The sequence below is a fragment of the Nocardioides bizhenqiangii genome, from assembly GCF_034661235.1.
GTDB classification, from domain to species: Bacteria; Actinomycetota; Actinomycetes; order Propionibacteriales; family Nocardioidaceae; genus Nocardioides; species Nocardioides bizhenqiangii.
Window position 1 is genome coordinate 172392 of record NZ_CP141059.1, and the last position, 57212, is coordinate 229603.

General features: G+C 70.0%; 53 protein-coding genes and 1 pseudogene (2 of these 54 cut by a window edge). 38 read left to right on the top strand and 16 right to left on the bottom strand.

The window, feature by feature from the left end:
* Both SHK19_RS00820 and SHK19_RS00825 read left to right on the top strand, forming a co-directional pair.
* A protein-coding gene (locus tag SHK19_RS00820) for a GNAT family N-acetyltransferase (protein ID WP_322454079.1) crosses the window boundary here: on the top strand, positions 1–1068 show its end. It extends 1188 nt beyond the left edge of the window; the window shows 1068 of its 2256 coding nt (coding positions 1189–2256); its start codon lies off the left edge, out of view; the stop codon is at positions 1066–1068.
* Positions 1065–1580, top strand: a complete 516-nt coding sequence (locus SHK19_RS00825; RefSeq protein WP_322454078.1) for a GNAT family N-acetyltransferase — start codon at positions 1065–1067, stop codon at positions 1578–1580. Before SHK19_RS00820 ends, SHK19_RS00825 begins: the two co-directional genes overlap by 4 nt.
* Positions 1581–1946: 366 nt before the next feature.
* Here SHK19_RS00825 and SHK19_RS00830 read toward each other — a convergent pair whose 3' ends face one another.
* Positions 1947–3695: a 13E12 repeat family protein gene (locus SHK19_RS00830; RefSeq protein WP_322937581.1), complete on the bottom strand. Its 1749-nt coding sequence runs from the start codon at positions 3693–3695 to the stop codon at positions 1947–1949.
* Positions 3696–4274: 579 nt separating this feature from the next.
* Positions 4275–5210, bottom strand: a complete 936-nt coding sequence (locus SHK19_RS00835; RefSeq protein WP_322457405.1) for an MBL fold metallo-hydrolase — start codon at positions 5208–5210, stop codon at positions 4275–4277.
* A 146-nt stretch (positions 5211–5356) separates the two neighbouring features.
* Between SHK19_RS00835 and SHK19_RS00840 the strand changes: the two genes are divergently transcribed.
* The 3 genes from SHK19_RS00840 to SHK19_RS00850 are packed head-to-tail and all read left to right on the top strand — an operon-like array spanning position 5357 to position 7498.
* The gene (locus SHK19_RS00840; RefSeq protein ID WP_322457406.1) at positions 5357–5896 is read left to right on the top strand and encodes a dihydrofolate reductase family protein; all 540 of its coding nucleotides are present in this window, start codon (positions 5357–5359) and stop codon (positions 5894–5896) included.
* A gap of 5 nt (positions 5897–5901) precedes the next feature.
* On the top strand, positions 5902–6258 hold the full coding sequence (locus SHK19_RS00845; protein WP_322457407.1) for a YciI family protein: 357 nt from the start codon (positions 5902–5904) through the stop codon (positions 6256–6258).
* Positions 6259–6292: 34 nt separating this feature from the next.
* Positions 6293–7498 (top strand): RNA polymerase sigma factor, encoded by a 1206-nt coding sequence (locus SHK19_RS00850; protein WP_322937582.1) that lies wholly within the window; start codon positions 6293–6295, stop codon positions 7496–7498.
* On the opposite strand, the gene SHK19_RS00855 is transcribed toward SHK19_RS00850, so the two are convergent.
* A complete protein-coding gene (locus SHK19_RS00855) occupies positions 7495–8232 on the bottom strand; it encodes an alpha/beta fold hydrolase (RefSeq protein ID WP_322457409.1) in 738 nt (245 codons plus the stop codon). The genes SHK19_RS00850 and SHK19_RS00855 overlap by 4 nt on opposite strands.
* A 163-nt stretch (positions 8233–8395) precedes the next feature.
* On the opposite strand from SHK19_RS00855, the gene SHK19_RS00860 reads away from it, so the two are divergent.
* The 6 genes from SHK19_RS00860 (at position 8396) to SHK19_RS00885 (ending at position 17730) form a co-directional block, all read left to right on the top strand.
* Positions 8396–9967, top strand: a complete 1572-nt coding sequence (locus tag SHK19_RS00860; RefSeq protein ID WP_322457410.1) for a nitrate/nitrite transporter — start codon at positions 8396–8398, stop codon at positions 9965–9967.
* A gap of 186 nt (positions 9968–10153) precedes the next feature.
* Positions 10154–12226, top strand: a complete 2073-nt coding sequence (locus SHK19_RS00865; RefSeq protein ID WP_322457411.1) for a molybdopterin oxidoreductase family protein — start codon at positions 10154–10156, stop codon at positions 12224–12226.
* Positions 12223–13692: an FAD-dependent oxidoreductase gene (locus SHK19_RS00870; RefSeq protein WP_322457412.1), complete on the top strand. Its 1470-nt coding sequence runs from the start codon at positions 12223–12225 to the stop codon at positions 13690–13692. The genes SHK19_RS00865 and SHK19_RS00870 overlap by 4 nt, the downstream gene beginning before the upstream one ends.
* A gap of 2 nt (positions 13693–13694) precedes the next feature.
* Positions 13695–16268: a nitrite reductase large subunit NirB gene (gene nirB / locus SHK19_RS00875; protein WP_322457413.1), complete on the top strand. Its 2574-nt coding sequence runs from the start codon at positions 13695–13697 to the stop codon at positions 16266–16268.
* On the top strand, positions 16265–16621 hold the full coding sequence (gene nirD / locus SHK19_RS00880; RefSeq protein WP_322457414.1) for a nitrite reductase small subunit NirD: 357 nt from the start codon (positions 16265–16267) through the stop codon (positions 16619–16621). Before nirB ends, nirD begins: the two co-directional genes overlap by 4 nt.
* Positions 16618–17730 (top strand): uroporphyrinogen-III synthase, encoded by a 1113-nt coding sequence (locus SHK19_RS00885; RefSeq protein ID WP_322457415.1) that lies wholly within the window; start codon positions 16618–16620, stop codon positions 17728–17730. The genes nirD and SHK19_RS00885 overlap by 4 nt, the downstream gene beginning before the upstream one ends.
* Positions 17731–17823: 93 nt before the next feature.
* On the opposite strand, the gene SHK19_RS00890 is transcribed toward SHK19_RS00885, so the two are convergent.
* The 5 genes from SHK19_RS00890 to SHK19_RS00910 are packed head-to-tail and all read right to left on the bottom strand — an operon-like array spanning position 17824 to position 22617.
* On the bottom strand, positions 17824–19437 hold the full coding sequence (locus tag SHK19_RS00890) for a sodium/solute symporter (RefSeq protein ID WP_322457416.1): 1614 nt from the start codon (positions 19435–19437) through the stop codon (positions 17824–17826).
* Entirely contained in the window at positions 19434–19811 is a 378-nt protein-coding gene (locus SHK19_RS00895; protein WP_322457417.1) for a hypothetical protein, read from the bottom strand. Before SHK19_RS00895 ends, SHK19_RS00890 begins: the two co-directional genes overlap by 4 nt.
* Positions 19812–19826: 15 nt before the next feature.
* Positions 19827–20555: a LytR/AlgR family response regulator transcription factor gene (locus tag SHK19_RS00900; protein WP_322457418.1), complete on the bottom strand. Its 729-nt coding sequence runs from the start codon at positions 20553–20555 to the stop codon at positions 19827–19829.
* Complete coding sequence (locus SHK19_RS00905; RefSeq protein WP_322937583.1) at positions 20552–21703, bottom strand: sensor histidine kinase; 1152 nt, start codon at positions 21701–21703, stop codon at positions 20552–20554. The genes SHK19_RS00900 and SHK19_RS00905 overlap by 4 nt, the downstream gene beginning before the upstream one ends.
* A gap of 2 nt (positions 21704–21705) precedes the next feature.
* Entirely contained in the window at positions 21706–22617 is a 912-nt protein-coding gene (locus tag SHK19_RS00910) for a class I SAM-dependent methyltransferase (protein ID WP_322457420.1), read from the bottom strand.
* A 36-nt stretch (positions 22618–22653) separates the two neighbouring features.
* On the opposite strand from SHK19_RS00910, the gene SHK19_RS00915 reads away from it, so the two are divergent.
* On the top strand, positions 22654–23382 hold the full coding sequence (locus SHK19_RS00915; protein ID WP_322457421.1) for a Fic family protein: 729 nt from the start codon (positions 22654–22656) through the stop codon (positions 23380–23382).
* A 28-nt stretch (positions 23383–23410) separates the two neighbouring features.
* On the opposite strand, the gene SHK19_RS00920 is transcribed toward SHK19_RS00915, so the two are convergent.
* Both SHK19_RS00920 and SHK19_RS00925 read right to left on the bottom strand, forming a co-directional pair.
* Entirely contained in the window at positions 23411–24106 is a 696-nt protein-coding gene (locus SHK19_RS00920; RefSeq protein ID WP_322457422.1) for a TetR/AcrR family transcriptional regulator, read from the bottom strand.
* Positions 24107–24616: 510 nt separating this feature from the next.
* On the bottom strand, positions 24617–25414 hold the full coding sequence (locus SHK19_RS00925; protein WP_322457423.1) for an HAD family hydrolase: 798 nt from the start codon (positions 25412–25414) through the stop codon (positions 24617–24619).
* Positions 25415–25570: 156 nt separating this feature from the next.
* Here SHK19_RS00925 and ssd point away from each other — a divergent pair, with 156 nt between their 5' ends.
* From ssd to SHK19_RS00965, 8 genes and pseudogenes are all read left to right on the top strand, one after another.
* Positions 25571–26644 (top strand): septum site-determining protein Ssd, encoded by a 1074-nt coding sequence (gene ssd / locus SHK19_RS00930; RefSeq protein WP_322937584.1) that lies wholly within the window; start codon positions 25571–25573, stop codon positions 26642–26644.
* Positions 26641–27279: pseudogene (locus SHK19_RS00935) on the top strand (ATPase, T2SS/T4P/T4SS family); the annotation flags it as partial. The gene ssd and the pseudogene SHK19_RS00935, both read left to right, overlap by 4 nt.
* A gap of 104 nt (positions 27280–27383) precedes the next feature.
* Complete coding sequence (locus tag SHK19_RS00940; protein ID WP_322937585.1) at positions 27384–28976, top strand: recombinase family protein; 1593 nt, start codon at positions 27384–27386, stop codon at positions 28974–28976.
* Between the two features lie 535 nt (positions 28977–29511).
* A complete protein-coding gene (locus SHK19_RS00945; RefSeq protein ID WP_322937586.1) occupies positions 29512–30522 on the top strand; it encodes a hypothetical protein in 1011 nt (336 codons plus the stop codon).
* A gap of 169 nt (positions 30523–30691) precedes the next feature.
* Positions 30692–31210: a hypothetical protein gene (locus SHK19_RS00950; protein WP_322937587.1), complete on the top strand. Its 519-nt coding sequence runs from the start codon at positions 30692–30694 to the stop codon at positions 31208–31210.
* Entirely contained in the window at positions 31207–31449 is a 243-nt protein-coding gene (locus SHK19_RS00955; protein ID WP_322937588.1) for a hypothetical protein, read from the top strand. The genes SHK19_RS00950 and SHK19_RS00955 overlap by 4 nt, the downstream gene beginning before the upstream one ends.
* 18 nt (positions 31450–31467) lie before the next feature.
* Positions 31468–31905, top strand: a complete 438-nt coding sequence (locus SHK19_RS00960) for a hypothetical protein (protein WP_322937589.1) — start codon at positions 31468–31470, stop codon at positions 31903–31905.
* A complete protein-coding gene (locus SHK19_RS00965) occupies positions 31902–32285 on the top strand; it encodes a hypothetical protein (RefSeq protein WP_322937590.1) in 384 nt (127 codons plus the stop codon). Before SHK19_RS00960 ends, SHK19_RS00965 begins: the two co-directional genes overlap by 4 nt.
* A gap of 267 nt (positions 32286–32552) precedes the next feature.
* Here the strand turns inward: SHK19_RS00965 and SHK19_RS00970 are convergent, their stop codons facing one another.
* The 3 genes from SHK19_RS00970 to SHK19_RS00980 form a co-directional block, all read right to left on the bottom strand.
* Positions 32553–34745, bottom strand: coding sequence for a hypothetical protein (locus SHK19_RS00970; RefSeq protein ID WP_322937591.1), 2193 nt, complete (start codon positions 34743–34745; stop codon positions 32553–32555).
* A gap of 93 nt (positions 34746–34838) precedes the next feature.
* Positions 34839–35666 (bottom strand): hypothetical protein, encoded by an 828-nt coding sequence (locus SHK19_RS00975; protein WP_322937592.1) that lies wholly within the window; start codon positions 35664–35666, stop codon positions 34839–34841.
* Positions 35667–36149: 483 nt separating this feature from the next.
* Entirely contained in the window at positions 36150–36542 is a 393-nt protein-coding gene (locus SHK19_RS00980; protein WP_322937593.1) for a hypothetical protein, read from the bottom strand.
* A 271-nt stretch (positions 36543–36813) separates the two neighbouring features.
* On the opposite strand from SHK19_RS00980, the gene SHK19_RS00985 reads away from it, so the two are divergent.
* The 4 genes from SHK19_RS00985 (at position 36814) to SHK19_RS01000 (ending at position 40091) form a co-directional block, all read left to right on the top strand.
* Entirely contained in the window at positions 36814–37110 is a 297-nt protein-coding gene (locus SHK19_RS00985; RefSeq protein ID WP_322937594.1) for a hypothetical protein, read from the top strand.
* Positions 37110–37313: a hypothetical protein gene (locus tag SHK19_RS00990; protein ID WP_322937595.1), complete on the top strand. Its 204-nt coding sequence runs from the start codon at positions 37110–37112 to the stop codon at positions 37311–37313. Before SHK19_RS00985 ends, SHK19_RS00990 begins: the two co-directional genes overlap by 1 nt.
* Positions 37310–37873: a recombinase family protein gene (locus SHK19_RS00995; RefSeq protein ID WP_322937596.1), complete on the top strand. Its 564-nt coding sequence runs from the start codon at positions 37310–37312 to the stop codon at positions 37871–37873. Before SHK19_RS00990 ends, SHK19_RS00995 begins: the two co-directional genes overlap by 4 nt.
* Before the next feature lie 103 nt (positions 37874–37976).
* Positions 37977–40091, top strand: a complete 2115-nt coding sequence (locus SHK19_RS01000; RefSeq protein ID WP_322937597.1) for an HsdM family class I SAM-dependent methyltransferase — start codon at positions 37977–37979, stop codon at positions 40089–40091.
* Here SHK19_RS01000 and SHK19_RS01005 read toward each other — a convergent pair.
* On the bottom strand, positions 40066–40755 hold the full coding sequence (locus tag SHK19_RS01005; protein WP_322937598.1) for a MamI family restriction endonuclease: 690 nt from the start codon (positions 40753–40755) through the stop codon (positions 40066–40068). The genes SHK19_RS01000 and SHK19_RS01005 overlap by 26 nt on opposite strands.
* A gap of 183 nt (positions 40756–40938) precedes the next feature.
* On the opposite strand from SHK19_RS01005, the gene SHK19_RS01010 reads away from it, so the two are divergent.
* The 8 genes from SHK19_RS01010 to SHK19_RS01045 all read left to right on the top strand — a co-directional run bounded on the left by SHK19_RS01010 (position 40939) and on the right by SHK19_RS01045 (position 45434).
* Positions 40939–41370, top strand: a complete 432-nt coding sequence (locus SHK19_RS01010) for an ATPase, T2SS/T4P/T4SS family (RefSeq protein ID WP_322937599.1) — start codon at positions 40939–40941, stop codon at positions 41368–41370.
* Entirely contained in the window at positions 41367–42152 is a 786-nt protein-coding gene (locus SHK19_RS01015) for a type II secretion system F family protein (RefSeq protein ID WP_322937600.1), read from the top strand. Before SHK19_RS01010 ends, SHK19_RS01015 begins: the two co-directional genes overlap by 4 nt.
* On the top strand, positions 42130–42873 hold the full coding sequence (locus SHK19_RS01020) for a type II secretion system F family protein (RefSeq protein WP_322937601.1): 744 nt from the start codon (positions 42130–42132) through the stop codon (positions 42871–42873). Before SHK19_RS01015 ends, SHK19_RS01020 begins: the two co-directional genes overlap by 23 nt.
* Positions 42874–43043: 170 nt before the next feature.
* The gene (locus SHK19_RS01025; RefSeq protein WP_322457428.1) at positions 43044–43232 is read left to right on the top strand and encodes a DUF4244 domain-containing protein; all 189 of its coding nucleotides are present in this window, start codon (positions 43044–43046) and stop codon (positions 43230–43232) included.
* Entirely contained in the window at positions 43229–43597 is a 369-nt protein-coding gene (locus SHK19_RS01030) for a TadE family protein (protein ID WP_322937602.1), read from the top strand. Before SHK19_RS01025 ends, SHK19_RS01030 begins: the two co-directional genes overlap by 4 nt.
* A complete protein-coding gene (locus SHK19_RS01035) occupies positions 43594–43983 on the top strand; it encodes an Rv3654c family TadE-like protein (RefSeq protein WP_322937603.1) in 390 nt (129 codons plus the stop codon). Before SHK19_RS01030 ends, SHK19_RS01035 begins: the two co-directional genes overlap by 4 nt.
* A 45-nt stretch (positions 43984–44028) precedes the next feature.
* On the top strand, positions 44029–44562 hold the full coding sequence (locus SHK19_RS01040; RefSeq protein WP_322937604.1) for a nuclear transport factor 2 family protein: 534 nt from the start codon (positions 44029–44031) through the stop codon (positions 44560–44562).
* A complete protein-coding gene (locus SHK19_RS01045; RefSeq protein ID WP_322937605.1) occupies positions 44556–45434 on the top strand; it encodes a hypothetical protein in 879 nt (292 codons plus the stop codon). The genes SHK19_RS01040 and SHK19_RS01045 overlap by 7 nt, the downstream gene beginning before the upstream one ends.
* Before the next feature lie 19 nt (positions 45435–45453).
* Here SHK19_RS01045 and SHK19_RS01050 read toward each other — a convergent pair whose 3' ends face one another.
* Together SHK19_RS01050 and SHK19_RS01055 are read right to left on the bottom strand one after the other, a co-directional pair.
* Positions 45454–45777: a hypothetical protein gene (locus SHK19_RS01050; RefSeq protein WP_322457433.1), complete on the bottom strand. Its 324-nt coding sequence runs from the start codon at positions 45775–45777 to the stop codon at positions 45454–45456.
* A gap of 9 nt (positions 45778–45786) precedes the next feature.
* Complete coding sequence (locus SHK19_RS01055) at positions 45787–48144, bottom strand: DEAD/DEAH box helicase (protein ID WP_322457434.1); 2358 nt, start codon at positions 48142–48144, stop codon at positions 45787–45789.
* Between the two features lie 185 nt (positions 48145–48329).
* Between SHK19_RS01055 and SHK19_RS01060 the strand changes: the two genes are divergently transcribed.
* The 6 genes from SHK19_RS01060 to topA all read left to right on the top strand — a co-directional run.
* Positions 48330–48611 (top strand): STAS domain-containing protein, encoded by a 282-nt coding sequence (locus tag SHK19_RS01060; RefSeq protein WP_449867060.1) that lies wholly within the window; start codon positions 48330–48332, stop codon positions 48609–48611.
* 244 nt (positions 48612–48855) lie between these two features.
* Positions 48856–51141 carry a sodium-translocating pyrophosphatase gene (locus SHK19_RS01065; RefSeq protein WP_322457436.1) on the top strand — a complete coding sequence of 762 codons (2286 nt, stop codon included), beginning with the start codon at positions 48856–48858 and terminating at the stop codon, positions 51139–51141.
* A gap of 148 nt (positions 51142–51289) precedes the next feature.
* Positions 51290–52546 carry a thrombospondin type 3 repeat-containing protein gene (locus SHK19_RS01070; RefSeq protein WP_322937606.1) on the top strand — a complete coding sequence of 419 codons (1257 nt, stop codon included), beginning with the start codon at positions 51290–51292 and terminating at the stop codon, positions 52544–52546.
* Positions 52547–52578: 32 nt separating this feature from the next.
* On the top strand, positions 52579–54024 hold the full coding sequence (locus tag SHK19_RS01075; protein ID WP_322937607.1) for a class I SAM-dependent methyltransferase: 1446 nt from the start codon (positions 52579–52581) through the stop codon (positions 54022–54024).
* A gap of 15 nt (positions 54025–54039) precedes the next feature.
* On the top strand, positions 54040–55194 hold the full coding sequence (locus SHK19_RS01080) for a DUF2510 domain-containing protein (RefSeq protein ID WP_322937608.1): 1155 nt from the start codon (positions 54040–54042) through the stop codon (positions 55192–55194).
* 132 nt (positions 55195–55326) lie between these two features.
* A protein-coding gene (gene topA / locus SHK19_RS01085; RefSeq protein WP_322937609.1) for a type I DNA topoisomerase crosses the window boundary here: on the top strand, positions 55327–57212 show its 5' portion. It continues 814 nt past the right edge of the window; the window shows 1886 of its 2700 coding nt (coding positions 1–1886); the start codon lies at positions 55327–55329; the stop codon falls past the right edge of the window.

Here is a 57212-nt window from a genome sequence, read left to right on the forward strand (position 1 = left end):
CTCCCCGTGCACCCGTGGCAGTGGGTCAACAAGCTGGCCGTTACCTTCGCCCCCGACCTGGCACGCCGCGACCTGGTGCACCTCGGTGCCGGCGACGACGAGCACCGTCCGCAGCAGTCGATCCGGACCTTCTTCAACCAGAGCCGGCCGGAACGGCACTACGTGAAGACGGCGCTGGCGATCCAGAACATGGGGTTCCTGCGCGGGCTGTCGCCGGCCTACATGGAGGCGACGCCCGCCATCAACGACTGGGTGGCGGCGACCGTCGAGGCGGACCCGGAGCTGCGGTCGACCGGGTTCACCGTGCTGCGGGAGCTGGCGGCGATCGGCTACACGGGTGACGCGTTCCACCGCCATGCCGGGCCGTCGCCGTACCGGAAGCTGGTCGCGGCCCTGTGGCGGGAGAGCCCGGTCCCGCAGCTGGGAGCCGGCGAGCGGCCGGCCACGATGGCGTCGCTGTTGCACCGCGACGCCGACGGCGACGCGCTGGTGACGGCGCTGATCAAGGCGTCGCCGGTCGACGCGGCTACCTGGGTCAGGGGCTATCTCCGTGCCTATCTGCGGCCGCTGGTGCACTGCCTCTACGCCTACGACCTCGCCTTCATGCCGCACGGGGAGAACCTGGTGCTGGTGCTGCGCGACCACGTGCCGGTGCGGGCGCTGATGAAGGACATCGGCGAGGAGGTGGCGGTGATGGGCTCGCTCCCGTTGCCGCCCGAGGTGGAGCGGATCCGCGGTGCGTTCCCCGACGACGTGAAGGCGTTGGCGATCCACACCGACGTGTTCGACGGGGTGCTGCGGTTCGTCGGCGCGATCCTCGCCGAGGACGGCGTCCTGGGCTCGGATGAGTTCTGGGGGCTGGTGCGCGCGACGATCGAGGAGCACCTCGCGGACCATCCGGAGCTCGCCGACGCGGCCGCGCACTACGACCTGCTGCGACCGAGCTTCCGGCACAGCTGTCTCAACCGGCTGCAGCTCCGCAACACGCTGCAGATGGTGGACCTGGCCGACCAGGCCGAGTCGCTGATCTTCGCCGGCACCCTGGCCAACCCGGTGGCCCGGCGGTGACGGTCGCGATCCGGCCCGTCGATCCCGCCGCCGACTCGCCGTTGCTGCACGGGTGGGTCACCGAGGAGCGCGCGGCGTTCTGGGGGATGACCGACTGCGACGAGGACCGGGTCCGGGAGATCTACAGCTACATCGACGAGCAGGAGCACCTCGCGGCGTACCTCTTCCTGGTCGACGGCACCCCGGTCGGGCTGCTGCAGACCTACGACCCCGAGGTCGACGAGATCGGGGAGTGGTACGACCGGCGGCCGGGGGACGTGGGCGTCCACCTGTTGCTCGCGGCCGACGAGGCACGCGCCGGTCGCACCGAGGAGATCGTCGCCGCGGGGCTGATGTTCGTCTTCGCCCTGGCCCGTTGCCGGCGGCTGGTGTTCGAGCCGGACGCCCGCAACGCCGCCTCGTTGGCGATGATGGCGCGGATCGGCGCTGTGCGCGGCCCGCTGGTCGACATGAGGACAAGCATCGCCGCGAAGCCGGCGCAGTTCTTCTTCCTCGAACGGGACCAGATGTAGCCGAAAGGATGAATCAGGCGGCGGTGCGCCGCGCTCCTCCTTGTGTCCCTCAATCGACGACACCCAGGAGTCACTCGTGGCGAGCAACCGCACCCTTCTGTCCATCATCGGCAGCCTCAACCCGGCTGCGTACGACGCCCTGTTCCCGCACGGACCCGTGATCTCCCAGGGCATCCGCTTCGGCAGGTCGCTCGCCCAGCTCGCGTTCGTGGCCGACAAGCTCGACGTGGCAGTGCGGCCGATGGCGCAGTGGACCGACCCCGGTGACTTCCGCGACGACCTGGGTGACGACTCCGCGATCGCCGCGCTCGTCGCCAAGCTCCTCCAGGGTGGCGTACCCGCGCCTGACGACGAGCCGAAGCCGCACTACCGCAACGAGCTCCTCGCCGGCGTCGCGCTCGGCATCGCGTCCGCAGGCGCGCTGGTCGACAGGAACCCGTTCCTCAGCGAGGTGTTCGACGCCGTCGTCGGTGGCATCACCGACGTCCGCAGCACCCGCAGCGCCGCGGCCTGAGAAGGACGCGCAAGCATCCTCGGCCGGCGGGCCCTCCCTCCTTCCATCCCGCCGGCCGAGGAGATCGTCCTCGGTTGCGGTGCGGTTCCCCGGGCCCTGCCCGGGCGCGGGGAGGTCTGGGGTGCTCGTTGTGGTTGCGGCCGCAAGGGGATGACGGGTGGTGGCGGCAGGTGCGCGGCTTGCGGCTTCAGGACCGGCTTCGGGACCGGTGTGGGCATGCCTTTGGCCCCGCCGGGTGGCGGGGTGCGGGGCGGGGTCGCTAGTCCTCGGGCGGTGGTGTGGCGGTGAGTTGGTGGGTGCCGGTGGGGTCGACCAGGTAGGTCCCGGTGGGCAGGGTCCAGTGGTAGGTGCCGGGGCTGAGCATCCGGTAGGTCGCTTGGCCCGAGGTTTTGTACCGGTGGTGGCCGCGGCAGGCCGGGGAGAGGTTGCAGGCGCAGGTCGTCCCGCCGCCGGCGTGTGGGGTGATGTGGTCGATCGCAGGCTTCGGCGGGTTGGGTGCAGTAGGGGAAGCCGCAGTGGTGGTCGCGTTCGGTGACCTGGCGGCGGATCCGGTCGGGGATCTCATAGGAGTCGACCGGTTGGTGGCCGGCGAGGTCGACCACCGGCCGCACGATCACAGTGGTGTGGGGGGTGTTGAGCCATTCCTTGACCTGCTCCACCGAGATGGGGGTGCGGGTGTTGCCGAACCGGCCCACGGTCTGGTCGGTGGCGGAGAGGTGGAGGGTGAGCTCGGTCTTCCGGCCGGGAATGGTCCGGGTGATCTCTCCGGTGTCGGGGTCGGCGACCTCGAGGTCGAGGACCAGGTCCTCCCGGGCGATCTCCCCGAGTGCTTTGGCCCGCCGGACGTCGAGGGTGTCGGTGTCGCCGAGTTGGCCGGCGAGCTGGGCGCGGCGGGCGATGGCGTGTTCGAGGTCGAGGGCATCCGCGGCGTCCAGGGTGCCGGAGAGGTCGGCGGTGCCGTTGTAGCCGACCCGGTCCAGGCCGGTGTGGACGTGCCGGTGGTCCCGGGACTCCCGGCGCCGTTCTTCGGCGGCATCGGGGTCGTAGCGGACCAGGGCTTCCTCGACCAGCCGGTCGACCTGCGCCCAGGTCACCCCGTGCGCGAACGGTGCCAGGTGATTGTCGACGAACCCGACAGCGTCCTGCGGTAGGAGTCGGGTGGCGTCGGCGACCCGCAGTGCTTTCCACACCGGGACCTGGCCGTCGAGGAGGCGGGTCCAGGTCTTGGGGAGGCGGTGGGCGAGCTCGAGGACCTGGCCGACGTAGTTGCGCCCCGAGTCCAACGACCGCCCCAACAACGCGGAGAGCTCCATCACCGCGAAGTCGGAGATCAGGGGTGCGCCGGGTCCGGCCAGCGGGAGCCCGGTGTCCAGACCCCGCTCGGTCAACGTCGCCACATCCGCCGCGTCCTCAGCAACGACATGCTCGGCAGCCCATTCGGCGATCTCGCGGACGGTGGCGATCTCCTGATCGGCAATGACCGTGCGGCGCTGCTTGATGCTGGCCAGCAGCGCCTGGGACCGGGTGCGGACCGCGGGTTCGGCGACCTGGGTCACCACTGGGGCGGTGAGGTCGAAGAGGGGTGCGGTCCCGAGATCCATGAGGCCTATTCAACCCCGACCCTCCGACACAACGAAACGTTCAGAACCCGCCTGTGGACAGGCGATCCGCCGTTCGGCGCCTGTGGATGGTAGGTGGTTCGGGTGCCTTGGTTTCGAGGCTCCTAGCTGCGCTCGTCGCACCTCAACCAGCGGCCACGGCCTACCCACCGTGAGCCGGCCGCGGCGCGCAACCAACAGCCCCCTCCTCCCCTCCCAAGCCTTTCGGTCGCAACCCCTGCGGACCGCAACGAAGGCTCTGGCGCTCATAGGTCCAAGGGGTCTCGAGACGGTCACAGCGCGACCTCCTCGACCAGCGGCGCTTCCGAACCCACCGTGAGCCGGCCGCGGCCCGCAACCAGCGGCCCTCCGCTCCCGTCCAAAGCCATTTCGGTCGCAACCCCCGCGGACCGCAACGAAGGGCTCATAGGTCGAAGGGGTCTCGAGACGGTCACAGCGCGACCTCCTCGACCACCGATCGCTCGTCACGACGAGCAGCCGTCCGCTCGCCGTCCAAGCCCGTCGGTCGCAACGACGCACGGCCCGCAACCTGCCGGCATGGGCCGCAACCAACGACGCGGCTCACAAACCGACCCAGGGATCCTCGCGCGCCCACACGGTGGGGAAGTGCAGGCTGACGCCGTCCTCCTCCGCCAGCGGCAGGAGGACCCGCATGGTCGCGTCGAGGTCGTCGCCGAAGTAGGGCAGGGCGCGGAGCGGCCGGTCGAGCGGGCGGAAGAAGTCGTCCCAGTGGATGAGGACGACACGGCGCGCGCCGATGGCGCGCACTGTGTGCTCCCAATAGGCCCGGATGTAGGTCTCGTCCTGCTTGCCGAGCTGGCCGACGCCGAGGTACGCGACCTCGGCCCGGAGGCCGGTGAGCGCGCCCTCGACGTACCCGGCGCTGCCCTGGATCAGCAGCCGATGGCTGCTCGCGTGCTCGACGAGGATGCTCCACGCCTCGCCGCACTTGTAGGCGCCGACCTTGGCCGGAGGGACGACGGGCTCGGTGATCGCGCCGGGGAACCGGTCGGGCGGACAGTGCTCGGACGCGATGAACGTGAGCGAGAAGGCGCCCTGCTGCACCTCGTCGCCGCTGTCGACGACCCGGATCCGGTCGTCGGGCAGGTCGCCGCCACGCCCGATGTTGGCCGTCGACTCCCCGCCGACGAGTCGCGCGCCGGTCAGGTCCGCGACGACGGCGCTGTCGAGCGCGTGGTCGTAGTGACTGTGCACGGGCGCGACTGCGCGCACCCGGGTGGCGCCGGCTCGAGTCAGGCACTCCTCGATCCGCCGCCGATCGGGTTCGACCCGGCGCAGACCCACCGACAACAGACCCGGCCGCGAGAAGAACCCGTCGGTCAGTAGCTGCGTCTCCCCGTCGTCGACCAGCAGCGTCGCCACCCCGAGGAACTGCACCGACATCGGCCCCTCAGCGGCCGGCACGTCGAAGCGGTCGGCGTACGGCTCCAGACGGGGCCGACCGAGCGGCGCTCGCGGATGGACGGGCAGGCGCACCCCGCGACCGTAGACGACGGAGGACGAAGCGCGCACAAAACAAATTCCAAGAAAACTCCCTGGACGTGTCGAAATCCGGCTGGTCGGATCGGCGCAGGGGTGACAGGGCACCGAACCCGGGCCCACCGACACAGGGAGAAACGATCATGGGATCCATCAAGTCCGGCCTCTTCATCTCACTCGACGGCGTCATCGAGTCGCCCGAGACCTGGCACTTCGACTACTGGAGCGACGAGATGGGCGCGGCCGTCGGGGAGCTGATGAGCGACTCCGACGCCACGCTGCTCGGGCGGCAGACCTACGAGGAGTTCGCGTCGTACTGGCCCGACGCCGACCCCGATGACCCGATCACCGCGCAGATGAACGGCGCCAAGAAGTACGTCGTCTCCAGCTCGCTGAAGGAGGCGACCTGGGAGAACTCCACGGTCGTCAACGGCGACGTCGCGGCCGAGTTGGCCGCGCTCAAGGAGAACGCCAAGCTCGGCACCACGGGCAGCGCCACCCTCGTCCGCTGGATGCTCGAGCAGGGCCTCGTCGACGAGCTGCACCTGCTGGTGCACCCGGTCGTGGTCGGCAAGGGCAAGAAGCTCTTCGAGGACGGCGCCAAGGTGCCGCTCCAGCTCAAGTCGTCCACCCAGTTCGACAGCGGCGTGCTGCACCTCGTCTACGTGCCGGCTGGAGAATGATCCGCATGCGCTACATGGTGATGCACTACCAGACCCAGGACATGGAGGACGGCGTCAAGCCGTCGCCCGAGCAGCAAGCCGAGATCGGCGCCTACATGCAGGAGGCCGCCCAGGCCGGGGTGTTCCTGACGGGTGAGGGCGTGCACGGGAGCTCGCAGGGCGCCCGGGTCGAGGTCGCCGACGGCGACGTCCGGGTGATCGACGGCCCGTTCGCCGAGGCCAAGGAGCTGATCGCCGGCTTCGCGATCCTCGAGGTCGACTCGCTCGCCGAGGCGATCGAGCACGCGCGGAAGTTCGCGTTGCTCGTGGGCACCCACCGGGTCGACGTCCGCCGTGTCATCGAGTACGCCGACCTTGCCTGATGGTCCTGACGCCACGGTCGCCGCACTGTGGCGCGTGGAGTCCGCGCGCGTCATCGCCCGGCTGACCCGCATCGTCGGCGACGTCGACACCGCGGAGGAGCTGGCCCAGGACGCCTTCGCCACAGCACTCGAGAAGTGGCGTGGTGAGGGCGTCCCGGCCAACCCCGCCGCCTGGCTGCACAAGACCGCGCACTTCCTGGCCGTGGACCGGGTGCGGCGGCGGGACACCCAGCGCAGCAAGTACCGGGAGGTCGCGGCTCGGGAACCGGCCGCGGTCGAGCTCGACCTCGACGCGGACCTGGCCGACGACCTGCTCGGCCTGATCTTCATGGTCTGCCACCCGATCCTGGCTCCGGACGCCCGGTCGGCACTGATCCTCAAGCTGGTCTGCGGCCTGTCGACCGACGAGGTCGCCCGCGCCTTCCTCGCGCCGGAGACCACCGTCGCGCAGCGGATCGTGCGGGCGAAGAAGACGCTGTCGGCGGCGGGGATCCGCTTCGAGCTGCCGCCGGAGAACGAGCGGCCGGCGCGCCTCGACGCCGTCCGGGAGGTCGTCTACCTCCTCTTCAACGAGGGCCACACGGCGACCAGCGGCGACCAGCTCGTGCGCCACGACCTGGCGGCGGAGGCGCTCCGGCTCGGCCGGATGCTCGCGGCCCTCGCCCCGCGCGACCCCGAGACCCTCGGGCTGCTCGCGCTGATGGAGCTGCAGGCGTCGCGGCTGGCGGCGCGCACGGCGGCGGACGGCTCCGCCGTGCTCCTCATGGACCAGGACCGGTCCCGCTGGGACCAGCTCCTGATTCGCCGCGGGCTGGCCCTGCTCGACCAGGTCGACGCCCTCGGCGGCAACGCCGGCGCTTATGCGCTCCAGGCGGCGATCGCCGCCTGCCACGCCCGCGCCCGCACCCCCGAGGAGACCGACTGGCAGCGGATCACCGCGCTGTACGACGGGCTCGCCCAGATCAGCCCGTCCCCGGTGGTCGACCTCAACCGCGCCGTGGCGACGGCACAGGCGTTCGGTCCCGAGGCCGGGCTGGCGATCGTGCGTCAGCTCCAGGAGCTCGCCAGCATGCGGAGCTACCACCTGCTGCCCGCGGTCGCCGGCGATCTGCTGTGCCGGTCGGGCGACCACGTCGCCGCCCGCGAGGAGTTCCTCCGCGCCGCGTCGCTCACCAGGAACAACCAGGAGCGCAGCACCCTGCAGGGCCGGGCGGCGGACTGCGCCGCGGGTCACGCCTAGAGCAACGCCACGACCGCTGCCGGGTCCTCGATGTGCGGGTTGTGGCCGAGACCCTCGAACGTGACGACGTCGACGCCGAGACCCGCGTAGTTGTCCGTCCGGACGAACTGGTCCTCCGAGCCACGGCCGAGCGTGACCGGGCAGGACACCCTGGCCAGCAGGGCAGGCATGTCCGGTACCCCGAAGTCGAAGGTGCCCATGTCCTGGGCGATCCGCCAGCCCGGCTCAGGGGCGTCGACCTCGACGACGCCCGCCTCGTGCTCGGGCGCCGAGGGGTCGCCGAGCCCACGCAGCCCGGACGCCATCAGGTAGCGCTCGATCGCCTCCTCCCGTGTCGCGAACACCCGGGCCGGCTTCTGCGACTGCCCCCGCATGCCCTCCACCTGGTCCGGCGGCCACCAGGTCTTGATCGAGAACCCCACGACGCGGCGGACGCCGGGGTGGGAGCCCGCCATCGCGAGCGCCACCATGCCGCCCATCGAGTGGCCGAGCAGCACCAGGTCGCGGTCGGCCGGGAGCGCCTCGGCGACCAGTGCCGCCTGCGCGTCGAAGGTGTACGACGCCGCGCGGGGCGACCGTCCGTGACCCGGCAGGTCGGGCGTCAGCCACCCACCAGGCCACCGCTCGGGCAGGAGCGCCTCGACGCCGCGCCACAGCTCCGCCGTACCGCCGAGCCCGTGGAGGAGCACGAGGAGGGGGCCGTCGTCGCTGCCGCCGGTCCGATGCCAGATCACGGGCGTCAGGTTACGCAGGCGTGGGTGAGTGAGGCGGTGAGACGTGTGAGGGCGTGAGGACAAGTTGACCAAGGGGACGCCGCCACGCGCGACGACGTGAAACGACCGGCATCCACGATCAGTGCATTCGATGGCCACCATGCCCTCAGCACAGGAGCACCACATGACTCTCACCTCACCTCCGGGCAGCGTCGACACCGCTGCTCCCACCAAGGGGCACCGCACCGGCCGCTGGATCAAGGACTGGCGTCCCGAGGACAAGGAGTTCTGGACCGAGACGGGTGCCCCGATCGCCAAGCGCAACCTGATCTGGTCCATCTTCGCCGAGCACCTCGGATTCTCGGTCTGGCTCATCTGGAGCGTCAGCTCGGCGTTCCTGCTGGCCATGGGCTTCCAGTTCTCCGTCGAGCAGCTGTTCTTCCTCGTCGCGATCCCCAACCTGGTCGGCTCCCTGCTCCGGGTGCCCTACACCTTGGCGGTGCCGAAGTTCGGCGGCCGCAACTGGACGATGGTCAGCGCCGCTCTGCTGCTGGTCCCGACGCTCGGCTTCGCCTATGCGGTGACCAACCCTGACACGCCGTACTGGGCCTTCTGCCTGATCGCCGCGACGGCCGGCTTCGGTGGCGGAAACTTCGCGAGCTCGATGGCGAACATCAACTTCTTCTACCCCGCTGACAAGAAGGGGGCCGCGCTCGGCCTCAACGCCGCCGGCGGCAACCTGGGCGTCTCCCTGATCCAGTTCTTCCTGCCGATCATCGTCGGCGGCGCCGGCATCTTCGGCCTGGTCAAGGCCAGCGAGGGTGGCATCCACCTCGAGCGAGCAGCGTGGGTCTACGCCGGCCTCGCGGTCGCCGCCACGGTCGCGGCGTACTTCTTCATGGACAACCTCGAGAGTGCGAAGTCGAACCCGCGCGAGCAGCTGTCGGTGCTGAAGGAGAAGCAGACCTGGATCATGTCGTTCCTCTACATCGGGACGTTCGGCTCGTTCATCGGCTACTCGGCCGCGATGCCGCTGCTGATCAAGGTCAACTTCTGGCGCCAGCCGCTGCCGTCGATCACCGGCATCGGCATCAACTTCGCCTTCTACGCGTTCCTCGGCGCCCTCGTCGGCTCGATGGCCCGTCCGCTCGGCGGCTACCTCGCCGACAAGTACGGCGGCGCTCGGATCACGCTCTTCGCGTTCTGCGGCATGATCCTCAGCACCCTGACCGTGCTGTTCACGCTCAGCAAACTGACCGTGCTGCCCCCGCCGCCCGCTCCTGACGCGGTCGCCGAGATCGCGAAGGACCCGGCCGGGTTCCAGTTCCCCGAGGCAGTGGTCACGGCGATCGACGCCAACAAGGACGTCTTCCCGTGGTTCCTCGCAGCCTTCTTGATGGTGTTCGTGTTCAGCGGCATCGGCAACGGGTCGACCTACAAGATGATCCCCGCGATCTTCCGCAAGGACGCCCTCCGCGACACCGACCCCGACTCCCCGGAGCGCGAGCTCGCCCTGCACAGCCAGGCGAAGAAGGCCTCGGCCGCGATCGGCATCATCGGTGCGGTGGGCGCGATCGGCGGCTTCCTCATCCCGATCACGTTCAACAGCCCCTGGGTCACCGAGCCGTTGGCCGCGACCAAGAACGCGTTCTGGATCTTCACGGCCTTCTACGTGGTCTGCGCGATCGTCACCTGGGCGGTCTACATCCGCAAGCGGAAGGGTGCGAATGCCGACGCCGGATACGTGGGCGTCTGAGTCCTGAGGCGTACCAGAAGTGCCGGTGGCGCGGTCCGTGTGGGCCGCGCCACAGGCGTCCCCCCCGCTCGGGTGTGAGGCCGTGAGAAGTAGTTGACCTTTCGGTCGCGGTCTCCGGACCACCCGTGAAACCGACCCGAAGTGCAATGGACACATGACCGCCGACGAGGGAGCGAGGGCGAGCGCATGACGCACACCCATTGCCCCTACTGCAGCCTGCAGTGCGGCATGACCCTGCAGAAGAAGGGTCGTGCCGGGCTGGAGGTGCTGCCCTGGGCGGAGTTCCCGGTCAACGAGGGGGCTCTCTGCCGCAAGGGCTGGACGGCGGGGGAGCTGCGCGGGCACCGCGAGCGGCTCACGACCCCGATGATCAAGGACCGGGCGACCGGCGAGCTCCGCGCCGCCGGGTGGGACGAGGCGCTCGACCTGGTCGCCTGGAAGATCACCGACCTGCAGGCGTCGTACGGCGCCGACAGCGTGGCCGTCTTCGGCGGCGGCGGTCTCACCAACGAGAAGGCCTACCAGCTCGGCAAGTTCGCCCGGGTCGCGCTGCGCACCAGCCAGATCGACTACAACGGCCGCTGGTGCATGTCGTCGGCCGCGAGCGCCGGCAACCAGGCGTTCGGCGTCGACCGCGGCCTGCCGTTCCCCCTGGCCGACGTCGAGCAGGCCGACGTCGTCGTCCTCGTCGGCTCCAACCTGGCCGAGACGATGCCGCCGGCCGCCCGTCACCTCGACCGGCTCCGTGAGCGCGGCGGCAAGCTCGTCGTCATCGACCCGCGCCGGACCGCCACCGCCGACCGAGCCGACCTCTTCCTGCAGCCGGTCCCCGGCACCGACCTCGCGCTGGCACAAGGCGCGCTGCACCTGATCGACGCGGCCGGCGCCGTCGACGAGGAGTACGTCGCCACCCGCACCACCGGCTGGGAACCGGTCCGCCGTTCGGTCGCCGCGTGGTGGCCGGAGCGGGTCGAGCGGGTGACCGGCGTGGCCACGTCCGAGCTCCGGGAGCTCGTCGACCTGCTGGCGACCCACGACAAGGTCATGATCCTCACCGCGCGCGGCGCGGAGCAGCACAGCCAGGGCACCGCCACCGTGCTCGGCTGGATCAACGTCGCCCTCGCCCTGGGGTTGCCGGGCAAGCCGCACGCCGGCTACGGATGCCTCACCGGCCAGGGCAACGGACAGGGTGGCCGGGAGCACGGCCAGAAGGCCGACCAGCTCCCCGGCTACCGGATGATCGACGACCCGGCCGCCCGCGAGCACGTCGCCCGGGTCTGGGGCGTGACACCCGAGTCGCTGCCCGGGAAGGGCGTGTCGGCCTACGAGCTGCTGGACTCGCTGGGTGACGGCGGCGGACCCCGGGCGCTGCTGGTGTTCGGCAGCAACATCGTCGTCTCGGCTCCGCGCGCGACCCACATCACCCAGCGGCTGGAGTCGCTCGACCTGCTCGTGGTCTGCGACATGGTGATGAGCGAGACCGCCGCGCTCGCGGACGTCGTACTCCCGATCACGCAGTGGGCCGAGGAGTCCGGCACCATGACCAACCTCGAGGGCCGGGTGATCCTGCGCGAGCAGGCCGTCGAGCCTCCGAAGGGCGTGCGGAGCGACCTCGACGTGATCGCCGGCCTGGCCGACCGGCTCGGCTCGCCGGTGCCGTTCGGCACCGACGTCGAGGAGATCTTCGCCGAGCTCGGCCGTGCCTCGGCCGGCGGCAAGGCCGACTACAGCGGCATCACCTACGACCGGATCCGTGACGAGCGAGGCGTGTTCTGGCCGTGCCCGGCCCCCTCGACAGGCTCGGGGAGCGAGGCGCTGCACCCCGGCACCCCGCGGATGTTCGGCGACGGATTCCCGACCCCGGACGGCCGCGCTCGGTTCCTCCCCGTCGAGCACGCCGGGCCGGCGGAGCCGACCGACGCGACGTACGACGTCCACCTGACGACGGGTCGCGTCCTCGCGCAGTACCAGTCCGGCGCCCAGACCCGGCGGGTCCGGTCGCTGCCGGACAGCGGGCCGTTCGTCGAGATGCACCCGATGCTCGCGCAGCGGATCGGCGCCCGCGACGGCGATCCGGTCCTCGTCCGCACCCGACGCGGGGAGATGAAGGCACCGGCCAAGGTCGTCACGACGATCCGTCCCGACACCGTCTTCGTGCCCTTCCACTGGGTCGGCGCCAACCGGCTCACCAACGACGCGCTCGACCCGTCCAGCCGGATGCCGGAGTTCAAGGTCTGCGCTGCGGCGGTGACGGCATGACCGCCACCCGCCTCGTCGTCGTCGGCAACGGGATGGCGGCGACCCGCCTGGTCGAGGAGCTGGTTGCGCGCGGCGCGGTCTCGAACCCTTCGACAGGCTCAGGGAGCGGGGGGAGCGAAGGCTGGACGATCACGGTGCTCGGCGACGAGCCGCACCCGCCGTACAACCGGATCCTGCTGTCCGCGGTGCTCGAGGGGACCCACCGGCCGGAGGCGCTGACCCTCCGCGGCGAGGAGTGGTACGCCGAGCACGGCATCGACCTCCGCCTCGGCGCGCGGGTCCTCGAGATCGAGAGAGATCTCAAGGACGTGATGCTCGTCGACGGCACGATCATCGAGTACGACGTGCTGGTGCTCGCGACCGGCAGCATCCCGACGCTGCCCCCGATCCGCGGCCTGGTGAGGATGGACGGCTCGCTGCACGAGTCGGTCCACGCCTTCCGCTCCCTCGACGACTGCGACCGGCTGCTCGCCGCCCTCAAGGCCGGACCGCGCCGCGCGGTGGTCGTGGGCGGCGGCCTCCTGGGCCTCCAGGTGGCCCGGGCCCTCGGAGCCCGCGGCATCGACACCGAGGTCGTCGAGGGCGGCGACCACCTGCTGCACCAGCAGCTCGGCGCGGCTGCCGGCCGAATGCTCGCCCGCGACCTCAAGCGGCTCGGCGTCGCGGTCTACACCGGCGCCCGCGCGGTGCGGATGGCGGACACCGACGACGGCGCGGTCGCGCTGCGCCTCGACACCGGGTTCACCCTCGACACCGACCTGGTCGTCCTCACCGCCGGCGGCCGTCCGTCGACGGCGCTGGCCCGCCGCGCCGGACTCGAGGTACGGCGCGGGATCGTCGTCGACGACCGCCTGGCGAGCGTCACCGACCCCGACATCCACGCCCTCGGCGACTGCGTCGAGCACTCCGGCCGGGTGACCGGCTTCGTGCCGCCCGCCTGGGAGCAGGCCGGCGTCCTCGCCGGCGTCCTCACCGAGGAGCCGGTGAAGTACGACGGCAGCCGGACCGTCGCCCGGCTGCGGGCCACCGGCCTGGACGTCGCCGTCCTCGGCGACCCCGAGCGCGAGGTGGCCAACGGCGGGGAGGTCGTCGAGATGTCCAACCCGGTCCGCGGCTCGCACCGCAAGCTCGTGGTCCGCGACGGCCGGATCGTCGCGGGCGCCCTGGTCGGCGACCTCAACCGGATCGGCCTGATCACCCAGCACTACGACCGGCAGACCGTGCTCGGGCCGACCGAGCCCGGCGATCTGCTCCTGGTCGAGCGCTCGTCCCAGCCCCTGCAGCTCCCCGACGACGCGGAGGTCTGCAACTGCGCCGGCGTCACCGTCGCCGCCGTCCGCGCGTGCTCGTCCTTCGAGGACGCCCGGACCCAGACGCGCGCGACCACCGGATGCGGTGGTTGCGCCTCGACCGTGCGCCAGATCCTGGCCGGGCGGTCGAGCTTCACCCCGGAAGGAATTCACTAGCGATGCCAGCACCGCACCTCCGCAAGCAGCTCGTCGTGGTCGGCCACGGCATGGTCGGTCACCGGTTCGTCGAGTCCGCGATCTCGCGCGGGCTCACCGAGACCTACGACATCACCGTCCTCGGCGAGGAACCGCGCCCGGCGTACGACCGGGTCGCGCTGACGTCGTACTTCGAAGTGGGCGCCGAGGCGCTGAGCTACCTCCCGTCCGGGCGGTACGACGACCCGCGGGTGCAGCTGCGCACCAGCGCCGAGGTCGTGGCGATCTCGCCCCGGCACCGGATCGTCACCCTCGCCACCGGTGAGGACCTCCACTACGACGAGCTGGTGCTCGCCACCGGCGCTGCGCCGTTCGTGCCGCCGGTGCCCGGCCACGACCTCGACGGCTGCTTCGTCTACCGCACCATCGAGGACCTCGAGGCGATCCGGGACGCGTCGAGGAGGGCGAAGGTCGGCGCCGTCATCGGCGGCGGTCTGCTCGGCCTCGAGGCCGCCAACGCGCTGCACCAGCTCGGGATCGAGACCCACGTCGTCGAGCTCGCGCCGCGGCTGATGGCGGTCCAGATCGACGACATGGGCGGCCGGACGCTCAACCGTCACATCGGCGGTCTCGGCCTCACCGTGCACACCGGCGCCATGACCGAGGCGGTGCTGGGCGACAAGAAGGGCCGGGTCGACCGGCTCGCGCTCAAGGACCGCAACCCGCTCGACGTCGACATCGTCGTCTTCTCCGCCGGCATCCGGCCGCGGGACGCGCTCGCGCGCGCCGCCGGCCTCGACGTCGCCGACCGCGGAGGCGTGCTGGTCGACGGGACGCTGCGCAGCTCCGACGAGCACATCTGGGCGATCGGCGAGTGCGCCGCGGTCGAGGGCCGGATGTACGGCCTGGTGGCTCCCGGCTACGAGATGGCCGAGATCGTCGTCGACCGCCTGCTCGAGGGCGGCGGCGAGTTCAGCGGCGCCGACATGTCCACGAAGCTCAAGCTGCTCGGCGTCGACGTCGCCTCGTTCGGCGACGCGCACGGCGAGACCGAGGGCTCGCTCGAGCTGACCTACCAGGACGCCGTCTCGGGCGTCTACAAGAAGCTGGTCGTCAGCGAGGATGGCAAACGACTCCTCGGCGGCGTGCTCGTGGGCGACGCGACGGCGTACGGAATCCTCCGCCCGATGGTGGCGTCGGGGATGGAGCTGCCGGAGAACCCGGAGGAGCTGATCCTCCCGGCCGGCCGCGGCGGCGTGGACATGGAGCTGCCCGACGACATGCAGGTGTGCTCCTGCAACGACGTCACCAAGGCACAGATCAAGGAAGCGGTCGCTGAAGAGGCCACGCTCAACGACGGCGGCCCGTGCGTCGACGCAGCGTGCGTCACCACCCACACCCGCGCCGGCTCGACCTGCGGCTCGTGCAAGCCGGTCGTCAAGAAGATCGTCGAGGACTACTTCGCTGCGACCGGCAAGGAGGTCGACAAGTCCCTCTGCCAGCACTTCAGGATGACCCGCCAGGAGCTCTTCGACGTCGTCGCGATCCACGGCTACACGCGGTTCGACGACATCGTCGAGGGTCACGGCACCGGCCGCGGGTGCGACATCTGCAAGCCGGCGGTCGCCTCGATCCTCGCCAGCCTGCTCAACCACCACGTCCTCGAACCGGGCAACCGGCAGCTGCAGGACACCAACGACGCCTACCTCGCCAACATCCAGCGCAACGGCACCTACTCGGTGGTGCCGCGGGTGCCCGGCGGCGAGATCACGCCGGAGAAGCTGATCGCCATCGGCGAGGTGGCCCGTGACTTCGGGCTCTACACGAAGATCACCGGCGGCCAGCGGATCGACCTCTTCGGCGCCCGGATGGAGGACCTGCCGGCCATCTGGAAGCGTCTCGTCGACGCCGGCATGGAGTCCGGCCACGCCTACGGCAAGGCGCTGCGGACCGTTAAGTCGTGCGTCGGCTCGACCTGGTGCCGGTACGGCGTGCAGGACTCGGTCGGTCTCGCGATCGAGCTCGAGCTCCGCTACCGGGGCCTGCGCTCGCCGCACAAGCTGAAGGGCGGCGTCTCCGGCTGCGCCCGTGAGTGTGCGGAGGCGCGGTCCAAGGACTTCGGGGTCATCGCCACGGAGAAGGGCTGGAACCTCTACGTCTGCGGCAATGGCGGCGCCATCCCTGCGCACGCCCAGCTGCTGGCCGGCGATCTCGACAAGGACACCCTGATCGCCTACCTCGACCGGTTCCTCATGTACTACATCCGCACCGCCGACCGGCTGCAGCGGACGGCTTCGTGGATGGACTCGATCGACGGCGGGCTCGAGCGGATCCGCGAGGTGGTCGTCGACGACGTGCTCGGTCTCGGCGCCGAGCTCGAGGCGTCGATGGACAAGCACGTCGAGTCCTACTTCGACGAGTGGAAGGCCACCATCGAGGACCCGGAGAAGATGGCCCGGTTCGTGTCCTTCGTGAACGCGCCGGGCGTGCCGGACCCCAACATCTCCTTCCGCGACGAGCGCGGCCAGATCGCTCCCGAGGACAGCGACGGTCCGGTGTCCCTCGGCTCCACGATCCCGGTCGGGACGCCCGCATGAGCACCGAGCAGGCGATCTGCCGTCTGGAGCAGATCGACCGGGAGGGCGGGGTGACCGCGCTGGTCGCGGGCGAGGCGGTCGCGGTGTTCCGGACCCACGAGGACCGGGTGTTCGCGCTGTCGAACTTCGACCCGTTCGGCAAGGCGTCCGTTCTCGCCCGTGGCATCGTCGGCACCAGGACGGTGTCCGGGGAGGAGGTGCCGTTCGTGGCGAGCCCGCTGCTCAAGCAGGCGTTCGACCTCCGGACCGGCGTGTGTCTCGACGACCCCTCGGTCGCCGTACCCACCTTCGAGGTCCGTGTTGACGGCGATGTGGTCCTCGTCGGCCCCCGGCGGGGGACAATCGACTCGTGACCGACCTTCCTCTGTCCGGGTTCCGGATCGGAGTGACCGCTGCGCGTCGCGCCGAGGAGCAGATCGCGCTCCTGGAGCGGCGCGGTGCGACGGTGATCCACGCGCCGGCGCTGTCGGTCGACCCCAACCGGATCGACGAGGTCGCCCTGCTCGCGGCGACCAAGGACGTGTTGTCGGCGCCGGTCGACATCTTCCTGGCGACCACCGGCATCGGCATGAAGTCCTGGCTGACCGCCGCCGATCGCTGGGGCCTGCTCGACGACCTGGTCGCGCACCTCGCGAAGTCGGAGATCCTGGCGCGCGGACCCAAGAGCGTCGGGGCGCTGCGGCGGTTCGGGCTCCGTGAGCTGTGGGCACCGGAGTCCGAGGAGTTCGAGGACGTGCTGGCGCACCTGCGCGGCCGCGACCTCGCCGGCCTGCGGATCGTGGTGCAGGAGCACGGCCAGTCGCTGTCGATGGCCGCGCACGCGCTGCGCCGGCTCGGCGCCGAGGTCACGACCGTGACCGTCTACCGGGTCGACGCGGCCGACGACCTCGAGCCGATGTTCGGGTTGGTCGAGGAGGTGGTGGAAGGCGGCGTCGACGCCGTCACCTTCACGGCCGCGCCCGCGGTCGCCGCGATGATGGAGGCTGCGGCGACGGCCGGGCACCGCGACGACGTGATCAGCGCCTTCCAGGCCGACGTGATCGCGTCCTGCGTGGGTCCGGTGACGGCCGCCGCGTTCGAGATGTGGGGCGTGCCGTCGATCTATCCCGAGCGGTCCCGGCTGGTGGCGATGGTCAAGCAGCTCGAGACCGAGCTGCCCTCCCGCGCCGGAGGCACCTCGCTCGAGGTCGCCGGGCACACCCTGCTCCTGCACGGCGACGACGTGCTGCTCGACGGCGTCGTCGTCAAGCTCTCCCCGGCCCCGATGGCCGTCCTGCAGGCGCTCCTCGTCAACCCCGGCACCGTCGTCTCGCGCCGGGACCTGCTCGCAGCCCTGCCCTCCGGCACCGCCGGCTCCGAGCACGCCGTCGAGATGGCGGTCGCCCGGCTCCGCGCCGCGCTCGGCACCCGCTGCGTCCAGACCGTCGTCAAGCGTGGCTACCGACTGGCGGTCACGACCTAGGCTTCTCGGTGGTCGAGTAGCCCGAGCCGCCAGGCGAGGGCGTATCGAGACCCCGCAACTCGTCTTGCGATCGTCCCCACCACCGCTGGCACGTCACTGGGTCTCGATACGCGCGTCGCGGGTTCGTGCCTCACCCGCGGCGCTACTCGACCTTCGCGCCGGTTCGGATCCCGTCCTCGTTCCTCGGACGGTCTCCGGGCGCTCCAGCACCTCGGGCGTGTGCAGCCGGACGAGGAACCGCCGCGCGTGCGCGGGGGCGCGGGACGCGGTGGCGAGCGACACGAGCACCATCGTCGCGAACGCGACCGGGACGCTCCAGGCGGCCGGCTGGGTGAGGAGGGCGCCGAGCCAGCCGGAGGCCTGGACGCCGACCACGTTGAGGACCGCGGCACCACCCGCGCCGAGCCCGCCCGCGGCCAGGCCGGCGAGGGCACCGGCATCGGTCAGCCCGCGCCACCAGATGCCGAGCATCAGCAACGGGCAGAAGGTCGACGCCGCCACCGCGAAGGCGAGCCCGACCGACTGCGCGACGCCGACGTTGGTGGCGAACAGCGCGACCAGGACCGGCACCGACACCGCGAACACGGCGGCCAACCGGAACGCGGACGCGACCGACGCGGTCGGCCCGTGCTCGCCGACGAACCGGCTGGTGATGTCCTGGGTGAGCACACCGGAGACGGCGATCGCCAGGCCGGACGCGGTCGACAGGAACGCCGCGAACGCGCCCGCGGTCACCAGGCCGGTGAGCAGCTCCCCGCCGATACCGTCGACCATCAGCCGTGGCAGCTCGAGCACCAGTACGTCGGAGTGTCCCGCGTCGATCAGGTCACCGCCGTAGATCCGGCCGAGCGCGGCGAACACCGGCGGCCAGAGGTAGAAGAGACCGAGCAGCGCCAGCACGACCAGCGTCGTACGCCGGGCGGCCCGGCCGTCCGGGTTGGTGTAGAACCGCACGACCACGTGCGGCAGGCCCATCGTGCCGAGGAACAGCGCGATCATCAGCGAGTACGTCGTGTAGAGCCCGATCGCGCCACCGCCGGCGACCGGCACCGACCACCCCTCGCCGGCGCCACCGCCGGCCGGCCGGCCGTCGCCGACCCAGACGATGAGCAGCACCATCGCGGGGACGAGCAGGGCGGTGAGCTTGAGCCAGTACTGGAACGCCTGCACGAACGTGATCGACCGCATCCCGCCGGACATCACGTTGATCAGCACGACGAAGCCGACGATGACCGGCCCGACCCAGCGCGGCGCGCCGATCGCGGACTCCAACGTCAGCCCGGCGCCCTGGAACTGCGGCAGCAGGTAGAGCCAGCCGACGCCGACAACCAGCACGGAGCATGCCGATCGCACCACCCTGGAGCCCAGCCGGGCCTCGGCGAAGTCGGGCAGCGTGTAGGCGCCGGAGCGGCGGAGCGGGGCGGCGACCAGCACCAGCAGCACGAGGTAGCCGGCGGTCCAGCCGACGGGGTACCAGAGCATCTGCGCGCCGCCCACCAGCAGCAGCCCTGCGACGCCGAGGAAGGACGCGGCGGAGAGGTACTCACCGCCGATCGCCGATGCGTTGAGCCGCGGGTTGACCGAGCGGGAGGCCACGAAGAAGTCGCTGGTGGTGCGGGAGAACCGCAGCCCCCAGGTGCCGATGGCCAGGGTGGCGACGGTGACCAGGAGCACCGCGACCAGGCCGGGTACGGCGTCCGCACTCATCTCGCCTCGGGCCCCTCGACGAGGTCGGCGAAGTCGCGTTCGTTGCGCTCGACGCGCCGCACGTAGCGCCAGCCGACGAGGAGGAGGAACGGGTAGACCAGCCCGCCCAGGACCAGCCAGGCGACCGGGAGCCCGAGCAGGTCGGCGTCGGCCAGCCGCGGCCACAGGTGGAAGACGAGGGGGAGCAACCCGAGGGTGAGGCCGATCAGGATGAGCGCCCGGATCGCGAGCGCGAGCTGCTCCTTCAGCAGCGAGCGGAGGAAGACGTCGCCGAGCGGCGTCTGCTCGTGCACGTCGCCGACCCGGTTGCGGGGGCCGGTCGCGTAACGCGGCGGTCCGGTGACCCGGACCCGGTGCGGTCGCTGGTCGCTCACGAGGGAGACACGCCCTCAGCCCCGCGCCCGCCGGACCAGCACGTCGCGGAGCTCCCGGGTGTGCCGCCGGGCGACGGGCAGCTCGTCGTTGCCGACGACCACCGTGCAACGGCCGGCCTCGGTGCGCAGCTCGTCGATGTGGGCGAGCGACACCAGCAGCGACCGGTGGATGCGGTGGAAGCCGGCCGAGCGCCAGTCCTCCTCGAGCGTCGAGAGCGGGATCCGGACCAGGTAGGCCTCTCCGGACCGGGTGTGCAGCCGGGCGTAGTCGCCGTGCGCCTCGACGTAGGAGATGTCGCCGCGGTCGACGAACCGGGTGACGCCTCCCCGCTCGACGGCGATCTGGGTGTCCTCGGGGGTCGGCCGGCGGCCGGTGCCCGAGACCACCCGGCGCACCGCCTCGGCGAGCCGATCCGCGCGGACCGGCTTGAGCACGTAGTCGACGGCGTCGAGGTCGAACGCCTCGACCGCGTGCTGCTCGTGCGCGGTGACGAAGACGACCGGCGGTGCCTCCTTGAACCGGCCGAGCACCTCGGCGAGCTCCAGCCCGCTCAGCCCGGGCATCTGGATGTCGAGGAAGACCGCGTCGACGTCGGTCTCGCGGAGGATCCGCAGCCCCTCGGTCGCGGTGGCCGCGGTGACGACCTCCCGCACGCGGTCGTCGGCGGAGAGCAGGAAGCCGAGCTCGTCGAGCGCCGGCTGCTCGTCGTCGACCAGCAGCACCCGCAGCCCGGACTGCGTCATGGCGTGGTCTTCCGCGGTGGGGTGGTGCTCACGCCGGGAGCGAACTTGGGCACGCGGACGATCACCTTGGTGCCGGCACCGGGGGCGGTCTCCACGACCAGACCGTAGTCGTCGCCGAAGGTCGCCCGCAGCCGGGAGTCGACATTACCGAGGCCGACCGAGTCGAGGGCGGCGTCACCTGCCAGCGCGCGCCGTACCTTCTCCGGGTCCTCGCCGACGCCGTTGTCCTCGACCTCCACCACGCACTCGTGCCCACGGTCGTGGGCCACGATCCGGAGGTGGCCGACCGTTGAGGACGACTCGAGCCCGTGGCGGACGGCGTTCTCGACCAACGGCTGGATGCAGAGGAACGGCACGACGACCGGCAGCACCTCCGGCGCGATGTTGAGCGTCACCTGGAGCCGGTCACCGAAGCGGGCCTGCTCGAGCAGCAGGTAGCGCTCGATCGAGCGCAGCTCGTCGGCCAGGGTCGTGAACTCGCCGTGCCGGCGGAACGAGTAGCGGGTGAAGTCGGCGAACTCGAGCAGCAGCTCGCGGGCCCGGTCGGGGTCGGTGCGCACGAAGCTGGCGATCGCCCCCAGGGAGTTGTAGATGAAGTGGGGACTGATCTGCGCCCGCAGCGCCTGTACCTCGGCCTCGATCGCCCGGTTGCGGCTCGCGTCGAGCTCGGCCAGCTCCAGCTGGCCGGACACCCACTGCGCGACCTCCTCGGTGGCGCGGATCAGGCCGGCGGTCGTGGTGGGAGCGAAGGCCTGGACGGTGCCGACCACCCGCCCGTCGACCACCAGCGGGCTGATCACCCCGGCCCGCACGGGGCACCCGCCCGTGGTGCACGGGAGCTGGGCGGGTTCGACGGTGCGCGTCCAGTCGCGGGTGTGGTCGCTGCCGGCCGGGGCCACCAGCATCGCCGCCAGTGCGCCCGCCTGGGCGCGGTGGTGGCTGCCGGTGCCGTCCCACGCGAGGGTGGTCGCGGTGCCGGTGAGCGCGAGCGCCGGCGTACCGAGCAGGGTGCGCAGGTGCCTGATCGCTCGGTCGGCGCTGTCGGCCGTCAGCCCCTCCCTGAGTGCCGGGGACGCGAGCGACGCCTGGTGCAGCGCGCGGAACGTGGCGCGGTCGGCTTCGCTCCCGAGGTGCCCGCGCCGTCGCACGGCTAGCGGAAGTCGATGAGGAGCATCCCCGAGTCGTCGTCGGCCGGGGGGTCGATGACGGAGGGAAGCTCGGCGGCGTCGGAGAGCGCGACCGGCTCGGTGTCCTCGCCGACGTACCCGTCACCTTGCCGCTCCTCGGACGCGACCAGCGTCTTGGGAGCCGACTGGGGCTTGATGCCGACGACCGCGCGGTAGCACTGGGTGAGGTAGGGCAGCTGCATCCCGTCCATGCCGCGGCCGAAGTCGTCGTAGAAGGCGAGCACCTCACGGAGCTTGGCCTCCCGCCCCTCGGCGGGGAGGGTCGCGACGCTGGAGCGCGACAGCACGAGGTCCTGGATCGTGGAGCGGTCGATGGCCTGCCAGTGCTTGAAGGTCTCGCGCTCGATCGGCCCGAAGTACGGCGACGACTCGAGCTCGTCGCCCGGACCGGTGCCGAGCTCGGGGTTGGCGAGGATCCGTCCGAGCCGCTTGACCCACGGGATCCGCTCGTCGCGGGCGTTCCAGACCAGGCTCAGCGAGCCGCCGCGCTTGAGCACGCGCGCGATCTCGGGGAGCGCCTTGTCGTGGTCGAACCAGTGGTAGGCCTGCGCCGCGATCACGATGTCGAAGGTGCTGTCGGGGACCGGGATCTCCTCGGCCGTGGTCTGGGAGATCCGGGTGACGACGTAGTTGCGGGACAGGATGTCGAGCATCGCCGGGTCCGGGTCGGTCGCGTGCACGTCGTGGCCGAGCGCGACCAGCTCGCGGGTGAGCTTGCCCGTGCCGGAGCCCAGCTCGAGCACCGAGAGCGGCTCGTCGCCGGTCAGCCACCGCGCGGCTTCGACCGGATAGCCCGGACGACCGCGCTCGTAGGCGTCGACCACGCTGCCGAAGCAACGGGCGGGATCGGGTGCTGGTGACTCGTTGGGTGCCATCGGGTCTCACCGTAGTCGCTCGATAGTGTTCTTCCGGTGAGCGTGGACCCGTTGGCATGGTTGGTGTCGCTGGAAGGGGTCCCCTCGGCGTTCGCCGGGGCCCGTGACGGCATCGACGCGGTGCTGCGGGACCGCGGGCTGCGTCGTACCAGCCCCGAGATGACGGCGGAGTCGTTGCTGCGGGGTGCGCACGCCAGCGCCGTCCTCGAGGGATCGGCGTCGACGCTGGCCGAGGTCCGGGCAGGGGAGGGCGACGAGATCTCCGTGGACGCGGTCCGGGTGTCGACCGAGCTGCTGGCGCTGGTCCCCGTCGTACGACGCACGCCCCTGCAGGCGCTCGCCCGTCTGCACGCCCTGGCCGGCCACGGCTCCCTGCCCGCCGACCGGCTCGGCCGGCCGCGCGACGCCGAGTCCGCCGGGCTGCTGCGCACCGTCTCCGACCTGATCACGGCCACGACCGAGGCGCCGGCACTCGCGCTCGCGGCCGTCGTCCACGCCGAGCTGGTCGTGAACGCGCCGTTCCCCTCCCACAACGGCATCGTCGCCCGCGCCGCGGAGCGGCTCCTCGTGGCCGCGAAGGGCGTGGACGAGAAGTCCCTCGTCGTCCCCGAGGCAGCCCACCTCGCGCTGAGGGCGGAGTACGAGTCCAACCTCCGCGGCTACTCCAGCGGCAAGTCGTCCGGCATCCACTCCTGGCTGCTCTATGCGGCAGAGGCGTACGCCGCGGCGGCGGAGGCGAGCCCGCTGGTGCGCGCCGCGGAGTAGCGGCTACCCGCTGGTCGAGGAGCTCTCTCTAGCGAGCGTCTCGAGACCTGCTCGCCCGCTCCAGCCCGTCGAGCAGCAGGTCGAGCGTGAACTCGAACTCGGTCTGGCTGTCGCACCAGCCGAGCACCTCGTCGCCGGCGTCGTGGACCTCGGACGCCACCATCGCGGCGAGATGGGGGAACGCGCCCGCCATCGCCGCCATCTCCTCCTCCTCCGCGGCCGGGTCGACGTCCTCGCCGCCGGGCGGCGCGAACAGCTCCTGGGCGAAGCCCAGCGCCATGCTCCCGAACGCGTGGAGGCCACGGTGGGCGAGGTGGTAGGAGAGACCGCCGTCGACCATGGTCCCGAGCACCCGGTCGTAGTAGCCGTAGACCGAGGCCGGCACCGACGTACGGCTGGTGATGAGCTGCGGGGCCCACGGGTGGCGCAGCATCGCGCTGCGCGCGGTGAGGAACCGGCGGCGCAGAGCACGTCGCCAGTCCGGCTCCGGTGACCGGCGCTCGACGGCGGCCACGCTCTCGTCGACCTCGGCCATCAGCGCCTCGAGGAGACCGTCGAGGAGGGCCTCCTTGTTGGCGACGTGGTGGTAGAGCGACATCGCCTCGACGCCGAGCTCGCCCGCGACCCGGCGCATCGTGACGTGGGCCAGCCCGTCCGCGTCGGCGACGGCGACGGCCGCGGCGAAGACGCGTTCCCGGCTGAGCGGTGTGCGGGTACGGCTCACGGTTCGACCTTACGACGTACGGCGGCATCCGCTCGTCGAGTAGCGCGGTCGTTCGTTGGTCGAATAGCCCGAGCCGCCAGGCGAGGGCGTATCGAGACCCCTGCCCGTGGTCGCTGTCGGCGTTCGCCTCACCGGGTCTCGATACGTCCGGTCTCGGCCTCGCAAGCTCGGCCGAGCGGACACTCGACCTCCTCGCCGAGCATGTCTCTCCTCGTTCCTCGGAGCGACATCGGCCCGGACATGCAGGTGGCACCCGAGTCAATGAAGTCTCTCGGGTGCCACCGCTGACACATGATCCCGTGGCTACCAGGCGTGCATCTCTAATTGCCGCTCCGGAAGTTTTCCGGTGACGTGCGCCCTGTTAGGAAGGGTGGATCGCCGCGTGGGTACCTGGGCCATGTGTTGATCTGGAGTTGTCGGTCTTGCTGACCTTTGTACGCCGGTTGGGGACCACGTTCAAGGGTTGACTTTTCGGGTCCGCGGGAAACCCTCAGGGGTCGGGTGAGACCTTCAGGCGCTGGCCGCGCCGCGGCGTTTCGCGCCGAGCCAGACGGCGGCACCGACGGCCACCGCACCCCCCACGGCGAGGGCGGCGAGCGTCGGCTTCGGCGGGGGCAGCGGCACCCGGCTCCGCAGGGTGACCGGTCTGCTGAAGGTCAGCACCGGCCAGCCGTGCGTCGCGGCGAACTTGCGCAGCTCGCGGTCGGGGTTGACCACGTGCGGGTGTCCGACCGCCTCGAGCATCGGGATGTCGGTGGACGAGTCGCTGTAGGCATAGCTGGCCGCGAGGTCGTAGCCACGCTCCTCGGCGAGCGCCAGGATCGCGTTGGCCTTCTCCTCGGCATAGGCGTAGTACTCGATCTCGCCGGTGTACTTGCCCTCGACGATCTCGAGCCTCGTCGCCACCACCCGGTCGGCGCCGAGCATCGCGCCGATCGGCTCGACGACGTCGGTGCCCGACGAGGAGACGATCACGACGTCACGCCCCGCGGCGTGGTGCTCCTCGATCAGCTGGACGGCCTCGTCGTAGACCAACGGGTCCATGATGTTGTGGAGCGTCTCGGCGACGATCTCCTTGACCGTGGCGACGTCCCAGCCGGCGACGAGCTGCGACATGAACTGCCGCATCTTCTCCATCTGGTCGTGGTCGGCGCCGCCGACGAGGAAGACGAACTGGGCGTACGCCGACCTCAGCACCGCGCGCCGGGAGATCAGCCCGCCGGCCTGGAACGGCTTGCTGAACGCAAGCGCACTCGACTTGGCGATGATCGTCTTGTCGAGGTCGAAGAACGCCGCCTCGGAGCCCATGTCCCCAATCGTAGGGGCGGTCCGCGCACCACCGTGGCTCAACCTCGGCATCGGCGCGGCCCCGCAACCGTCCACAGCCGACGGCCGCAACGCCGTCCTCCACAGGGCGTCGGCCGGCAGGCATGGGCGTGCGACGACCCGGCGACATCCTCGGACATGACCACCCTCACCGCCCCGACCGTGGGCCCTCCCGAACCACTCATCCTCACCGCCGACCAGAGCCTGCTCGGCGAGCTGCTGCCCCTCGCCGCCGCGGCCGACATCACACCGGTCGCGGCACACGAACCACTCGCGGCGCTGGCGTCGTGGAGCCGCGCGCCGGTCGTACTCGTCGGCGCCGACCTCGCCCCCGACGTCGCGCGGCTCGCCCCGGAGAAGCGGCCGCACGTCTACGTCGTGTCGCACCAGCGGGCACCGGACGACCTGTTCCGGACCGCGCTGCAGATCGGTGCCGAGCAGGTGGTCGAGATCGCCGGGTCGTCGGCCTGGCTGGTCGAGATGCTCGCCGACCTGACCGAGCGGCGTACCGCCCGGGGCCGGGTGATCGGCGTCATCGGGGGCTCCGGCGGGGCGGGCGCCACGACGTTCGCGTGCGCACTGGGACAGGGCGCGGCCCGTGCCGGCGACGCGGTCGTGATCGACTGCGACCCGCAGGGACCGGGCCTCGACCGGATGCTCGGGCTCGAGCGCACCGACGGCTTCCACTGGGACGCGTTGTGCCAGACCACCGGCCGGCTCAGCGCCCGGGCACTGCGGGACGCGCTACCGCGCGCGGGTTCGCTGGGCGTGCTGTCGTGGTACGTCGGCGCAGGGGCGCAGACCCTGCAGGCGTTCGCCGTGCGGGAGGCACTCTCGGCCGCACGCCGTGGCCACGACACCGTCGTCGTCGACCTGCCCCGCACCTCCGACCGTCTCGTCGACGAGATCGCCGCCCGCTGCGACCGGCTCCTCGTCGTGACCATCGGCACCGTTCTCGGCGTCAGCGCCGCCGCCCGGATGCGGGCCCGGTTAGCCGGCCACCCGGACGTCGGCGTGGTGCTCCGCGGCGATGCCGTCGACCCGGCCGACGTGGAGTCGGTGGTGCGGATGCCGGTGGTGGTGCAGATGCGCGACCAACCCCGGTTGTCCGAGGCGCTCGACCTCGGGCTCGGGCCGCTGCGGTCGCGGCGCGGACCGCTCGCGCGTGCGGTCGCCACGGTGCTCGGCGCGCCCGAGAGCGCCGTCGCATGACGAACGACCTGATCGACGAGGTCGCCGGCCTGGTGGAAGAGGTACGCCGTCGGCTGGCCCGGACGCCGGGCGAGCTGACACCGCACCGGGTCGCCGAGGCGCTCCGCGCCGCGGGACGCCCGGTGGGGGATGCGACGGTGCTCGCCGTCTACGAGGCGCTGCGGCGCGACGTGGTCGGTGCCGGGCCGCTCGACCCGCTGTTGCGACAGCCGGGCGTCACCGACGTGCTCGTCAACGGCGCCGGCGACGTCTACGTCGACCGCGGGTCGGGGCTGGAGCGGACCGACGTGCGACTCGGGTCGGAGGACGCCGTACGACGGCTCGCGCAGCGGCTGGTCGCCACCGGCGGCCGGCGTCTCGACGACGCGGCGCCGTACGCCGACGTGCGGCTGCCTGACGGCACCCGCTGCCACGCGGTGCTGGCGCCGCTGGCGCGGCCCGGCACCGCGATCTCGTTGCGGGTGCCGCGTCGGGGCGGGTTCAGCCTGGCGCAGCTGCGGGACGCCGGCACGCTCACCGACGAGTCGCTCGAGCTGGTGCGGCTGGTGGTCGGCGCCCGGCTGGCGTTCCTCGTGACCGGCGGGACCGGCAGCGGGAAGACCACGCTGCTGTCGGCGCTCCTCGGTGCCGTCGACCCCGCCGAGCGGATCGTCGTGGTCGAGGACGCCACCGAGCTGCGCCCGGACCAGCAGCACATTCCTCTAGTACGTTTCAGCCTGGCGACACTAGGATCCATTCCATGCGTCCGCTCGCAGCGATCTACGTGCGCATCTCCCGCGACAAGGAGGGCAAGGGTCTCGGCGTCGGACGACAGGAAGCTGACTGCCGCCTGCTGGCCGAGAAACTTGGGTTCGACGTCGCCGACGTCTACGACGACAACGACTTCAGTGCGACTAAGACGAAGCCGCGGCCGCGCTTCGAGCAACTCATGGAGGACGCCAAGTCAGGCAAGTTCTCAGCCGTCCTCACGTGGCACACAGACCGCCTCTACCGTCGGCCAGCTGATCTACACCGTTTGATAGCTGTGCTGAAGCCACGTGACATCCCGGTCTACACGGTGAAGGCCGGCGCTCTTGACCTCACGACATCGAGTGGGCGGATGCAGGCGGGCATCTTCGCCGAGATCGCGCAGCACGAGGTCGAGCTGAAAGCAGAACGACAGAAGCGCAAAGAGCTAGAGCTGGCTCAGAGCGGCGAGCCCCGCACCAGTTCCCGCGCGTTCGGATTCGAGCCGGATGGAAGAACCTGGCGGCAGCCAGAAGCAGAGATGATCCAGCAGGCGACCGCCGACGTGCTGGCAGGGACCTCACTCGCCGAGATCATCCGACGCTGGAACGCATCGGGCTACAAGACGGCTCGGGGACGTGACGACTGGACGCATGGACGAGTCCGGGCAGTTCTCACGCGGTGGAAGAACGCAGGAGTGCGCGAGCGCAATATCTACGACGGCAACAAGATCGTCGACACCGAGCTGTACCCAGGGACGTGGGAGCCGCTGGTCTCCCGCGCTGAGTTGGAGGCCGTACGGAATCTCCTGTTCGACCCGAAGCGCCGGACCGGGCCGGGCAACCACGTCAGGAAGCATCTCCTCTCGTTCTTCCTCACGTGCGGAGCCTGCGGGCACCCCCTCCGAGCTGGCAACACTCAGTCCTATGGGAAGCGACATCTGACCTATCAGTGCGGCGGCAAGCACACGACGGCCGAGGGCAAGACGTGCTGGTCCTCGATCTCCTACGCGGTCGCAGAGGAGACCGTGCGCGACCACATCGCGAAGCGCCTCGCTCTCCCTGACGCCAGTCTCTTCCGCGCCACCAACGAGGACCGCGAGGCGTTCGAAGCCAACCACGAGGCGCGGGCAAGGCTAGAGAGCGATCGCGCCCGAATCCATGAGCTGAAGCTCGACCGGGTGGACAAGGCCGTGCTGCTCGCAGAGGTGGCCGCTGAACTCGACGCCCTTGCCGAGCAGTTCGAGCGCCTCGCGCAGCGCGGAGCCCTGGCAGAGACCATGCGGGGATTCACTCGAATCGAAGACGCGGAGGTCCCCGAAGAAGACTCGTCCACCGGCAAGGCAGTGGACCTCACCAAGCTCATCGGCAACATCAAGGCCGCTCGGTCTGCCGCACGCGAGCGGTTCGACGCGCTGGAGCTGTCGACACAACGCCAGATCCTCGAGGCGCTGGTCCGCGTCATCATCCTGCCCGCAACTCCGGGACGCCAGTACCGCGGCAACCGCGAACTCTCCGCCGAACGAGTGGAGATCGTGGACCTGGACCCGAAGACCGGCGAGCCGCTCCCCGAGGAACTGCTCGCCACTGCTTGGACGCTGCGGTAGGCGAGGAGCGGGAGTGGCCCGGTGAGGCCTCTCCGGGCCCGTTCCGGCAATCGCTGGCTACTGGCTGGGGGGCGCTGGGCTGAGTGATCCCTCGGCCGCCCTGGGGCAGGCGAAAAATGTCGTCACGCACCATTGAGTCACGCGGTGGCGTGGGTCATGATTCTCCTGAGAACGGCGGGCCATCGCGGTGATGCAGGGTCCGTGCAGCTCCCCTCCGAGCGTGAGTCCCACAGCTCCCTACCGCGTTTCAGACTTGGCCGCAGAACCCATCCCGTAAGCGATCGCCAAGGCGCCAGTACTCAAGGGCATCGGCAACCCGCAGGCCCCTGGTCGGGCAAACACCTGGCCAGGGGTAACTAACAGTCTCTCCGCTAGGCGTGGCTGAAACCTTGTCGAGGCTGCATGAATCCGAGTAGTCACATTGCGTCCTCCTTGGCGGGAGAGCATGGGCAGGAGGGGTCCCGTTCTCTGGGACCCCTCCTCAACCCAAAGCTGACCCGGCCTGGAGGACTCCCGCCACCTGCAGGAGGACCCCATGGGTCTTGTCCCTTCCGAGGACGCCGCCCGAGCCGCCATGAGCGAGGCGTGTTCCTACGTCCGCCGTTATCCCAAGCTGGTCCATTGGATGCAGACCGGCGACGTCGAGGCAGAACGGATCCTCGACAACTTCCGCAATCGAACCCCGGTCACGGTCTGGCTCCGCCGTGTGTCTTATCGGCGTCACGAGGATGTTCTGGTCGAGCTGCTCGACGCCGCCGACGTCTTTGTGAACCGCAGTGGACAGGCTGCTCGCATCATGGAGACGTACCGTCAGCAGCGGGACAGCGCCAAGCTTGACGAGCTGAGTTCCTCTGCTCGGGCCGTCCATCGCGCTGTGTACTCCCTCGGCATCTATCAGGGCGCCCCAGTGCTCGGTTCCCTGCGTTATGTCCAGACCACGGTCGCGGCTCAGTCGCAGAACCGCATCCGGTTGTCTCCCAGGGCGGTGCAGAAGCACATCGAGAAGCTAGTTGAGCGTGGCCTTTTCCTCAGCTACGACCCGGGTCGGCGCAGCACCTACGGCAACGAGTCCGGGACCATTGATCTCGAGCTGAGCCCCGTCGCCAGCGAGCCCGACGTTGACATGGTCCTTCTTCTGTCGCTCACCCTGGACCAGCGTCTCGCGCTCTCGGACTACGTCATCGCGTCGCAGGAGCGTCGCAAGAAGGTTCTCGCCGACCTTGACGACCGCAGGTCTCGGATGCATGCCGCCCTGATCGATCTGAGCGACGTCCTGCGAGGCATCGATCTCGACGCCGACTGGATCGAGGTTCCGACGATTACCGGCAGCAGCGTGTGCCTTCCGCACCACCCGATCGACGGTTATGTGTTGTTGGAGGACGGCTCTCGTGTGGACTACTTCTTCGCCCTCGCGCTTGTGCACGAGTGTTCTTGCGAGTCCTCGCACCTGCCGCCGTTGATGTGCCCCTGCGCCTCGGCCAAGATCGAAGAGGCATGCGCCTGGGTGTCCTGGGGCAATGCTCCGGTGTCTCACGTGGTGGGGTAACACCCCAGTCTTTGGAGGTAACAAAGAGTCTTTCCGCAACAGGAGCGACAGCGACTCAACCAGAGACACAAGCCTCGCGAATATGTACGCCGGGTTGGTACGCCGTGCGGTCGATAGGCCTTCTATGCCTCGTCACTGTGGGATGTGCGGACACCCTCGCCGAGCCGAGTTGGAAGCTCGGATCCTCCGCAATGAACCGATCGTTCTGGTGGCGAGCGACGCGGGCTTTTCGGTCGCCGCTGTCAACAGGCATCGGCGTGCCCACCTGCGTCCTGAGCTGCGCGCCCAGCTCGCCACCCGCGCACCCGCTCATATCGCGGACTTCGCGGACCAGCTAGCGGAGCTGGCCGACGACGCGAACAGCGTCCGTGACTTCGCCCGCGAGTCCGACAACCCGGACCTGCTCCTCCGAGCCTCGGCAAGCAAGCGCGACACGATCCTCACGCTGATCCATCATCTCGGCGTCGACTCCACCGAGACGGTTGAGTCCCTGCGTGAGGCCATTGCCCTGGCGGCGGCATGCGTTCGAGTACTGCCATCGCATCCCGACGTCGTGACGCAGGTGGTCGCGGACCTCCGCACCCAGGGCCAAGACCGCCTCGCAGACGAACTCGCGAGCGCAGTAGGCAACGTCCGCGGGCTGCCAGGCATCCAAGCGAATCGAGCCCTGAAGGAGGCGTCTCGATGACGACTCACAACCCGCCCGAGACTCAGACCGCTCTCGACCTGCTCAACGAGGTGGTGCTGACGGCGACGCTCCACAAGCTCGACCTGGCGGATACGCCCGACGACATCCTGACCCTCGCGGGACCGAGCAGAGTCGACCTGCTCGCCCTGGCCGGATCCAGCCCCGACGACCTCATGGTCGCGGCCGAGCGCGGAACCGTCAGCGTCGCGCCAACGGACCCCGACATCACCATCTACTGATCAGGAGAACCACCGATCATGCCTAACGCACCCATGCCCAAGCCCGGTGACATCCTCCACTTCCTGCGGAGCGGCCAGACCTACCACGACATCCGGCGCGGCCAGTTCGCGGCGTTCGTCTCGCGCCGAGGGCAGGAGCTGGTCGTGACGGCGGACCTCATCGAGGCCAGCAAGGACCGCAACGGACTGGTCGCGCCGTGGCTCGCTCTCGCCCACGACCCTGAGGCCCAGGTCCGGCGCTTCGATGAGCAGATCGTCGGCACCGGCCCGTGGCCATCGGACCTTGTGAAGCAGGAGCCGGGATCCACTGAGCACGACGACGCCCGCCGCGCTGCGGTCCGTGAGGCCAACGCCCTGCCCACCAAGGGAGAGCGCGCCCGGGCCCTGGCTGAGGTCGAGCGCCGCTACGGCCCCTCGCAGCCCACCAGTCGGACCAACGCGGTCTACAGCCGGTGACCGAGATGTCCACCGGCGCCCCTCACCGCAACAAGGCCCGAGGCAGCGAGTTCAAAGGCGAGGTCGCGGACTTCCTCCGCAGCGCTGGCCATTCCGAGGCGAAGCCCGAGACGCCCGTCACGATCGGGGAGGAGCTGCGGTCCCCTGGCGACATCGGCGGCATCCCGTTCGTGCTCGCGGTCCGGACCTCCCAGCGCCACGACATCTCGACCCAACTCGATCAAGCCAGCAATACGGCGTTCTTCCTCGGCCGGCGGTGGTTCGGCGCTGTCCTCTCCCGCCGTGGCCGTCCGATCGGTGAGAGCTACGTCGTCGTCGATCTCGCGACCTTCGCGGACCTGATGCAGTACCTCCCCGCCGACGTTCCCGACGAAGACTGATCTGGTCCTGCCTCCTGGGGGTGCCGTCGCGCCACTCCATAACCTCGATAGCTCGTGGGTGACTACGACGTGGCGGCACCCCCAGGAGGCAGGACCCGAGCTGGCCGGTACCGCGGCTCAGCTCGGCCATGACAAGTCACCCGGGCCATCGTCAGACGAGACTGGCTCGGTTGCTGGGGGCGCAGGGCTGAGGGACTCCTGGGCCGCCCAGGAGGGTCAGGCTGGCCGCGGCTGGCGAAGTCCTCCGACTGCTGGGCGAGGTTCCGCTCATCCTGCCTCTTGCTCAAGTTCCGACAGTCGTCGAGCAATAGCCCGATCTCTTGCGTCGTTGATCCACTCGACGGCGCTCTTGCCCCACATGAGCGTCACGCCGCTGGCGACCAGCGCGACTGTCGAAGCACTGCTCAACCACACCCATGTAGGGCCCGGAAGAAGGTCTCTCGAGCTCGGGAACAGCGATACGACTCCCACGACGATGGAGCAAGCAATGATCAGGCCGGCAGCGACCTTGGCTGCCAGAGCTCCCCACCTGTAATGCTTGGTAACTTGCTTTCTGATCTGTGCCTCTGATCTGCTCAGTCGCTGCTCGACGTCGTCGAGTCTCTTCGTCAGGCCTTCGCTCTCGGCTTTGCGAGTCTCCGCATCGAATCTGGACTGAGCTTCGATGCGCTCCAGCTCCTCGGCGCGAGCGAGGGCGGCATCCCTTGCTCGTTCTGCGGGTTCCGCGGCTTCCTTGCGAGCCTTCGCCAGCGCCTCTTGAACGGTCCGCTCGGAGACCCTCTGCGGGTCGCCAAGCGTGACGTCCATTATCGCTCGCTCGGCCTCGTGTGAATATCGCAGGAAGGCGATTCCCTCTTCGTCAACCGAGGCCGCTCGACCGAGCCGCTCTACTTCCTCGGACACCTTCGACCAAAGATTTGGCGAGGGGGACATTGCCGCGAAACAGTCAGCGACTATCTGCTGCTTGGGGAGGTTAGGCGACACGGTCGGTGCCTTCACCCACAACAGCGTTGCGAGACCTGCGTCGTCCATGGCCAGCGGCCACTCGTGCTCACCAGAGTCGAAGAAGGACCTGCTAGCCCGAACCAAGCTGGTGTTGTTGGTGATAAAGACTGCACGGCACTCTTCAACATGCGGTGCGCTTCGGCCGCCGCGGAGTCGATGAATCGCTGTCAGTGACTTCAGGTCATGAATCAACGCTCGCTGATTGAAATATCGGACCTGTTCCTGAAGTACGGCCTCCAGTGCGTCCTCGTCCACGCCCAACGCGTGGCTGTAGTGGGGAGAAGGTCGAACCTCGATCCGATTCGCGCGAAGGTCTCGGTCGAGGGTGGCGAGAGCCATCTCAATCTCGGCCGCCGTCAAGCCTGAACTGCGGTAGTGGGCGACCACGCCCCGTGTCCCTGCCTCAGAGCCAGGACTGCGCCTGAGCGTATCGCCTGCAGCTGCCAGTACACCGCGCAGTTCCGAGACCGTATGTTCGAAACATGCGACCTCCGCCTTCTGATCCAATGCGATGTGGACGAGTGATTGGGCCGCCTGTTGAGCTTCCGGTCCCTCGTGGCCGAGGACCCGAAGACAGACTGAGGTATCGAGATACAGAGTCGTGCGCTTAAACTTTCGCTCCACCACATGACCTGATGTGTCTACGTAAAGCGCCGCTGCCAGCATCGATCCCTTGATCATCTCGTCGAGGTACTCGAAGCCAGTCGGATCGCTCTCGATGGTGTCCGCGATGAAGGTGGCGACCACATAGCCTTGACCTTGTGCAGGACTGCCGAGCCCGGTCACCGGGCCGCCTCCTACGGTTGACTGGAGGAGAGGGAGAACGTGAGCTTCGACGAACTCGAAGAGCGCCTTCTGTGCCTTCGGCTCGTCCCAATCAAGATCGAATCTCGCCCGCGTGAAATCGACTAGCGACCGGACTAGGCGGTTCTGGCGCCGAGCGCATTCGCGCTGCTGGGACGAGATATCTGGTAGACGGTCGACCACGTCCGGCGCGAGTTCAACTTCCTGAGATCGAGGTAGCCGTCGGACCTGTCTCGTGCGCACTGCACGCGCTATCAGCGATCGAACAACGTTGGTTGGAAAGTCCAGCCCGAATCGGTTCTGGACCTGTGCCGCCACGCCCTCCGCGGTTAGGGTGGCCGGCGCTTCTCGCAGGACCTCCAGCACAAACGGTACGAAGTTGTCGAGATAGCTTCTACGGCCGTGCTCCCAGGTGACGTTGATGTAGGCCAGAGAGGCCAACGCCCTGTCAGGGTGGCGCGCCACCGAGCCGTCAGGGAGTAGAGGTTCTTGTGCCATCAGCCGCTGCCGGTCCGAGCCATGTGGGAAACGTACCGACTGCGCGGCACCGTGCTCCACAACCTGACCAGTCATTTCGACGATCTTCGGAGTGCGCGAGTCCCTCGCGTGGTCGCGGAACACGAACCGGAATGATGCTGCAGGCTCACGCATGCTTCGACGGCAACGCCGCTGGTACGGCGGCACGGATCGGCGATGATGAGTTACACAGGTCAGCGTCGGGCCTGGCAGTTGGCCGGGGTGCTTCTATGTAAGCTCCAGAATGCGTGCAACGTCGTGCTGCTGCCAGACATCGACTGCGCGCGAGTCGCTGTGGCCAACAAACCACTTCGGCAAGTGAAACTCGGCAACAGGGAGATCGAAGATCTGGCGGCGACGCGCAGTTAGCAGCACAAGGTCCACGTGAATCCGCAGGGAGCGGATGCGGCCCGCTGCAGACCAGTTAGTCTCGACTCTCTCCGCGGGTGTGCTGAGAAGTACGAGATCCTCGACCTTCAGGCCAAGTCCTAGGGCTCTTAAGGCGATGACTCCTCCGTAACTGTGGGCGAACAAGCGCCGGATTCGTCCGTCGTAGGGTGCCGCCCAGTCCAGAAGGCGTTGAGCGGCGACGTCACGATGTCTGGCTGAGTACTTGCCGCTCCATTGGAAGTACTGCCCATTGCTATACAAGTCCGGGTTGATGGTGCCCCTGATGAACTCGTGAAAGTCGCCACGTGGCGTCCACCAGGTGCCCACGTAGGCGCCGGTGCCGTGGACAATCGTCGAAGGTGGATGAGGGCCGGTGCCGCTCTCGACCCGCTGTCGGTCCTCGACGAGATCGGCGGTGTCTTCCCCGAGAGCTACAGACGCCAGCTCCTTCGCTAGAAGGCCAGCTGCGGTCGTGACGGCCCTGAGTACGCTCGCATTGATGCTGTTCTGTGGCGGTTCGACTGCAGCCTGCGAGAGGACCGTGCGCGCCGCTGCCAGCGTGTCCGCGGCGTCTATCGTCCCGGTCACGGTTGGCGGGTCTGTTGCGGTGGGCTGAAGAGCTGCGGCGGCGGCCACCTGCCGCAGACCAGCGTCAGTCGCCTGCATGGTGCGTAGCCAACTGACTGCGGCGACGGGATCACCTGCCGCAGCTTGCGTCCACAAGACACCTCCCTGCGGTCGCACGGATTGGGATCTCGAGGGTTGCCACCCAGGGCGGCGCTCTCTGCGGGAGACCAACTGTCCTAGGCCGTAGTCAGCAAGTAGGTCGTTCGAGTCTCTGAGCAACGCCAGGTAGCCGCTGCTGTCGACCGGCGGTGGGAGGTCGCGGAAACCCATGGCAGTCGCGTCCTCGTCAAGACCTTCGGTCGCCTCCGGCGAGTGCAGAGCCGCCCCGAGAGTGAGCGCACGAGCGGCGACGTTCAAGTCGGCTGACAGGCTGTCATCGAAGGTGAGGTCCGGCTCATCTGTCGGCTGCGGTCCGGAAGGCAGTTCTGTGGGCACCCTTTATCTTGATCGATCGGGGCGCGCCTCGCGTGGCTCTTGCCCGAAGGCATGTGAAACCACCGCGATACATGCGCCTGAGCGCCATCACTCGTAGCGCGCGTAAACCGCTGTGACCTGCTGTGTCCAGAACGTCAGGCGCTGGTCCGCTGTTGGCTTCGTCGGCAGCATTCCAAGTGCACTAGCGAGGCGGTAGAAGCCGCCTCCTGCGTCATTCTCGTTGAGATATAGGACGATGGCCGAGATCAGCGCGCCCACATCCTCGCGCATTCTGACGGCAACTTCGCCTAGCATCGCGCCCATCGCCGCCCGCTCACTTTCTTTATCGAAGTCAAACGGGCGGGCATCCGTTCGTTGTGCAAGCACTGCGTTCAGTTCTGTGTAGGAAGTCGTTCGCTGGAGCGACGCCTGTTCGACCAGGAAGTCGGCAGTCGCGTCCACTAGCTCGGCCCATTCGAGGTCGTCGCGTCCCCACTTCACGGGCACATGATGCACCCTCGCGAAGCGCTTCGAAAGACGTCGACAGTGTTGTTGCGCCGACGTCCACAAGCAGGCCATTGAGACTCGCCCTCCCAACGCGCCGAGCTTCCCTCAGAGACGTCCACTCTCTGACTCTCAAGGTGCTGTCCGCTGCGTCGTCATCCGCCGACCTTTGAGACCATTCGGCTCCTCGGTTGACACCCGTCTACCGCTGGGCTCTCTGCTGTCTGGGTCGGGACTCTCCGGCCCTCAAACGGCAGGAGACACCGCAATGCCCGCATCAACCAAGCACATCCTCATCAACGTTGAGCGCATGGCCGCCGACGACGAGCTGCTCAAGCTCTGGAACGAGATCGCACAGGCCAAGAACGACGACGGCACCGAGCGCACGCTAAACCAGTCCTGGACCGCGTTCGTCGCGGCCGCCGACGCCGCTCACATCGCCGACAGGATCCCCGGCACGGTCGGCCGGACCTTCAAGACCAAGTACGCCGCCGAGCCCCAGCCCAAGAAGCCCGCCGCCAAGCGGACCACCACCCGCAAGACCACCACCAAGGCGGCCAAGTGATGAGCCTCGTCGCCGCGCGTGACCTCACAGCACCTGTGACCGTGGTCCTGACCCTCCCGTGGAGGTCCGCACCGATCACGCTCCACGCAATCAGCGTTCGTGTCGACCCTGATGACCGCGTGCTCCTAGTCGGTGAGGGCGGTCGCGGCCTGGTCGCACTCGACGGCGGCGAGCTGGTCCTCACGGTGGAGGCTGACCGGTGACCGCCGCGACCTACGGCTACGCCCGCGTCTCGACCGGTCAGCAGACCACCGACCAGCAGGACGACGCCCTCCGCGCCGCTGGCTGCTCCAAGGTGTTCGGCGACAAGCTGTCCGGAGCCAAGGCCGACCGGCCCGGACTCGCGGCCTGCCTCGATCAGCTCCGACCCGGCGACACTCTCGTGATCGTCGCCCTCGACCGGCTGGGGCGCTCAACGCTCCAAGTCCTATCGACGCTCCAAGAGCTGCACCAGCGCGGTGTGATCGTGAAGTCGCTCCGAGAGTCCCTGGACTTCTCCACCCCGCTCGGGCAGGCCGTCGCCACGATCATGTCGGCACTCGCTGAGATGGAGTTGGCTCTCATCCGCGAGCGAGCCGCTGCCGCTCGCGAGGCCGCCCGCGCACGTGGCAAGCAGACAGGCCGGCCCCGTGTCCTCGACGCATCCGCAGCTGCCCTAGCGAGGAGGATGCGTGCCAACGGCGAGCCCATAGCCGTGATCGCCAAGACCCTCGGCGTCTCACGTGCGAGCGTCTACCGCTACACGGAGGCGATTACCCCGTGAGCCGCTCGACACGCGCATCCCGTACCGAGCGCCCGACTGTTGAGCAGTACCGTATCCGAAGGGGTGGGCAGCACCTCTCCTTGATCGAGCCGGGCGCAGCGCCGTGACCGCCGAGGGCCTGTTCACGGTTCTGCTCAGTCACTACGGAACGAGCGCGAGCGAGCAGGAGACGTTGCAAGTGAAAGGCATCGCCGAAGCTCTGGTCGCAGCAGACCTGGCATCGAGCGATCGCGAGATCGCTCTGGCTGAGCGGTTCGACCAACTCCACACGATGCTCTACATGCGCGGTGGCATTAGACCCACCAACGCCGCCGTCGAGGAGTTGGCCAAGCTCCTGTTGTTGCGCGTCTGGCTAGCCCGCGAGCCAAACGCGTTCGTGCAAGGCGTAGGTCGTCTGTCGGATCTGCTGGAACTATCTGACCCTGCTGATGTCTACCTGGACGGCGTAAAGGCGGCCTTCCGCCAAGCGATTGCAGAGCCCGACCTCGCGGCGTCGCTGCCGGACGGTACGACTCAGACCGTGTGGCCTCTCGATGAACCGTTGAGAATCGGACGAGCCGACGTGCTAGCTGAAGCGCTGTCGGTACTCGCCGAGGCAGTGCCGATGGAGTCCAAGTCAGCGCCAGGAGACATCCTCGGTTCAGCGTTCGACATCTTCCTTCGTGGTCGCTACGACCATGCGGGCGGACTCGCGACGTACTTGACCCCTACGGTCGTGACCTCGGCCGCCGCTGATATCGCACTCAGTCTCGTCGATCCTTGGTCGTTCAAGGGCATGTCGTTCGGGGATCCATGCAGCGGCACAGGCCGATTCCTCGTGGCTCTCCTCGACCGCCTGAAGACCTTCTATGGTGACTCGGCAAGGGGCAAGGCCAAGTTTCAGGAAATGCTGTCCGCGGGCGTGTTTGGGGCAGATCAGTCGGCAAGCTCCATCGCCAAGGCTCGTGTGAACCTGCTCCTGTACGGAGCGCACCACCCTCGCCTGTTCACCGTCGAGGACTCAGTCACTGACCCTGCTCTCGACAAGATGCGCGACACGCTGTCACTAATACTCACGAACCCCCCATTCGGGGAGGGGAAGTACGACAGCGTCGAAGGGATCCGTAGGACGGAGGAAGACCTCTCCTCTATGAGTGGAGGCGCGCGACGAATCGACCCAGCACTCGCGTTCGTAGCTCGATGCGCCAACCTGTTGCGGCCAGGAGGCGTGCTTGGAATCGTCCTGCCGGACGGGCTCGTAGACGGTCCAGTTCTGCGGGAGGAGTTGTTCGGCGCGTCGAGTCGGGGTAGCCAACTGACGGTCGAGGCGAGCATCAGTCTGCCGACCGCAACGTTCGCCCTAAGCGGGACTGTCGCTAGGACCAGCTTGCTGTTCCTGCGCAAGGGCGAGTCGACGTCAGAGCGAATCTTCCTCGCGCGCGCTGAGCACATCGGGTACCTCAAGCAGTCCGGTCGGGCCGTGCCAGACCCTAAGGGGAGCGATCTACCTCTGATCGTCGCTTCAGGCATTGACGCACTCGTGACGAAGGCACGCACCCGAACGCCGCTCGTCGCGTCCGAGGCGCCGCTGATCGCTGCGATTCCGCGTCAAGACGTCACGTCTCTTGATCCGGCGGCATGGGATCCGGGCAGCATGAAGGCGCGCAAGGAGCTCAAGTCCAGCGGCGCGAGCATGGCGGTCTACCTAGCTCCACAGTCGAGGCGGCGGTTGGCTCGCGCTGCTGACGAGGTCTCTGCTTTCGTGTCAGTGCTTCATGTCGATCCGTTCGGCTCTGTGGCCTGGCATGAGGCCGCTTCGTACGCGCCAGCAACCCCTGGCCAGACGGCTACAGCGGGCCAGGTGCTCGTCTCGTTGCTCAACCCCAGCAAGCTTCGCGCGTTCGTCGTGCCCGACGCGTTCCCGCTAATCGAGTGCTCGATGGAGTTCGGAGTCTTCGACGCCTTAGATGTCGATCCCTACTACGTCCTGGCCCTCCTACACGATCCGCGCGTGAAAAGTCAGCTAGCTCCGCTGGGCCGAGGAACCTCTAGCTCGCGGCGGCGCATCACGTCGGCGGATGTGCTTGGCCTTCGCGTGCCGAAGGCAAGCATGCGCGCGGTCGCGAGTGTCGGGCGAGAGACTCGTGAGCGTATCGAGGCCATCCGAATCAGTCAGTCAGGCCTAGCTGCGATATACGAGTCGCAGCGCCCAGTCACGGCGCGAACAATTCGACCGTAACCGTGCCGCTGCGGTCCTCCTCTGCGTGAAAGATCTTCTCCGCCCCGACGCCGTCTTCAAGCTCGATCATGAGCGCAGGGAGCCCGTTCTCCACGTTTCCACCGCCGTGACGAGCGTAGGTGTGGTCCAGTGCAGGGCGAGGCGGGAAGACCTGAAAGTTCGCGTTCGGTCTTCTCGGGTCGGCGAGCTTTGGTTTCCCGAAGTCTTCGATCCAGCGGATGTACCGTTCCGCGAAGATCCGGTGCTCCGCGGGTCTGAGCCGCCAGACCCGAACACGCACTTTGTCGTTGAGGTTCACATCGATGCTGCAGAGATAGATCGCAGGCACATCGAGCAAAGCCTCCATTGCCGGCAAGTTGTTGGCTTGGAAGTTCCACCGCGGTGCGGCAGCTCCGCGACGGTCGAGAGAGTCGAGGAAGTTCGCTGACTTGATCTCCGACCCGTCCTCCATGTCGAGGCCTTTGCCTCTCATGCCTCCTCCGACGAGACCGGTAACGAGCGAGACCAACATCTGACCGATGTAGCCGGTGTCGATCTGAGCTGGCTGGAGGGTGAGATCTCGCCAGTAATGCAGGAAGCGTCGCTGGTCGACGACCTGCTGCTGCAGCAGTCGGGCGCATAACCGCTCACGTTCGCTGTCTGCCAGGTCCCGCACCGTCTCCATGGCACGACTATCGGGCAAGTCTCCGCATGATCCAAGCGGTAGGCAGCGAGTCGGCAGTTGACACGCAGTCGGAGTAGTGGTGTCTGCTACTCATGATCAAAGACACGTATTACATGAACATGCGGACACCCGCACGTCGTCGGGCTCGAGGCGCGGCCGGCCAACCTCGAGGGCACGGGCGCGGTGGCGCTCCGCGACCTGGTGGGGCAGGCGCTGCGGATGCGGCCGGACCGGCTCGTCGTCGGCGAGGTGCGGGATGGCGCGGTGGTCGACCTGATGGCGGCGATGAACACCGGCCACGAGGGCGGTTGCGGCACCCTGCACGCCAACTCGGCAGCCGACCTGCCGGCACGGATCGAGGCGCTCGCGCTCGCGGCCGGTCTCGGGCGGGCGGCAGCACACAGCCAGCTCGCGTCCGCGCTCGAGGTCGTGCTCCACATGAGCCGCGACCGTGACGGGCAGCGCCGGCTCAGCGAGGTCGCCGTGCTCGAGCGTGACCAGGCAGGGCTGGTCCGGACGTCGACGGCGACCCGGATCGACCGGGCCGGTGCGCTGATGGCCGGCCCGGCAGCGGGGCGGCTGCTCGACCTGATCGAGTCGCGGCGGCGGCGGTGACCGGCTGGACGCTGGTCGCGTGCCTCCTGGCCGGTTGCGCGGCACTGCTGCTGACGCCCGGCCCGCCGGCACCGCCGGGCCGGACCCGACAGCGCGGGCGGGCGTCGTACGGCGTCGTCGCGGCGGGGGTCGCCGGCGTCGGCTGGTGGCTGGTCGACGAGCCCCGCCTGCTCGTGCTCGGTGTCGTCGGCGGTGCGGCGGTCCTCGCGGCGGGTCGTCTGGTCGCGCGGCGTCGCGCGGACCGGGCCGCAGCGCAGGTTCGAGGCCAGGTGGTGGAGCTGTGCGACGGGCTGCAGGCCGAGCTCGCGGCCGGACAGACGGCGCCGACCGCGCTCGAGCGGGTCGCCGCGGAGTGGCCCGCGCTGCAACCGGCCACCCGATCGGCCGCGGCGGGGGGCGACGTGCCCACCGCGCTGCGAGAGCTGGCCTCCGCACCGGGCGCCGGCGACCTCAGGGTCGTCGCCGCGGCCTGGCAGGTCGCCCATCGCACCGGTCACGGGCTCGCCGACGCGCTCGCCCGGGTCGCCCAGGAGCTGCGGGACGCCGAGCAGACGCGGCGGGTGGTCACCGGCGAGCTGGCATCCGCGAGGGCGACCGCCCGACTGGTCGCGTGTCTGCCGCTGGTGGCGCTGCTGATGGGCAGCGGAGCCGGTGCCGATCCGTGGGCGTTCCTGCTCGGACACCCGGTCGGGCTCGCGTGCCTGGCCGGCGGCGTCGGGTGCGGCATCGCCGGTCTGGCCTGGATCGAGGCGCTCGCCCGTGACGTCGAGCGGGGGCGGTGACGTGGTCGTCGTCGCGGCCGGGCTCGCGGCCCTGGCGGTCGCGCTCCTCGTGCCGGGCACCGTGCGGCCGGCGCTGGAGAGCGGGCCGCGCTCCGCCCCGCGACCGCCGGACCGTGCTGGTGGCCTTCGCCGCTGGCGGGTGCCGTGCGCGCTCCTCGCCGGAGCCGGAGCCGCCGTCGTCCTCGGGGGTCCGGCGGCGCCGCTCGCCGGTGTGGTGGCGGGCGTCGCGACCTGGGTCGCCGCCGGCAGGATCGAACCGAGGTCGACCCGGCTCCGGCGGGAGGAGGTACGTCGCGACCTCCCGCACGTCGTGACCCTGCTCGGAGCCGCGCTGCGGTCAGGTGCCGCTCCGGGCGCCGCCATCGACACGGTCTGCCGGGCACTGCCCGGAGCGGCGGCCGACCTGCTCGCTCCGGTGGCAGCCCGACTGGCGCTCGGTGGGGACCCGTTCGTCGTCTGGTCCGCGGTCGCCGACGATCCGGTGATCGGACCGCTGGGGCGGACCATGGCGCGCGCCCACCGTTCGGGCGCACCGGTCGTCGCCGCCGTCGACCGGTTGTCCGACGAGCTGGCCCGCCGGTCGCGCGCCGACGTCGAGGACCGGGCGCGGGCGGTCGGCGTCCGGGCCGCCGTGCCGCTCGGCGTGTGTCTGCTGCCGGCCTTCCTGCTCCTCGGGATCGTGCCGCTGGTGGTCGGCCTCGCGCGTTCGATCGCCTGGTGAGAGCGCGTCGTCGCGGACCGGGAAGCCCCGAACCGTCCACCGGCAGGTTGCGACACGCCGGTCCTTCCACAGGCCGGTGCCCGCCAGGCCTGCTCGGTCGGTCCGGTCCCGCAGTCTCTCCCTCGCCGGCGGGCCGCACCGGGCGGCCCGCCCCCGACCAGGAGGCCGACATGACCCGATTCCCGACCCTGCAGCGCCGCACCGAGCAGCGCGGCATCACCACCGCCGAGTACGCCGTCGGCACCGCGGCCGGAGCCGGCCTCGCCGGCCTGCTCTACAAGCTGCTCACCGGCGGCTTCGGCGACCGGATGCTGCGGACCCTCTTCGACCACGTCTTCGGTCTGCTCGGCATCGGATGACCTCCCCGCGCCAACGGACCGGGCGCGGGGCGGTCACCGCCGAGCTGGCTCTCGGGCTGCCGGTGCTGATGGCAGTCACGGTCGGACTGGTGTGGCTGCTCTCCGTCGGTGCCGCGCAGGTCCGCACCGTCGACGCGGCCCGGGAGACCGCGCGGGCGGTAGCGCGAGGTGACGACGAGGGCGCCGCAGTCGCCGTCGGTGAGCGGGTGGCGCCCGACGGCGTCCGGGTGGAGGTCGTCTCCTCCGAGGGAAGGGTGGTCGTCCGTGCGGCCGGCCACGTGTCCGGCCCGGGCGGCATCTTCTCGTTCCTGCCCGGCGCCGACGTCGGCGCGGAGGCGGTCGCCGTCGCCGAGGAGGAGCCATGACCATCGGCCGTCGCGGCTCGACCGACACCGAGCGCGGCGCGGCCACGGTCCTGGTGACCGCGTGTCTCGGCCTGCTCCTTCTTGTCGGCTGCGCGCTGGCGGTGGTCGCGGCGATGATCGCCGCCCATCGCTCCGCGCAGGCGGCGGCCGACCTCGCCGCCCTCGCCGGCGCGGTGGCGGCGCGCGACGGCGACGATCCGTGCGCCGCTGCCGGCTCGGTCGCCGCCGCCAACGGCGCCCGACTGACCCGGTGCACGACGGCGGGGACCGAGGTGACCGTCGAGGTCGTGGCTCCCGGACCGCGTTGGCTGGGCCAGACCCACGACCTGGCGGCCACCGCCCGAGCCGGACCGGCCGAGGTGCCGGCCGCTGTCGAGCCGGGATAGCCTCTCGATGTTACGAGGACCATCCGGACGGGTACGGGGGACTTCATGAGACGCCTGACGGGCACGGCGGCCCCAGCGATCGCGCTGTTGCTGACGATGACCGCGTGCAGCGATTCCGGCGACGACGGTGACGCGGGTGGGGACGAGCCGTCCCTCGGGTCGCCGACGACGTCGGTGGCCTCGGTCGACGACAAGGCCGAGATCAAGGCGGCCGTCGCTGCCTACGACCGCGCTCTGGTCACGATCAACCGCGAGAAGGAAGTGACGCCGGAGTTCACGGCGGTGGCGACCGAGACCTGGGCCGACCGCCTGCTGACCACCTACAACGACAACGTCTTCTCCAAGGGGCTGGTCATGGTCGGTCGGTGGCGCACCATGGTCGAGACCGTGAAGGTCGACGGCGACACCGCCGAGGCCGACGTCTGCATCGACGGCAACCAGGTCTACGTCGTCGAGGACGGCGAGAGCGTCGGCAGCGGCGCCCAGAGCCAGGGGCGCTTCCCGGGCTCCATCTCCCTCGTCCGGGACTCGGGTGGATGGAAGGTCGACGGCGCAGACAGCACGGAGGGATCATGTTGAGCCGACTTCTCGGGATCGTGGTGCTGGTCGCAGGTCTGTTCGTAGCGACCGTGCCCACGGCTGACGCCGACGAGCCGATCTGCCACTGGACACCCGACGGCAAGTACGTGTGCACCGACACGGACAGCGGTGGCGATCCTGGCGACGACGGCTCGGGGGACGGCGGGTCGACCGAGCCGACCTGTCAGCTGTGGGGGCAGTTCACCTACTGCGTCGGCACCCAGGCGTGCCGCAACATCCCTTGGCATCCCCCTTACCGGCTGCCCGACGGGCCCAAGCCCCAGCCCGACTCCGAGCCGTTGATCCGCCAGTGCGACCTCGGCGAGCCGGGTGTCCTCGGCCCCTATCGGCTGACCATCTACTGGTCCGACTCCGGCGAGCCCGAGCCGCCGTCGCTCTACGAGCAGGCGCTGACCGCGATCGGCGAGATCGACACCACGATCCCGGCCCTGGAGACCAGCCCCGACGGCCGCACCCTCGTCTACATCCCGGTCTGGTACTGGCTCGCCGGCGGAGCCGGCGACCGCACCGGCAGCTCGGCGTTCGGTCTGGTCGCCACCGCCGCCCTCGACCACGTCGAGGTCGACCCCGGTGACGGGTCGGACTCGATCGCGTGCCCGTGGGTGACGAGCGCGGAGCAGGCGGAGCAGGAGTGCAACCACACCTACGACCGCGCCTCGGACGACGGCACGGCGCGCTGGAACGGCCGACCGGCCCACCTCGCGAGCGTCACCGCGGTCTGGAACCTGTCCTTCGAGATCAACGGCACGCCGGTCACGATCCCGAACGCGCCGGCGACGCTCACCAGCGAGGCGAGCACGGCGCCGGTCCGGGTCGACGAGCAGGGCAGCGTCGTCACCGACGTCCGCTGAGTTGGATGGCGCGAGCGCGCTAGCTGGTGGCGCTGCCTTCCTCGTCGTCCTGCCGTCGCTTCTCGAGCTCGACCTTGTCGAGCTTCTCGGACAGCTCGTTGAGCCGCTTCTGCTCCTTGCGGTGCTTCCAGCCCATCTTGGCGCCGAGCTTGATCGCCCACAGCCCGACCAGGATCAAGGCCGCGGCGAGGACGCCGGCGAGGAAGACGCCTTCGATCGACAGGTCGACGTTCCAGATCTCGAGCGTCGCTTCGCCGTCCACCACCTTCACATCGGAGGCGAACAGACCCAGCAGGACCAGGAGCGCGCCGAGTGCGACCAGGACCAGACCGAAGATCACCATGTCCGCACGCTACCGCCGGCGGGACTGTCCGGCGAGCAGCACGTCGAGCAACAGCACGGCTCCCGCTTTGTCGAGCGGGTCGTTGCCGTTGCCGCACTTGGGCGACTGGATGCACGACGGACAGCCGCTCACGCACTCGCAGGCGGCGATCGTGGCGCGGGTCGCGGTGAGCCAGTCGTGGGCGGTCGCGTAGCCCCGCTCGGCGAAGCCCGCGCCCCCTGGGTGGCCGTCGTGGACGAACACCGTGAGCAGGCCGGTGTCGGGATGCCGTGCGGTCGAGACGCCGCCGATGTCCCACCGGTCGCACGTCGCGAACAGCGGGAGCAGCCCGATCGAGCAGTGCTCGGCGGCGTGCGCCGCGCCGGGCAGGTCCGCCCGGTCGAGGCCGGTGTCCGCGAGCACGTCGTCCGGCACCGTCCACCAGACCGCACTGGTGCGCAGCGTGCGCACGGGTAGGTCGAGCGGCGTCTCATCGATCACCTCGCCGGTGCGGGTGCGGCGGCGGAGGTAGGACGTCACCTGGTTGCTCACGTCCACCGCCCCGAACGACACCCGGCACCTGCCCCACATCCGGTGGTCGCGTTCGGCGACGATCGCGATGTCAGCGACGTCGCGGGCGGTCGTGGTGTAGCCGACGTCGGCGCGGCGGATCTCGGCGACCTGGTCGTCGAGGTCGAGCCGCTCGACCTGCCAGGTCTCGCCGCGGTGGACGTAGATCGCGCCGGTGTGGGCAGTGGTGTGCGCCCGCCCGCCGTCGACGGTGCCGACCACCCGACCGGTGGCGGCCTCGACCAGCTGGACCTGCGCCCCACCGGTCGAGCGGATGTCGGCCAGGTCGGCCGCCCGCCGGCGGTCGGTCCAGTACCAGCCGGACGGCCGGCGGCGCAGCAGACCGGCCTCCACCAGGTCGTCGAGCAGACCGCGGGCGGTCGGCCCGAACAGCGCCAGGTCGGCGGTGGTGATCGGCTGCTCCTGCGCGGCGGCGCACAGGTGCGGGCCCAGGACGTAGGGATTGTCGGGGTCGAACACGGTGCCTTCGACCGGCCGGCCGAGCAGGGCCTCCGGATGGTGCACGAGATAGGTGTCGAGCGGGTCGTCGCGCGCGATCAGCATGCCGAGCGCGCCGCCGCCCGTGCGGCCGGCCCGCCCCACCTGCTGCCAGAACGCCGCGCGGGTGCCGGGGAACCCGGTCACGAGCACGGCGTCGAGACCGCTGACGTCGATGCCGAGCTCGAGAGCGTTGGTCGCCGCCATCCCGAGCAACCGGCCGCTGCGCAGGTCGTCCTCGAGCGCGCGTCGCTCCTCCGGCAAGTAGCCGCCGCGGTAGGAGTCAACCCGGGCCGCCAGCCCGGGCTCGACCTCGGCGAGCAGGTCGGACGCCCGCTGCGCCACCTGTTCGACGCCGCGGCGGGACCGGACGAACGCCAGCGTGCGCACGCCCTCGACCACGAGGTCCGCGAGCAGGTCGGCGGTCTCGGCGGACGCCGGGCGGCGTACGGGCGCGCCGTGCTCGCCGGCGTAGGACGTCAGCGGCGGCTCCCACAGCCCCACCGCGACCTCGCCGCGGGGTGAGTCGTCGTCGGCGACCGCCACGACGTCGAGACCGGTGAGCCGGCGGGCCGCCACCTCCGGCTCGGCCACGGTCGCCGACGCCAGGACGAAGGTCGGGGACGCACCGTGGGCAGCGCACACCCGCCGGAGCCGGCGGAGCACCTGCGCGACATGGGCGCCGAACACCCCGCGGTAGTGGTGGCACTCGTCGACGACGACGTAGTCGACCGTCGCGAGGAACCGCGCCCACCGGTCGTGGGTCGGCAGCATCGACCGGTGCAGCATGTCGGGGTTGGTCAGGACGTACTCGGCGTGGTCGCGTGTCCAGTCGCGCTGCTCCTGCGTGCTGTCGCCGTCGTGGGTGGCGACCCGCACGTCGAGCCCCAGCGCGGCGATCGAGGACCGCTGGTCCTGGGCGAGGGCCTTGGTGGGTGCGAGGTAGAGCGTGCTCGAGCCCCGTTGGCCGCGCGGGCCCCGACCCGCACGAATCGCACTGAGAGCAGGCAGCAGGTAGCCCAGCGACTTGCCCGACGCCGTCCCCGTCGCGAGCACGACGTGCTCGCCCGCGTGGGCGTGCTCGGCAGCGCGGACCTGGTGCCGCCAGGGTTGGGTCACTCCGCGGGAGGAGTACGCCGCGACCACGGTCGGGTCCGCCCACACGGGCCATGCCTCGGTGACCGCCGGGCGCGCCGGGATCCGCTCCAGGTGGGTGAGCCGGTCGGCCCTGGTGGCCCCGGCCGCGAGTCGTCGGACCAGCGCCACCGGGTCGACGCCTGACCCGGGACCCGGGCGGGCGACGGCGGGGGAGGCGGTCATGGATGCCATTCTCCTCGCCCGGGCCGACACATTCCGCAGCCGCCGCCGACACGGCCCGACACCGTGCGCTCGTGCGCGGTTGGGTCGGTCGTGGTTTGATATCGACGACGAAACTCTATTGCGGGGATGGACTAGTGGACCTGACACTTTCGACGCGCGAAGTCGGTGGGCGCACCGTCGTTGCCGTGAGTGGAGAGATCGACGTCTACACCGCGCCGAAGCTGCGCGACACCATCACCGAGCTGGTCGCCGCCGGCACTTACGACATCGTCATCGACATGGAGCGGGTCGAGTTCCTCGACTCCACCGGTCTCGGCGTGCTGGTGGGCGGCCTGAAGAAGGTCCGTGCCCACGAGGGCTCGCTCCAGCTGATCTGCAACCAGGACCGGCTGCTCAAGATCTTCCGGATCACCGGGCTCGCGAAGGTCTTCACGATCCACGCCTCCGCTGACGCTGCGTTGACCTGACGACACGGGACCGAACCACACGGGGTCCGAGTCCAGTCGACCGCGAGGTACGAGCGGTCGGCGTCGGACGAGGAGGTCGAGTAGCGCCCGCGAGCGAGGAACGAGCTCGCGCTGGCGCGTATCGAGACCCAGTGATCCCGCTCACACCCGTTGTGTGTTGCGCGACACACCGTGCGTAGACTCCGGCGCGTTCCCTGCGTGGGTCGGTCGACCCATCCCTGAATCTCCCCTTTGGAGGAAACGCATGCCCGGGATTCTTCCCGCTGTCGTCGAGGTCGAAGGCGGTGACTTCGTGCTGGTCGCCCTGGTGACGGTGATCGCGCTCGGATCGCTCGCGATGGCCGTCATCTTCCGCCAGCAGGTCCTCGCCGCCGGCGAAGGCACCGAGAACATGCGCCGCATCGCGCAGGCCGTGCAGGAGGGCGCCAACGCCTACCTCACCCGGCAGTTCCGGACCCTCGCGGTCTTCGCCGCGATCGCCTTCTTCGCGCTGATGGTCCTGCCGGCCGACGACGCGACCGTCCGGATCTTCCGCTCGGTCTTCTTCCTCGTCGGCGCCGGCTTCTCAGCGGCGATCGGCTACCTGGGCATGTCGCTGGCCGTCCGCGCCAACCTGCGCGTCGCAGCAGCGGCCAACGAGGTCGGACGCGACCCGGCGATGAACATCGGCTTCCGCACCGGCGCCTTCGTCGGCATGGCCACTGTCGGTCTCGGCCTGCTCGGCGCCAGCGTCGTCGTGCTCGCGTTCCAGGACGAGGCGCCGCACGTGCTCGAAGGCTTCGGCTTCGGCGCCGCGCTGCTCGCCATGTTCATGCGTGTCGGCGGCGGCATCTTCACCAAGGCGGCCGACGTGGGCGCCGACCTGGTCGGCAAGGTCGAGCAGGGCATCCCCGAGGACGACCCCCGCAACGCGGCGACGATCGCCGACAACGTGGGCGACAACGTCGGCGACTGCGCCGGCATGGCAGCCGACCTCTTCGAGTCGTACGCCGTGACCCTCGTCGCGGCGCTGATCCTCGGCTCGCAGGCGTTCGGCGACCAGGGCCTGGTCTTCCCGCTGATCGTCCCCGCGATCGGCGCCCTGTCCGCGATCGCCGGCGTCTTCCTCACCAAGCCCCGCGCCGGTGAGAACGGCCTCAAGACGATCAACCGAGCCTTCTACATGTCGGCCGCCGTCGGTGCTGTCGCCAGCGCGATCGCCGCGTTCGTCTACCTCCCCGGCGAGTGGAGCGAGTTCGGCACCGGCGTCGACGCAGAGCTGTCCCCGCCGGTCTTCGCCGCGGGTGCGGTGGTCATCGGCATCGTGCTCGCTGCCGCGATCCTCGCGCTCACCGGCTACTTCACCGGCACCGACCACCGCCCGGTCAAGGACGTCGCCAGGACCTCCCTCACCGGCCACGCGACGGTGATCCTCTCGGGTCTGTCGGTCGGCTTCGAGTCGGCCGTCTACACCGCGATCGTCATCGGCGCCGCGGTCTTCGGTGCAGCACTACTTGCCGGCGGCACGACGAGCCTCGCGCTGTTCGCGGTCGCGCTCGCCGGTTGCGGTCTGCTCACGACGGTCGGCGTGATCGTCGCGATGGACACCTTCGGGCCGGTCTCCGACAACGCGCAGGGCATCGCCGAGATGTCCGGCGACGTCAGCCCGGAGGGCGCACAGATCCTCACCGAGCTGGACGCGGTCGGCAACACCACCAAGGCGATCACCAAGGGCATCGCGATCGCGACCGCCGTCCTCGCGGCGAGCGCGCTGTTCGCGTCGTACACGCAGAGCGCGTTCGAGGAGGTCGGCGACGCCGGTTCTCTCGACCTGCTGAGCGAGTTCCTCGTCTACGACGCCAAGCTGATCGTCGGTGCGCTGCTCGGCGCCGGCGTGGTGTTCCTCTTCTCCGGTCTCGCGATCAACGCGGTCGGTCGCGCGGCCGGCGCCGTGGTGATGGAGGTCCGCCGCCAGTTCCGCGAGATCCCCGGGATCATGGAGGGCACCGGTCGTCCGGAGTACGGCAAGGTCGTCGACATCGTGACCCGCGACTCGCTCCGCGAGCTGGCCACGCCGGGCATCCTCGCCATCCTGGCGCCCGTCGCCGTCGGCTTCGGCCTCGGTGTCGGCCCGCTGGCTGGCTTCCTGGTCGGCGCCATCGCCTCCGGCACGCTGATGGCGGTGTTCCTCGCGAACGCCGGCGGTGCCTGGGACAACGCCAAGAAGCTGGTCGAGGACGGCCACTACGGCGGCAAGGGCTCGGAGGCGCACGCCGCGACGGTCACCGGCGACACGGTCGGCGACCCGTTCAAGGACACCGCCGGCCCGGCGATCAACCCGCTGCTCAAGGTGATGAACCTGGTCTCGCTGCTCATCGTGGGAGCGATCGTCAGCCTCTCCTACGGCGAGGACGAGAACGACTTCCTGCGGATCCTGATCGCCGTCCTCGCTGCGGCAGGCATCGCGATCGCGGTCTACGTCTCGAAGCAGCGGCAGTCGTCGATGGGAGACGACGTCGACACTCCCGCGGCACCGATCGAAGCGTCCTGACAGGCAGCACTCGCAGCACTCGTCGCGGTTCCGGCCCGGTCTCCCGATGGAGTCCGGGCCGGTCCGTTCTCGGATACGATCAGCCCGCGAGGGACGTCGCGCAACAGGCGCGGATCGATCGGGAGACGGTGGAGTGATGAGGGCACGCATGGGGGCCATCCGAGGCCTGTGCGCAGGTGTGATGGTCGCAGGGCTGACCGCAGCGCTGGGCACGGCGTCACCCACCGCGGAGGCTGCCCTTCCCGGGCCGGACAGCGGCAGCTGGATCGCGGTCAAGAAGGCGGGCACGACCGCGACCGACGGCGCGGGTGACCTCGCCACCGCCCATCTCGACCTGACGGCGGCCGGAGGCACGCTCGGTCCGGCGACGGTCTTCGTCGCCGCGGACCTCGTGCACGCCTCCTTCCGGTTCCACGTCGCCGCGCTGCCTGCTGACGCGGCCGGCGGTTACGTGGTCCAGTTCGACACCGATGACAACCCCGCAGGCTGGGAAGCCGCGCTCCGCTACGACCCCTCCGCCGACACGGTCACGTTCTTCACGGCGGGGCCCAACGCCGGGGTGAAGATCGCCGGGACCTCCGCAGGCTCTCCGGTGGCGATGTCCCCGTCGACCGCCACCAGCTACCCGGGAGCCGACGGGGGAGCGTACGTCGCGTTCGCCGTGCCCCGATCGAGACTGACCTCTGCCGGCATCACCCTCGGCGCGCCGATGGTGATCGGCACCACGACCGGCACCGGTGCGGCGCTCGACGCCGGCGGGCTTCTGGCCGCGGCGAAGGCCGACGTGCTGGGTACCCCGAAGTTCGGTGGTCTGAACCCACCCGCCTGGAACACCCTCGACACCGACCGGATCGAGTTCGACAGCGACGGCGACGGCATCGCCGACGACCTCGACAACTGCCCGGTCCATTCCAATCCCGGCCAGGAGGACGACGACGCCGCGGTCGACAACAGCCTCCCGCCCGGCACCACCGGGATGCCGGACGGTACCGAGGGCAAGGGCAACGCCTGTGACCGGACCCCGCGGGGCTACGACCTCGACAAGGACGGCGTCGGCCACATGGACGACCGGTGCCCGGAGCGCCCCGGGCTGGGGTCCGACGGGTGTCTCGCGCGGTCGACCACCTCTGCGATCCTCCGGTACGTGCCGAGGGCGAAGGCCTTCGTGGGCAGCGTCCGGGCCGACTACGACGTGTGCGTGCCGCGCCGCAACGTGACGGTCTTCAAGCTCGTCTCGGGTCCCGACCGCAAGCTCGGCACGGTCAAGACGGACGCCGCCGGGAAGTACCGCCTGGCCAAGCGTGCATCCAGCGGCAAGTACTACGCCCAGGTCGACACCAAGCTGATCTGGACCGAGGGCGCACGCTGCTACGCGGTGAAGTCACCGAGGATCCAAGTCCGCTGAACCCCACGCTTGCTGCGCCGCTCCGCGACGCGTTGCTGACCGCGGACTTCACCTACGACGCGGTCGCCGAGCTGCTCGGCACGGAGGCGCACGCCGCGTTGTCGCGCAACGAGACCACCCCGGCGGTACGACGGACGGCGGACGGCGGTCCGCTCGCGTCGCTGGTCCGGCTGTTCCTGCTCCAGCGCCCGGTGCCACTGGCCGAGGCGGAGCGGGCGCTCCCCGGACTGGTCGAGCAGCTGACCGCCGACGGCATGCTCGCGCGCTCGGTCGGCGAGGTGTCCGCCCGGCTCGACTGCCGGCCCTACGGCAACGACGGGACCGACCTATGGGTCGTCAGCGACCTGACGCCGGGCCTGGACGGTCGTCCGCAGCAGGTCACCCCGGACTACGTGCTCGGGATCAGCCCTGCCTCCACCTCGCTCGCCCAGCTCACCGTGCGGCGCGACGTCGGCAAGGCCCTCGACCTCGGCACCGGCTGCGGGGTACAGGCGCTGCACCTCGCCGGGCACGCGGACCGGGTGGTCGCGACGGACGTCAACCCGCGGGCGCTCGACCTGGCCAGGTTCAACGCCGCGCTCAACGAGGTCGGCGCGCGGGTCGACCAGCGGTCCGGGTCGTTCTTCGATCCGGTCGCCGGGGAGCGCTTCGACCTGATCAGCACCAACCCGCCGTTCGTGATCTCCCCGGGCGACGACGGCAGCGACGAGCACCGGTTGGTCTACCGCGACTCGGGCCTGCCCGGCGACCAGGCGGTCGAGCACATCGTGCGCACGGCGCCCGCGCACCTCACCGACGGCGGCTGGTGCCAGGTGCTCGCCAGCTGGGTGGTCCTGACCGACCGTCCGTGGGACGAGCGGCTCGCCGAGTGGCTCCCCGACGGGTGCGACGCCCTCGTCGTCCAGCGCGAGGTGATCGACCCCGCCGGCTACGTCGAGCTGTGGCTCAGGGACTCCGGGCACCACCCCTCGACCGGCGGGGGGCGAGCAGACGACTACGTCCGGCGTTACGACGCCTGGCTGTCCTGGCTGCAGGAGCAGGGCGTCGCCGGCATCGGCTTCGGCTGGATCAACCTGCACCGCACCGGCGGTGGGACGATCGAGCTCCTCGACTGGCCCTACGACGTGGAGCAGCCGATCGCACCGGCGGTGGAGGCGTGGGGGACCGCGCAGGGCCAGGCAGTCGTGCCCACCTCTCGTCTCGTGCTGCGTTCGGACGTCGTGCAAGAGACGAGCGGCCCGGTCGGCGCGGAGCACCCGGCCACGATCCTCCTCCGTCAGCAACGCGGGTTCCGGCGCGCCCGGCAGGTCGACACCGTCGTCGCCGCGGTGGTCGGCGCCTGCGACGGGGAACTGCCGGTCGGCGCGATCGTCGACGCGGTCGCCCAGCTCCTCGAGCTCGACCCTGCGGGGACCCGGGAGCGGTACCTGCCCGAGCTGACCGCCCTGGTGGCCGAGGGATACCTGGAAAGTCGCTAGGGCAGACTGGGAATCATGACCCAAGCCGGCTGGTACCCCGACCCCGCTGGTCAGCCCCAGACCTACCGCTACTGGGACGGCACGTCCTGGAGCCAGGACACGACCGGCGACCCCTACGCACCTCCGCCTGCACCGGCCGCGCCGCCCCCGGCCGCGCCGCCCCCGCCCGCGTGGTCGTCCTCGCAGGAGCCGCCGACCGTGGTCACCGGAGGCAACGCGCCGCCGCCGCCGTCGTACGGCCAGGTCCCGGCGCCCGGGTACGGCGCCGTCACGCCGCCGCCCGCCGGTGGCTACGGCCGGCAGCCTCCCCCCGGAGGCGGCTTCCCGCCCGCGCCGCCGTCCGGAGGCTCGCGCGGGTCGGGGCTGACGATCCTGCTCGTCGTGGTCGCGGTGCTCGCCCTGATCGGGCTCAGCGTCGGCGGGTTCTTCGGCTACCGGGCGCTCGCCGGCGACGACGACAACGACAGCGACGCCGGCGACGCCACCAGCGCGACCGACACCGCGACCGACCCGAGCACGCCGACGGAGTCGACCGACTCGACGGACTCGACGGACTCGACGGACTCGACGGAGCCCACCGAGACCACGACGACCGGCGGCACCACGGTCACCGACCAGCAGTGCCGCGGTGGCCGACCGACGCCGTCGGTCCCGCCCGGCGACGACGCCGAGCAGGTCAGCGGCGGTGCGCTTACGATCCCGGTCCCGCCCGGCTACACCGCGGACACGACGTACTCGACCGCGTTCACCTGGGCCGACGACTTCACGCCGCTCCAGAAGGTGATCGAGGAGGGTGAGAACCAGGGCTGGGTGGCGGTCTACGGCGTCGGCGCGCTGCGCAAGGCCAACGGGTTCGACGACCCGGCGCAGGCCGCCGAGGTCGTGATGACCTGCATGGCGCAGTCGACAGACCTCTACAGCCACTTCACCGGACGCGAGGACCTGAGCTCAGGAACGATCACGATCGACGGCAACGACGCCTACCAGATCACCTCCGAGCTGAGGGTCGACGACCCCGAGCTGGCGGTCGAGGGCGACGTCGCGCAGGTGATCGTCGTCGACATGGGCGACCCGGACAGGTTCGGCCTCTACATCACCGTCGTGCCCATCGGCGACCAGAAGCTGATCCGTCAGCAGGAGGCGATGGTCGGCCGGATCACGGTCGACTGACCGACCACCCGACCGACAACCCAATTGGGTCCATTCCTGCCCCTCGGGGGGTCGGGGGCTAGACAGCACGCGCTACCGTCTTGGCCCGGAACGTCCGGAAATACCCTCGAGCGCATTGAGAAGTAGGTCTGAGTGGCACACAAGTTGGTGATCGTCGAGTCACCGGCCAAGGCCCGCACGATCGGCGGGTACCTCGGCGACGGCTATGTCGTCGAGTCCTCGATCGGTCACATCCGCGACCTCCCGAACAACGCCGCGGACACTCCGGCGAAGATCAAGGACAAGCCGTGGGGGCGGCTCGCCATCGACGTCGACAACGACTTCACGCCCTACTACGTCGTGCCCCGCGACAAGAAGTCCCACATCTCCAAGCTCAAGGGTTTGCTCAAGGACGCGGACGAGCTCTTCCTCGCCACCGACGAGGACCGCGAGGGGGAGGCGATCGCCTGGCACCTCCTCGACGAGCTGAAGCCGAAGGACATCCCCGTGCGGCGGATGGTCTTCCACGAGATCACCAAAGCCGCCATCCAGGAGGCCGCCGCCAACCCGCGGGACCTCGACATGGACCTGGTCGAGGCGCAGGAGACCCGTCGGATCCTCGACCGCCTCTACGGTTACGAGGTCTCCCCGGTGCTGTGGCGCAAGGTCATGTCCGGCCTGTCCGCGGGCCGCGTGCAGTCGGTGGCAACCCGCCTGGTCGTGGACCGGGAGAAGGAGCGGATGGCGTTCCGGGTCGCGTCTTACTGGGACCTCGAGGGCACCTTCGACGCCGGGTCGAAGCACGAGCAGCGGATGTTCCCGGCCAAGCTCCACTCGCTCGACGGCACCCGCGTCGCCTCCGGCAGCAATTTCGGACCCGACGGGCTGCTGAAGGGACGCGCCGACGTCGTCCACCTGGACCGGAATCGCGCCGAGTCGCTGGTCGCGGCGCTCGCCGACGCGTCGTTCGAGGTGCGCTCGGTCGAGTCCAAGCCCTACAAGCGGTCGCCGTACCCGCCGTTCCGGACGACCACCCTCCAGCAGGAGGCCAGCCGCAAGCTCGGCATGGGGGCCAGCATGACCATGTCGGTCGCGCAGCGCCTCTACGAGAACGGCTTCATCACCTACATGCGGACCGACTCGACCACGCTCTCCGGCAGCGCCGTCGGCGCGGCCCGGTCGCAGGTGCGCGAGCTGTACGGCGCGGAGTACCTCCCCGACGCGCCGCGCACCTACACCAGCAAGGTCAAGAACGCCCAGGAGGCGCACGAGGCGATCCGGCCCGCCGGCGACTCGTTCCGCACGCCGGCGCAGACCGGCCTCACCGGCGACCAGTTCCGGCTGTACGAGCTGATCTGGATGCGCACCGTCGCCTCCCAGATGAAGGACGCGGTCGGCCAGTCCGTGTCGGTGCGGATCGGCGGCGGCGCCGCGACGGGCGAGGACGTCGTCTTCTCGGCGTCCGGCAGGGTGATCACCTTCCACGGCTTCCTCAAGGCGTACGTCGAGGGCACCGACGAGGGTGCCGCCAAGGACGACCAGGAGACCCGGCTGCCCGCGCTCGTCGAGGGCGACCCGGTCTCCGCGGCGTCCCTCAGTGCCAGCGGTCACGAGACCAAGCCGCCGTCCCGCTACACCGAGGCCACCCTGATCAAGGAGCTCGAGGACCGCCAGATCGGCCGGCCGTCGACGTACGCCTCGATCATCGGGACCATCCTCAACCGCGGCTACGTCTACAAGAAGGGCACCGCGCTGGTGCCGGCCTGGATCGCGTTCTCCGTGGTCCGGCTGCTCGAGGAGCACTTCACCCGGCTGATCGACTACGACTTCACCGCGCTGATGGAGACCGTCCTTGACGACATCGCCGGCGGCGAGAAGGACCGGGTCACCGAGCTCCAGGAGTTCTACTACGGATCGGAGCGGCTGGCCGGCCTCAAGCCGCTGGTCGACGGTCTCGGCGACATCGACGCCAAGGCGCTCGCGACCTTCCCTATCGGCGACCCCGACGAGGGGATCGCCCTGCGGGTCGGCAAGTACGG

What these genes read in the sequence shown, in the direction of transcription:
- SHK19_RS00910 (WP_322457420.1), bottom strand. Translation starts at nt 22,617, where the DNA reads ATGGCACCCAACGAGTCACCAGCACCCGATCCCGCCCGTTGCTTCGGC.
- SHK19_RS01035 (WP_322937603.1), top strand. Translation starts at nt 43,594, where the DNA reads ATGACCATCGGCCGTCGCGGCTCGACCGACACCGAGCGCGGCGCGGCC.
- SHK19_RS01005 (WP_322937598.1), bottom strand. Translation starts at nt 40,755, where the DNA reads ATGGAGACGGTGCGGGACCTGGCAGACAGCGAACGTGAGCGGTTATGC.
- SHK19_RS00890 (WP_322457416.1), bottom strand. Translation starts at nt 19,437, where the DNA reads ATGAGTGCGGACGCCGTACCCGGCCTGGTCGCGGTGCTCCTGGTCACC.
- ssd (WP_322937584.1), top strand. Translation starts at nt 25,571, where the DNA reads ATGACCACCCTCACCGCCCCGACCGTGGGCCCTCCCGAACCACTCATC.
- SHK19_RS01040 (WP_322937604.1), top strand. Translation starts at nt 44,029, where the DNA reads ATGAGACGCCTGACGGGCACGGCGGCCCCAGCGATCGCGCTGTTGCTG.
- SHK19_RS01070 (WP_322937606.1), top strand. Translation starts at nt 51,290, where the DNA reads ATGGGGGCCATCCGAGGCCTGTGCGCAGGTGTGATGGTCGCAGGGCTG.
- SHK19_RS00955 (WP_322937588.1), top strand. Translation starts at nt 31,207, where the DNA reads ATGACGACTCACAACCCGCCCGAGACTCAGACCGCTCTCGACCTGCTC.
- SHK19_RS00970 (WP_322937591.1), bottom strand. Translation starts at nt 34,745, where the DNA reads ATGCGTGAGCCTGCAGCATCATTCCGGTTCGTGTTCCGCGACCACGCG.
- SHK19_RS01045 (WP_322937605.1), top strand. Translation starts at nt 44,556, where the DNA reads ATGTTGAGCCGACTTCTCGGGATCGTGGTGCTGGTCGCAGGTCTGTTC.
- SHK19_RS00830 (WP_322937581.1), bottom strand. Translation starts at nt 3,695, where the DNA reads ATGGATCTCGGGACCGCACCCCTCTTCGACCTCACCGCCCCAGTGGTG.
- SHK19_RS00845 (WP_322457407.1), top strand. Translation starts at nt 5,902, where the DNA reads ATGCGCTACATGGTGATGCACTACCAGACCCAGGACATGGAGGACGGC.
- SHK19_RS00960 (WP_322937589.1), top strand. Translation starts at nt 31,468, where the DNA reads ATGCCTAACGCACCCATGCCCAAGCCCGGTGACATCCTCCACTTCCTG.
- SHK19_RS00840 (WP_322457406.1), top strand. Translation starts at nt 5,357, where the DNA reads ATGGGATCCATCAAGTCCGGCCTCTTCATCTCACTCGACGGCGTCATC.
- nirD (WP_322457414.1), top strand. Translation starts at nt 16,265, where the DNA reads ATGAGCACCGAGCAGGCGATCTGCCGTCTGGAGCAGATCGACCGGGAG.
- SHK19_RS00990 (WP_322937595.1), top strand. Translation starts at nt 37,110, where the DNA reads ATGAGCCTCGTCGCCGCGCGTGACCTCACAGCACCTGTGACCGTGGTC.
- SHK19_RS00945 (WP_322937586.1), top strand. Translation starts at nt 29,512, where the DNA reads ATGGGTCTTGTCCCTTCCGAGGACGCCGCCCGAGCCGCCATGAGCGAG.
- SHK19_RS01055 (WP_322457434.1), bottom strand. Translation starts at nt 48,144, where the DNA reads ATGACCGCCTCCCCCGCCGTCGCCCGCCCGGGTCCCGGGTCAGGCGTC.
- SHK19_RS00865 (WP_322457411.1), top strand. Translation starts at nt 10,154, where the DNA reads ATGACGCACACCCATTGCCCCTACTGCAGCCTGCAGTGCGGCATGACC.
- SHK19_RS00975 (WP_322937592.1), bottom strand. Translation starts at nt 35,666, where the DNA reads ATGCAGGCGACTGACGCTGGTCTGCGGCAGGTGGCCGCCGCCGCAGCT.
- SHK19_RS01050 (WP_322457433.1), bottom strand. Translation starts at nt 45,777, where the DNA reads ATGGTGATCTTCGGTCTGGTCCTGGTCGCACTCGGCGCGCTCCTGGTC.
- SHK19_RS01025 (WP_322457428.1), top strand. Translation starts at nt 43,044, where the DNA reads ATGACCCGATTCCCGACCCTGCAGCGCCGCACCGAGCAGCGCGGCATC.
- SHK19_RS00860 (WP_322457410.1), top strand. Translation starts at nt 8,396, where the DNA reads ATGACTCTCACCTCACCTCCGGGCAGCGTCGACACCGCTGCTCCCACC.
- SHK19_RS00900 (WP_322457418.1), bottom strand. Translation starts at nt 20,555, where the DNA reads ATGACGCAGTCCGGGCTGCGGGTGCTGCTGGTCGACGACGAGCAGCCG.
- SHK19_RS00925 (WP_322457423.1), bottom strand. Translation starts at nt 25,414, where the DNA reads ATGGGCTCCGAGGCGGCGTTCTTCGACCTCGACAAGACGATCATCGCC.
- SHK19_RS00870 (WP_322457412.1), top strand. Translation starts at nt 12,223, where the DNA reads ATGACCGCCACCCGCCTCGTCGTCGTCGGCAACGGGATGGCGGCGACC.
- nirB (WP_322457413.1), top strand. Translation starts at nt 13,695, where the DNA reads ATGCCAGCACCGCACCTCCGCAAGCAGCTCGTCGTGGTCGGCCACGGC.
- SHK19_RS00940 (WP_322937585.1), top strand. Translation starts at nt 27,384, where the DNA reads ATGCGTCCGCTCGCAGCGATCTACGTGCGCATCTCCCGCGACAAGGAG.
- SHK19_RS00985 (WP_322937594.1), top strand. Translation starts at nt 36,814, where the DNA reads ATGCCCGCATCAACCAAGCACATCCTCATCAACGTTGAGCGCATGGCC.
- SHK19_RS01030 (WP_322937602.1), top strand. Translation starts at nt 43,229, where the DNA reads ATGACCTCCCCGCGCCAACGGACCGGGCGCGGGGCGGTCACCGCCGAG.
- SHK19_RS01065 (WP_322457436.1), top strand. Translation starts at nt 48,856, where the DNA reads ATGCCCGGGATTCTTCCCGCTGTCGTCGAGGTCGAAGGCGGTGACTTC.
- SHK19_RS01080 (WP_322937608.1), top strand. Translation starts at nt 54,040, where the DNA reads ATGACCCAAGCCGGCTGGTACCCCGACCCCGCTGGTCAGCCCCAGACC.